We start from the raw sequence: 57671 nt of genomic DNA on the forward strand, positions 1-57671 counted from the left end.
GCTTCTACTCAACTTTGCGCCGCCATCTAATGACGCTTTTACACCGCCGCTAACAGCTTTTGCCTGTATAACGGCAAAACTGTGGAAAGTGCCAGTGAAGTGCGCAAGCTGCAGCATGAAAGACTCAACGAAGTTTTGTCACGTGAGGAACTGCGCAGACGGCCGGCGCCTGTGCTGATGACCAACGCAACCATGCTTGAGTACATGCTGGTCCGTCAGGTCGATGCCCCGATTCTCGAACTATCACGAGAACAGCAGTCCCTGCGCTGGATAGTCTTGGATGAGGCACACACCTATGTCGGCTCCCAGGCGGCCGAACTCGCGCTGCTGTTGCGACGCGTGGTTCAGGCGTTCGGAAAGCGCCCCGAAGAAATCCGCTTTGTTGCGACTTCGGCCACCATTGCCGACAGCAATTCAAATGAACGACTTCAGCAGTATCTCGCGAGTCTGGCCGGGGTGCGCCCGGGACAGGTAGTCGTTGTGGGAGGTTCACGCAAGGTACCAGACGTCGTGTGCAACGGGACACCCGACCCGCGAAGCTATGAAGCGGCATGCTCAGTTGACGCCGGCCAGGAAATATCGGAGGCTCGCTTTTCCATACTCGCCCATCATCCGCTGGCCAGCACGCTTCGCCATGGCATTGTGAGCAAAGGGCGCCCTCTTGACCTGAACGAGCTCGTTGACATCGCCGGCAACAGAATGATGGGCGAAACTCTCTCTGAGCGGCAACAGGAGGTGCTGGCGTGGCTCGACCTAATGAGCGGGACACGGCGTGCGGCCAACGAGCCACCATTTATCAAGCTGCGCATTCATCTCTTCCAGCGCATGCTGCACGGCCTGTGGGCCTGCATCGATGCCCGTTGCAGCGCCAAACCGGTGGGGCTTGAAGCGTGGCCATTTGGCAATGTTTATGTCACGCAACGTTCTCGCTGTGAATGTCATGCGCCGGTGTACGAGCTCGCCTTCTGCGACGAGTGCAAGACCCCGCACCTGCTCGCGGAAGACCAGGCCGGGCAACTGCGGCAACGCAGTCCCTACGCAAGCGATGAATTCTCGCTCAGTTACGAAAGCCCGGCCGAAGACGAACCGAATACCGACCTGTCGTCCAGCTCTTCGAACCGACAGTCCGCTGAGAAATTTGTCATTGCGCCGGCAGAGACGCAACGAGAACCCTATTTCCCGGTGCAGGTTGACCTCTCGACGCTCAACGTAGGTGCTCTCCCGTCATCAGACACAAGAGAGCTCGTCGTTGCGCCGGAGTCTCTGGCCTCCTGCAGCCGGTGTGAAACAAGCTTCACCGGCTCGTCCGCGCCGCTTCGCAAGGCCTATCTCGGCGCACCGTTCTATGTGGCGAACGCGGTGCCCACGGTCCTCGAATTCTGCCCTGACCCAATGCCGGAAGATTCCGAGGGAAAATCACCGGAGGAACTTCCTGGGCGAGGCCGCAAGCTCATTACGTTCACCGATAGCCGACAGGGCACCGCCCGCATGGCGGTGCGGATGCAACAGGAAGCCGAACGCTCCCGGCTTCGCGGACTCGTCTTCGAAATACTGCGTAACGCCCAGGCAAAGCTCGATGCCAAACCCAAGGATATTCCTACGGTCGGCTACGAGGAGCTCATCGAACAGGCCAAGCGCCTTCAGGCTATGGGCATGAACGACATGGCCGGTCAACTGTTTCAGAAGTCGGAGGAGGCCAGGTCGGGGCTGTGCACAACCGGGACTAGCGAAATGTCCTGGTCCGACATGGTCACGGAACTTGCAACGTCAAGAGACATTTCGCTATCGATTCGGGACTACAACAAGTACGCGAATCCTGAACTCTTCGAGGGACAGGAAGGTGCCATCCCAATGGCCCGTCTGCTGCTTGCCCGCGAATACGCGCGGCGCCCTAAGAACCAGAACAGCACGGAAACGTTAGGCCTAGTCCGCGTGGGCTACCGGGGGCTCGACGGTATCACTTCGGCTCCAGTTTTGTGGCTTGACCGAAAGGCTGGTGCCCTCCCGGGCGAGACCGTCCCCTGTAATCTGACACTCCAGGACTGGCGGGATTTTCTCAAGGTAGCGCTCGACTTTCACGTTCGCGAAAATACGTTCATCCGACTCGACCCCACGATGCAGCGATGGATGGGAGCACGGTTCACCTCGAAAGTCCTCATGCCATCAAAGCGGGAAGCCGCGGAGAGCGCCACTTTCAAGAAGTGGCCGCAATTCAGGCAAGGCCGCGGGCATCGACTCGTTAAATTGCTCGAACAGGGGTGCAATCTTGACCGAAGCCGCCCCGATGACAAGGACATCATCAACCATCTTCTCGACCAGGCATGGAACGTTCTGGTGGGCGCGACGATACTCGAGCAGTTTGAGGGAGGCTACGCACTCAACCTCAACACATTGACCTTCTCGCTGCCCACTGTTGCGTGGGTGTGTCCGCTCACTCATCGCATGTTCGATACGGTATTTCGCGCGCTTACGCCCTATATGCCAGACCGTTTTCGTGAGGGAGATTACCGGTGCCGGAAGGTGGAGCTGCCCACCTTCTCGCTGCTGTCCCCAGGGGGCGATGCCGAGGCTGCACGGGTTCAGGTTCGCCGGCTCATGGCGGACAATCCACAAGTCCAGCAATTAAGGTCACAGAACCTCTGGACCGACCTTTGCGACCGGACTGCGGAGGGCGGATTCTATTACCGCACCGCCGAGCACTCGGCGCAGCAGTCCTCGACCCGGCTAGAAACTTACGAGGACATGTTCAAGCGCGGCAAAATCAACGTGCTGAACTGCTCGACCACAATGGAGATGGGGGTCGATATTGGCGGTGTCTCGGCCGTGGTGATGAACAATGTCCCTCCGCATCCAGCCAACTACTTGCAACGCGCCGGGCGCGCCGGACGCCGCAACGAAGCCCGTTCAATTGCGTACACCCTGTGCAAGGCCGACCCGCACAACCAGCGGGCATTCCGGGAACCAAAGTGGCCGTTCATCACGGCCATTCCTGCGCCCGGCATCACGCTCAGTTCGGAGCGAATCGTACAGCGACACGTAAACGCGGCCCTGCTCGGCCGGTTCCTGCGAACATTGGGCAATACCGGGACGGACCGGACGAAACTCACATTGAACTGGTTCTTTGGTGGCGACGCGTCCGCCTGCAGACGCTTCATCGACTGGATGCAAGGCAACCCCGAGGGTCTAGACCAAAGCATCGCTGATATCACGCGTGGTACCAGCCTGGCAGCCCGCTCGTTGACTTCTCTTATTGACAATGCCGTCGCGAGCCTTCTACCAATCCAGTTCCGATGGTGCTCCGAGCATCACAAGCTGGTTGAGCTCCTAGCCTGCGCCGTCGACGAACCATACCGGAAAGCACTCGGGTTCGAGCTCAAACGTCATGAAGACGAGTACCTGTTGCGTGACCTCGCTGCGCGAGCCTTTCTGCCCGGTTACGGTTTTCCGACTGATGTCGTGAATCTGAATACTTATAACGTTGAGGATTTCAAGGAACGCAGCCGGCAACGCGAAGAAAGGACTCGTGAAGATAATATTTTCACGTCCAAAGAGCAGCCCACTCGCGGGCTGAGCATCGCGATTCGCGAATACGCCCCGGGCGCACAAATCGTGATTGACGGTCGGGTGTATCGCTCTGCCGGCATAGGACTGCACTGGCACTCCGGCGGCGCCAGACATGAGGCGCAGAAATTTGACATCGCCTGGCGATGCAGTCATTGCGGAACGGCCGGAATCACTGAAAACGCGTACTCCAATAGCGACAACGTTCGCTGCATGCGATGCGACCATCCGGTTCACGTGACCGAACGGAAGCTCATCCTGCGTCCGTCAGGTTTTGTCACGGACTTCTACGAGTCGACGACAAACGACATCAGTACGCAGAAGTTCATCAGGGTGGCACCACCCCGAATCCAGCTCGACGGGGAAATGCTGGCACTTCCGGACAGCCGCTGCGGGTACCTGCACTTTGGCCACAATGGCGGCGTCTTTTATCACTCGTCTGGCGAGTATGAAAGTGGATACGCCGTATGTCTCGCCTGCGGTCGCGCGGAATCCATGACGCATGACGGCGAAATTCCCCCGTCGCTCCGTCCAGACAAATTCCATCGCCCGGTCGGCGGAGCAACGGGCAGCCAGCGGGACAGGACCTGCTCAGGCGCAGCTGTGAAGCCCAACATTCACCTCGGCTATCACACCGCGACCGACGTACTCGAGCTTGTCCTGAGGAGCCCAACGACCGGGGAGTGGCTCGGGGACTCCCCCGAAGAAGCTATCGTCGCAACTACCCTGGCAGTAGCTTTGCGTGACGCCATTGCGGACGAGATTGGCGTTGCGAGCACCGAGATGGGTTTTGGCACCCGACTCGACAGGGATACGGCAACCGGTAAAGTCAGGACTGTCATCCAGCTTTTCGACCAGGTCAGTGGGGGTGCCGGATTTGTATTGGCGGCATTGCCGCAGGTGATAAAACTGCTTGTTCAGGCTGCTCGCAAGCTCGACTGTCCGCAGGAATGTGAAAACGTCTGTTCTTCGTGTCTTGCAAGCCGCGACAGCCGTGTTGAACAGGAGGAACTAGACAGGAATGCCGCAAAAAGATGGCTCGACGACAACGAATTCTTGCGCCACCTTGAGCTGCCGGGCCAGTTTCGGAACATTCCCGGCGCGACCTACTGTTCGTTCAGTCCTGAACGCTTCATTCGCGAAAGCATTAACAGGGGTGCAACGGGAATCCAGTTGATGTTGAAAGGCGACCCGAGCGAATGGGACCTTGACCATCCGTCGTTCCGCGACAGAGTCCTGACCTGGAAAGTGAAGGACTCGCTTGACGTCTGCCTTGTCGTGCCATCGGTCAAGGTTCTCACCGAGGAGAACCGGCGCAGTCTGAACTTCCTGGGAAAAGTCGGGGTGCGTGTATGTCAGCATGATGCTGCAGCCGATGCCTTTGGCGTTGCGGCCATCGCGCAGGTTTGCCGCGGCGAAACCACGCAGACTCTTTTGACCAGCGAAGAGGGTACGGGTGTTCCAGGGGAAAACTGGCTAAGGACAAGCGGTACCAGTATTTTGGTGTCCACCAGTCAGCTCAAGTCTCTGCTCCTCACCACAATTGACGTGACCGGCTGGGAAACCCGTGAATCTGGCGTAACTATTCTCGAAGTGATGACGGAACTCAACGGACCGGTGTCATCTTTGGCAGTGCGCCTGCGCGGGCTAATCAACGAAAAGGTACCCGCGCTCGCGAACCTGATTGCACACGACCATGCAACCGAGGTGAGTTATAGCGACCGGTATCTCAAATCGCCGTGGTCGCTCATGCTGTTGGGCGGCTTCCTTTCAATATTCAAGAGTAGCGAACTCCGGCGTCTGGAAATAGCAACGCTGCGCCCTCAGGCCACCCAGATTAGTAGCCATGTCAAACACGACTGGAGCCGCCCGGAGGACATGCGCGAATTGACCAGGGCATGGCTGCAGACCATGGTTTCAGTCGAACCTCAAGTCACAATGGTCGATAAGGCCTATGATTTGCAGCATAGCCGCGTCATCTCCGTGTCCTGGGCCTCAGGTAGGAAGACGAAACTTATTCTGGACCAGGGCGTTGGCTACTGGCAGCCGAAGATGGCAAACCGGGACCAGACACACTTCGACTTTAACGAGAGCCTTGAGGTGCAGGGCTGCCGCATGGTGGAACAGTACAAACTTGCTATCATGGTCAATGGCGGGACTTGGCCAACATACCTGTCGGTTGTCTCAGAATAGAAAAAACCCAAGTGAACTAGGTGAGCTCCCCATCGCGGATGTCGCTAGCGCTGAAGATTTTCGCTCCACTCACATGGCTTTCCCGCGGACGAAATTGACACACGTCGTGGAGAGTGTCGCCGCAGGACACGAGAACGTCGTTTGTTCGCGGGACCAATGGCCGGTTACAAGCGGGCATGAATAACGTGCGTCGCACGGGTATGACTTTCTGGCGGGGGAACTGAATGTCGACGTCACTTACGCTGATACCAGCCGAGCGAGTCCATTATCGAGATTTGCTGCGTGACGCCCGCTACGAGGCCCTCGCCGATGCAGAGGGATTCGAATCGGTATGCTTTGCAGTTGAACGCTTGGGCATGCATTTGTACGGCAAAATGGCCGCGCTGGGGACTTATCAAACAGCTCTCAGGAACCTGGCTGGGCAGTCCGCAATCTTTACCGGGCTCCCCGAGCTCTTCCCTCAACTATTCATGCCGTTTGAAACCCTGTTCTACGCCGTTCGACAGGCTCGGAACGATGCGATGCACACAGGAGTCTACGCCCGGAACATCACTAGTAAAGCCGTCGAGCTTTGCCTAATCTTGGAGGATGCGTTAATGGCAAATGGTCGCACTGGCGACGAGGAAATCGTCTCTCATTATATGGTTCGCTCTCCCATCGTAGTTGAGGGATGGCAGCCTGTGGCGCATGCGCGGCAGCTCATGCTCACACATTCCGTATCGTACCTTCCGTGGTGGACCAACAATCAATGGATGTTATTGTCGGAGACCGGCCTCCTTCGATATCTTCGGTCTGCGCGTACGCGAGATGACCGGGCAAGCTTTCCTGCAAGACTACTGCAGGATGCCAATCTGGAACTCACCCCGTCAGTGACTGTCTCTCCCGACAAAAAGGTTGATGAGCTCCTGGAAATGCTACCGGCAGACAACACGACCAAGCTCTGGCTAGTGCTCGATAGTATGCATCCGGAACGACTGCTAGGTGTGTTCACGCCTTTTGATTTACTGTGACTTCTAGCGACGGGAACTGATTAACCGAATGGAAGGCAAGACGCGCGGCCGAAACCGACCTGCCGCTCGAGCGTGTTCGAGGTCTGTTCTTATACCGGCTGGCTCGTGAGATGCATCTGCCGTCGGCGACTATTTCGAGCCCCAGCACCACCGATTCATTCCTCGAGCAACACCTGCGTTGCAGTTGCAAGCGGGTGCGCAGCCGCTTGCAACGACAACAGGAGACGGAGAATTAGATTTGACCGATTCGGTTTGCTTCCAATGTTTTCAAGATAAATATCTCAGCGCTCAGGTAAAGACTGAAGGCGAACCTGACCTGTGCCGCGTTTGTGGGAAAGTGAGTGAATCCATCACAATTGAACGATTAGGCGAGATTCTTGAGCCAATCATGCGCGACAACTTCGCGCCTGGGAGGCAGGTTCCGGAATTTGATGGTAGCGACCACCTTTTCTATAGTCAGCTCGGTGACCCGATATCCTACTGGGTGCAGGAGGTACTCGGACAGTATTTCGACTTTGAGGACGAAATTGTTTCCGCAGTGATTGAGGCGGACGATTATTGGCCATCACACGGAGGCGAGCCATATTGGGACGACACGCAAGATTACGAGCCCATCGATAATCTTTCAGGAGAGTTCTATCAGAACTGGAGGGAGACGCTCGCTGAAGTGAAGCACAGTAAGCGGTTCTTCAGCGAGAAGGCACGCGCGCTATTCACAGAGTTGTTCGCGGATGTCGAACATATGCGGCTTGCGACGCGGCGGCACTCTCCGGTCGTTCGAACGTTGCCCGTTAACACCCGACTGTACCGGGCGCGGGTCGTCACAAGCGCAAAGCTTCTAAAAGACATGATTGCGGACCCGCTGAAAAACATCGGGCCGCCACCGCCGGAATTGGCCAGAGCAGGCCGCATGAATGCAGAAGGCATCTCTGTCTTCTACGGCGCGCTGGATGCGCAGACATGTATGGCGGAAATGAGACCCGCTATCGGCAATCACATCGCAGTCATCGAACTGAAGACCGATAGACGCTTGCGGGTTCTAGACTTCTCGAGGCTGGACAGGGCACGGTCAAGAAAGGCTCTGAGCTATCTCCAACCAGATTACAAGCGCCAAAAAGAACGACGCGCTTTCCTGAAGATACTACACGCCCTGATTTCCCAACCGGTCACTCCGGGGCGTGAGGCAGATTATCTGGTCACTCAGACGATGGCCGAATTTCTCGCTCACGTAGCAAGCCCACCTTTTGACGGCATACTCTTCCAGTCTGCGCAGCGGGCTCGAGGAACGAACATCGTTCTGTTTCCGGCGACACGTGAAGAAGATGAGAACGAACCGCGAAACCTGTCAATCTCTCTCGCCAAAGCGGACGTACGTCTATTTAAGACGGAGGCGATTTCGTATTCACACGGCGAACAGATGGCCTACTTTGCAAACGATACCGATGAAGTAATCTATGTCGGCAAGGGGGACGGAGAAGACGATGGCGATTTCTAGTGTGGAAACTGGCGCGCTGCGTGCTCCGTTCTGTGCCCGACTTGAGATTTTCGCGCCCGGACACGCTCTGCGAGGTCGCTCCGTCGCGAGGAAATAGCATCGAGCGAGCGCCTTTGATGATATTCGCCCGGTGCGACAACCGCGTAGGCGACTAGGGTTGGGGGCACAGAAGTGTCGACGTTGGGGCAGAGCATCTGCGATGACCGAGTGCAAAGTCACTGGGCGGTCTCGGAGAGGATGGTTCACACAGTCCACCGTCACCGACTTCGCCAGATTCCACCTTTTTGGCGACATCCGACTGAAAGATGCCCGACCCCCGCTTGGAAATCTTTTCGAGACGGTGGACGTTGATGAGTCATCTGTTAATTCGAGCTATCAAGAAAAAAGACCCATAAGTTTCTCAACTTATGGGTCCCAGATTCTCAGGTTATGCGTTCAGCTACACCGACAATCAAACATCAATATTCCCCGCCCTCAACGCATTCGACTCAATGAAAGCCCGACGCGGCTCCACGTCATCCCCCATAAGCGTCGTAAAGATCCCATCAGCCGCAATCGCATCCTCAATCTGCACACGAAGCAAGCGACGCACGGTCGGATCCATCGTCGTCTCCCAAAGCTGCCCAGGGTTCATCTCACCGAGACCCTTATAGCGTTGCTTCGAGATATTGCGTTCAGCATCAGCCAGCAACCACTTCATAGCGCTCTTGAAGTCGGTAACAGCCATACTCCGCTCACCGCGCTTGATCACCGCCCCAGTCCCAATCAACCCCTTAAACGTATTAGCGGTATTGATCAGCTGTTGGTAATCAGCGGTCAGCTGAAAATCCTGATCCAGCACAGAAATCTTCTGATTGCCGTGATGAGTCCGCGCAACGCGCAGCGAGCGCAGTTCACGCACCGGGTCATACATCGTCGTGACCTTAACCTCAGGTTTCAACGCATCATCACGCAACTTGGCTTCGAGAGCCGCCGCCGACACTGCAGCCGCTTCCTCACTGGAAAGGTCGATAACAACCCCATCCATCACAGCCTCAAGCGCCCCAGCGTCATACAACCGGCTCAAACGGTTAACTACGGCCTGAGCCAACAAGTAAGCCCGAGCCAACTCACCAAGCGCATCGCCAGTAATAGGGGTAGAACCTTCTGAAGCCAACAACTCCGACCCCTGCAAAGCCAGCTTCAGGATGTGAGCATTAACCTCAGCCTCATCCTTCAAATACCGCTCATCCTTACCCGCCTTGATCTTGAACAGCGGCGGCTGCGCGATATAGATATACCCACGCTCGATCATGTCCGGCATCTGACGATAGAAGAACGTCAGCAGCAGCGTCCGAATGTGCGCACCGTCCACGTCAGCATCGGTCATGATGATGATGCGGTGATAACGCAGCTTGTCGAGGTTGTAGTCTTCCTTGCCGATCCCGCAACCCAGCGCCGTAATCAGCGTCACAATCTGCTCCGAAGAAAGCAGCTTGTCATAGCGCGCCTTCTCCACGTTGAGCACCTTGCCGCGCAGCGGCAAGATCGCCTGAAACTTCCGGTCACGCCCCTGCTTCGCCGAGCCGCCTGCCGAGTCGCCCTCGACGATATAAATTTCCGACTTCGCCGGGTCCTTCTCCTGGCAATCCGCCAGCTTGCCCGGCAGACCCACGCCATCCAGAACGCCCTTACGACGCGTCATTTCACGCGCCTTCCGAGCCGCATCGCGCGCCCGCGCCGCGTCGACGATCTTGCCGCAAATGATCTTCGCGTCGTTCGGCGTTTCCAGCAGGAATTCTTCGAGCGCCTTCGCGACCACATCCTCCACCGGCGCGCGCACTTCCGACGACACCAGCTTGTCCTTGGTCTGCGCGCTGAACTTCGGCTCCGGCACCTTCACCGACAGCACGCACGAGAGCCCTTCGCGCATGTCGTCGCCGGCCGTCTCGACCTTCGCTTTCTTCGCGACTTCGTGATCGGTGATGTACTTGTTCAACACGCGCGTCATTGCCGCACGCAACCCGGTCAGGTGGGTGCCGCCGTCGCGCTGCGGAATGTTGTTCGTGAAGCACAGCACGTTTTCGTTGTAGCTGTCGTTCCACTGCATCGCCACTTCCACGCCCACGCCGTCTTTCTCGCCGCTGATGTGGAAAATGTTCGGGTGCAGCACGGCCTTGTTCTTGTTGATGTACTCAACAAAACCCTTCACGCCGCCCACAAACGCGAAATCTTCTTCCTTGCCCGTGCGCTGGTCGGTCAGCTTGATGCGCACGCCGTTATTCAGGAACGACAGTTCGCGAATCCGCTTGGCCAGAATGTCGTAGTGATATTCGACATTGCCGAAGATCGTCTCGTCAGCCAGGAAGTGCACTTCGGTGCCGCGGTTTTCGGTGTCGCCAATCAGCTGAATCGGCGAGACAGCCACGCCGTCGATCTCTTCGATCACGCGGTTCTGCGGCACGCCACGGTGGAATTCCATGAAGTGCTTCTTGCCGTCGCGGCGAATGGTCAGGCGCAGCCACGCCGAGAGCGCGTTCACGCACGAGACGCCCACGCCGTGCAGGCCGCCGGACACCTTGTAGCTGTTCTGGTCGAACTTGCCGCCGGCGTGCAGTTCGGTCATCACGATTTCAGCGGCGCTGCGCTTCGGATCGTGCTTGTCGTCCATCTTCAGGCCGGTCGGCACACCGCGGCCGTTGTCGGTGATCGAGATCGAGTTGTCCGCGTGAATGATCACCTGGATATCGTTGCAATGCCCCGCCAACGCTTCGTCGATGGAGTTGTCCAGCACTTCGAATACGAGGTGATGCAAACCGGTCCCGTCTGACGTATCCCCGATGTACATCCCCGGCCGCTTGCGTACCGCCTCCAGACCTTCGAGGATCTGAATCGAGGAGGCGCCGTAGCTGTTATCGGGTTGCGAATTGTTCGTTTCAGTCATGGATTTTTTCCGGTTCTGCGTTACTGCAAGGTTGCTGCTCGGGACTTTTCAAAACACCATAAAAACGCCAAAGGGGCGCTGCGCCCCTTGGTGTGTTCTTTGGTTTTGGACGCGTTAGATGCGCATCGGCATCACGACGTATTTGAATTCGTCGTTCTCGGGAATCGTGATCAACGCGCTGGAGCTGGCGTCGCCAAGGCTCACTTGCAACATGTCGACCTTCAGGTTCGCGAGCACGTCGAGCAGATACGTGACGTTGAACCCGATATCGACGCTGTCGCCGTCGTACGCGATTTCCAGTTCTTCCTGCGCCTCTTCCTGATCGGCGTTGGTCGACATGATCTTCAACTGGCCCGGCTCGATGATGCAGCGCACGCCCTTGAATTTGTCCGACGTCAGAATCGCGGCGCGTTGCAGCGAGCGCTGCAGTTCTTCACGGCCGATCACGAACTGATTCTTGTGCGACTTCGGAATCACGCGCTGGAAGTCGGGGAATTTGCCTTCCACCAGCTTCGACACCAGTTCGACCTGGCCGAACGTGAACTTCACCTGCGTCGGCGCGATGTCGATCTTCAGCGTGTCGTCGATGTCTTCCAGCAGACGCTGCAGTTCAAGAATCGTCTTGCGCGGAATGATCACTTCCTGACGCGCGAACGAGCCTTCGATCTTCATCGACGAGAACGCCAGACGGTGGCCGTCTGTTGCGACCGCCATTAGCTGGTCACCGTCCACTACCAGCAGCATGCCGTTCAGGTAGTAGCGGATGTCCTGCTGGGCCATCGAAAAATGGACCATGCCGAGCAACTGGCGGAACGTTTTCTGGGGAACCACCAGGTTCGCACCGTAGTCTTTAGCCTGAGCGACGGTCGGGAACTCGTCGGCCGCCAGAGTTTGCAGCGCAAAGCGGCTCTTGCCGGATTGCACGGTCAAACGCTTGTCGTTCAGCGTGAGCGTGACCTGCCCGTCGGGCATGGCGCGCAGAATGTCGAGGAGCTTTCTTGCTGCCACCGTGGTCGCGACCGAATCGCCGCCCACGCCAAAATCGGCACGCGTGGTGATCTGCAACTCGAGGTCGGTCGACAGGAACGACACTTCAGGGCCGTTCTTGGTAATCAGCAAATTGGCGAGGATCGGCAACGTATGGCGGCGTTCGACGATGCCGCTCACGGTTTGCAGCGGCCTGAGGAGGTTATCGCGTTCGGTCTTGACCAGTTGCATAGAGTTCCTTCGTTGATATAACGGCCTGCGCGCCTGACTTGCCAGCCTTACAGCGCGCAACCGCGGCTCCCCGCCGGCGCCACGCAGCGCCTGTCACGGCGTGAATTCCGCCCGCGGCCGCCGGGCGGTTAAACCTGTATTGTGCCTGAAAACGGAACCGCTCCACTAAAATGGGGGCGAGTTTGGAAATAAACAGGTCGAATTTCCCGCCCGACCTGCTTAACCTTTCAGCGTTTGCTCCAGCACGTGCAGTTCGTGGTTCAGCTGCGCGTCCGTGCCGCGCTCGGCGGCGATCTTGCGCACCGCGTGCAGCACCGTGGTGTGGTCGCGTCCGCCGAACAGCTCGCCGATTTCCGGCAAACTCTTCTGCGTCAGCTCCTTCGCCAGATACATCGCGATCTGCCGCGGCCGCGCAATGTTCGCCGGACGCTTCTTCGAATACATGTCCGCCACCTTGATGCTGTAGAAGTCAGCCGTGGTCTTCTGGATGTTTTCCACCGAAATCTGCCGGTTTTGCACCGTCAACAGGTCTTTCAACGCTTCTTTCGTCACTTCGATCGTGATTTCGCGGCCGTGGAACTTCGAATACGCGAGGATCTTGCGCAGCGCGCCTTCCAGTTCACGGACGTTCGAGCGCAGATGCTTGGCGACGAAGAACGCGACGTCTTCATTCAGGCTCACGAACTCCGATTGCGCCTTGCGCATCAGAATCGCGACGCGCATTTCCAGCTCGGGCGGCTCGATCGCCACCGTCAGGCCGGAGTCGAAGCGCGAGATCAGGCGGTCGTCGATGCCGGAGATTTCCTTCGGATACGTGTCGCTGGTGATGATCACCTGCGCCTTGTTCGCGACCAGCGCCTCGAACGCGTAGAAGAATTCCTCTTGTGTGCGCGACTTGCCTGAGAAAAATTGAATATCGTCGATCAGCAGCAGGTCGAGCGAGTGGTAGTAGCGCTTGAAATCGTCGAACGCCTTGCGCTGGTAGGCCTTCACCACGTCGGACACATATTGTTCCGCGTGGATGTAGCGAATCCGCGCGCCAGCCTTGTCCATTAGAAGCTGGTTGCCGATCGCGTGGATCAGGTGGGTCTTGCCCAGACCCACGCCGCCATACAGGAACAGCGGGTTGTACGAAATGCCGGGGTTGTCCGCGACCTGAATCGCCGCGGCGCGCGCCAACTGGTTGGCCTTACCGGTCACGAAGTTGTCAAAGGTCAGCACGGGGTTGAGCTTTGAACGCTCGTACATCGAGTCGTTGTCGCCGTTGCCGTTCGAGCTCGCGCTTTGGCCCGGGCGCCACGTGCGGCGGGCGGCGGCGGCTTCGTTCGCGTCGAGGCTGGGGAGATCGAGGTCGGCGGCATCTTCAGCGACCGCGCGTGCGTTCGCGTTGTGGTCAGCGGCAGCGCGTACATTTGCGTTGAGGGTCGCCATCGCGCTGTTCGCACCATTGGCGCGCGCGGCCTGCGACGCTTGTACGGCACCGACGGCTGCGTCCACGGCGGCCCCACCGCCGTTTGAACCAGCCGAATGGCCGCCGCCCATTGCACCAGACGCCGAAGATGGACGCGACGGAGCCGGCGCCGACGTCGCCGCGGGGGCGCGCATGCCTGCTTTCGGGTCCAGCACGAATTGCACGTCGACCGGAGCGTGCCAGAAATCGCGGGCCATATCCGCGATGCGGCCGGAGAACTGGCTCTTGACCCAGTCGAGCTTGAAGCGGTTCGGCGCAGCGATGCTAAGCGTGTTCGCAGCGGCGTCGAAGGCGACCGGGGCCAACGGTTTGATCCACGTCACGTACTGCTGGGGCGTTAGCTCGCGCTCCAGCAATGCGGAACAGTGTTGCCAGAAATCGTTCATCGAGTTGCTGTCGTTATGATGTGCACGGCGGTTCGCCGCTGCCCCTGTCGCGCGTACGCAACAAGGCCCTGAGCAGTCAGGCCGAACCAGGCGTAATGGCTCCAGGCGCTTGTGCCACAAGGGTTTGCGGGGCAAGCGAGCCGGAGCGGCGTGCAGAATTTTTGGGAAGTAAGGCGAGATTCTAACGCCAAATCGTCGGCGAAAGGGAGTTATCCACAGGGACGGATCATCTGGCGAACTCCTCTTGGGGTCAGGCCGAAGCAGGCTAAACTATTGACGGCCAAAAGAAAACCGGTTTAAATAGCGGGTTCCGCGAAAACCAATTCTGTAAACCTCCGGCCATTGCCGCTTCAGCGATGATCGTGCGGTTAATTTTCGATCAGTCGATCAAGTGAGAGCAACATGAAACGTACTTACCAACCTTCCGTTACCCGTCGCAAGCGCACCCACGGCTTCCGCGTTCGCATGAAGACCGCAGGTGGCCGCAAGGTCATCAACGCACGTCGCGCGAAGGGCCGCAAGCGCCTCGCCATCTAAGGTTGGCGAGCGGATTGCGCGCTCTGTCTGTGCCTACAGGCGAAGCCCGCGGTGAAGCGGGAGCGGCTGGGGCGCCGCAACTGGGCTCGATTCCGTTGCGAGCGCAAGCCGCCTTCCCCAAAGCCGCAAGGCTACTGAAAACGGATGAATTTTCATCCGTTTTTCGTTTGCGCCCGTGGCGGCGCACCGCGCACTTCGTGGTGTACGGCCGGCCCACCGGTAACGACGCTCGCTTAGGTCTCGTGATCGGCAAGAAGTATGCGCCGCGCGCGGCCACGCGTAATCTGGTACGTCGACTCGCGCGTGAAGCCTTCCGGCTGCGTCGCGCGGAATTCGGCGGTTGGGATGTGCTGTTGCGTCTGCACACGCGCTTCGACAAGAAAGCTTTGCCGAGCGCCTCGTCGCCGCCGTTGAGGGCGCTGTGCCGCAGCGAAATAGAGACGCTGCTCGATAAAGCAGCGCGCGAAATTGTCCGTCGCGAGGCGCCGCCCGCGGAAGCGCCCAAGACGGAATGACGCTCAAGTGACCGCCCGCTTTGCAGTACAGGCCGCCAAAGTAGGTCGGGCAGCCAGGCTGCGCGGGCGTCGCCCGGTACTCCACGTTGCGCGGCGCCGTTAGGCCGCACCAGTCATGCAAACGGTACTCATCGCTTTATTGCGTTTCTACAAGGTTGCCGTCAGCCCCATGCTCGGCAACCGGTGCCGTTTTTACCCTTCCTGCTCTGATTACGCGCGCGAAGCAATCCAGTATCATGGCGCCGCGCGCGGGACTTATCTCGCCGCCAGGCGTATTTGCCGCTGCCACCCGTTTTCCGCGGGCGGCATCGATCTCGTCCCGCCTCCCACTTCTGAAAAGCGCTGACGCGCCGTTCCATCGACACTGAGACAACGCATGGATATCAAACGCACCGTCCTATGGGTCATCTTTTTCATGTCAGCGGTCATGCTGTTCGACAACTGGCAACGCGACCACGGACGCCCGTCGATGTTCTTCCCGAGCGCCAATCCGACCAAGACCGTCGGTAGCGCCGCACCGGGAACCACGACGCCGGGAACCCAATCCGCCGATCTGCCGGCCACCAACGCTGCTGCGCCGGGCACTGCGCCGGCTGCTGCGGCTCAGGGCCAGCTGATCAGCTTCAGCACCGACGTCTATAACGGCGAGATCGACACCCGCGGCGGCACGCTGTCGAAGCTGTCGCTCGTCAAGCAAGGCGACGGCAAGCAGCCCGATCTGGTCATCACGCTGTTCGACCGTACCGCGAACCATACGTATCTGGCGCGCACCGGTCTGCTCGGCGGCGATTTCCCGAACCACACCGACGTCTTCACGCCGTTGCCGAACCAGCCGCACGATCTGACGGGCGACGCCAAGTCGTTCCAGCTCAGCCTCGAGTCGCCGGTGAAGGGTGGCGTGAAGGTCATCAAGACCTACACGTTCACGCGCGGCAGCTATGTGATCGGCGTCGACACGAAGATCGAGAACGTCGGGACCGCGCCGGTTACGCCGTCGGTCTATATGGAGCTGGTGCGCGACGATACGCCGGTGGAAACGCCGCGCTTCTCGCACACGTTCATCGGACCGGCTGTCTACACCGACCAGCACCACTTCCAGAAGATGACGTTCAGCGACATCGACAAGAACAAGGAAGACTTCGTCAATTCGGCCGACAACGGCTGGATCGCGATGGTGCAGCATTACTTCGCGTCGGCGTGGATTCCGCAGCAAGGTGCGAAGCGCGACATCTATGTCGAGAAGATCGATCCGACGCTGTATCGCGTTGGCGTCAAGCAGCCGGTGGCGACCATCGCCCCGGGCCAGTCGGTTGATGTGTCCGCGCGCCTGTTCGCCGGTCCGGAAGAAGAGCGCATGCTCGAAGGCATCGCCCCGGGTCTTGAACTGGTGAAGGACTATGGCTGGGTCACGATCATCGCGAAGCCGCTGTTCTGGCTGCTCGAGAAGATCCACAGCTATGTCGGCAACTGGGGCTGGTCGATCGTGCTGCTCACGCTGCTGATCAAGGCCGTGTTCTTCCCGCTGTCGGCCGCGAGCTACAAGTCGATGGCGCGCATGAAGGCGATCACGCCGCGTATGCAAGCCCTGCGCGAACGCTTCAAGGGCGATCCGCAGAAGATGAACTCGGCGCTGATGGAGCTGTACAAGACCGAAAAGGTCAATCCGTTCGGCGGCTGTCTGCCGGTCGTGATTCAGATTCCGGTGTTCATCTCGCTGTACTGGGTGTTGCTGTCGTCGGTTGAAATGCGCGGCGCGCCGTGGATTCTCTGGATTCACGATCTGTCGCAACAGGATCCGTTCTTCATCCTGCCGGTGCTGATGGCCGTCTCGATGTTCCTGCAGACCAAGCTGAACCCTACGCCGCCGGACCCGGTTCAAGCCAAGATGATGATGTTCATGCCGATCGCGTTCTCGGTGATGTTCTTCTTCTTCCCGGCCGGTCTGGTGCTGTACTACGTGGTGAACAACGTGCTGTCGATCGCCCAGCAGTACTACATCACGCGGATGATGGGTCAAACGAAGACGAAAGCGGCCTGATTGATGTCTTGCCTGAAGCGGGTGGTAGCGCCCGCTGACTGACAGGCAGAAGCTGGCTGTAAAAAAGCCGCCCGGTTTTGCACCGGGCGGCTTTTTTTATGACTCGGTCGATTGGCCTTTATCTTTCGATGTCGTTGTCGATGCGTCTTCAGGCGCGGCGTCAGTTTCCTGTTGCGTGCCGCCGTCAAACTCCGTCATCAGTTCTTCCACCAGATTGCGCTGCCTCGGCGACAAACCCACGAAGCGGTTAGCCATCTTCGTCACCAGCTCGACCGTTTCCGGCGTCATCGGATATTTCTCGCCGCGGGCAAGCGGCTTAGCCTTGCCGGAGGGCGTCGGCCCGTAGTGCAACCAGTGAACGTCCTTTTGCAGCCACGTCGCTAAAACCTGCAACTTGTCGCGCTTTGGAATCGTCGTACCCGCGAGCCATTTGTGCGCGGTTTGTGGTGAGACGGCAGGGCCACTGCTATAAAGCAGGTTGAATTCCCTGGCTAAATCGGTCCCACCCTTAATTTCTTTGGGGAGTGAGTCTTTCAGCCGTTTGGCGAAAGCTGCTTTTTCTTTGGAGGTCGGCATGGGCCCGATTGTGCAATTCGGCGCATAATCAGTGGACAACCAAACGCGCTATTTTATTGCTTAAATGAGCTATTTTTAGCCTGAAATCACCAGCTAATAACGCGTTTCACGATTTTATAGAATTCCGTCTTTTCCTTGTACAGCGTGCGTTCTAGGCATTCTGGCGCGTCCATCTGTCGCAAATGTGTCTTAGGCTATCTTAGCTTGTGTGAGATAAATCCTCATTTATCTTATGAAAATCGGGCTGCGTTAGGAATCGGGCCCGAGTCCAGAGCCAATGGATGCCCGCGTTACAATGCCCGGCGCTTACTCATGCGCATTCAATCCCTTCTGACAGCCTCGTTCCCATGCTCGCCACCGATTCCGATCCGATCGTCGCCATTGCCACCGCCCCCGGCCGAGGCGGAATCGGGGTCGTGCGGATTTCGTTCGGCCGTGCCGGGGAAGCCGCCGCGCAACCGTTGATGCAAGCGCTCACTGGCCAGGCACTCGCGCCGCGTCACGCGAGCTATGTGCCGTTTCTCGATGACACCGGCAGCGCGCTCGATCGCGGCATTGCACTGTACTTTCCCGCGCCGCACTCCTACACCGGCGAACACGTGCTCGAGCTGCAGGGGCACGGCGGTCCGGTCGTGCTGCAACTGGTGCTGCAGCGGTGCATCGACGCCGGCCGTGCGTTCGGTCTCCGTTTGGCCGAGCCGGGCGAATTCACGCGGCGCGCGTTTCTCAACGACAAACTGGATCTGGCGCAAGCGGAAGCCGTCGCCGATCTGATCGAGGCCAGCACCGAAGCTGCCGCCCGCTCGGCGGGCCGCTCGCTCGACGGTGCGTTTTCGCGCGACATCCATGCTCTGGTCGAAGAAGTCATCACGCTGCGCATGCTGGTCGAAGCGACGCTCGATTTCCCGGAAGAAGAAATCGACTTTCTCGAAGCCGCCGACGCCCGCGGCAAGCTCACGCGGATCCGCGAGCGCCTCGTGCACGTGCTGAGCGAAGCGCGCCAGGGCGCGTTGCTGCGTGAGGGTTTGTCGGTGGTGCTGGCTGGGCAGCCGAACGTCGGCAAGTCGTCGCTGCTGAACGCGCTGGCCGGCGCCGAGTTGGCCATCGTCACGCCGATCGCCGGCACGACGCGCGACAAGGTTGCGCAGACCATCCAGATCGAAGGCATTCCGCTGCACGTGATCGATACGGCCGGCCTGCGCGATACCGAAGACGAGGTGGAAAAGATCGGCATTGCGCGCACGTGGAGCGAGATCGAGCGCGCGGACGTCGTGCTGCATCTGCTCGATGCACGTACCGGCATGACCGCCGAAGACGAAACGATCGCTGCGCGCTTCCCGAGCGGCGTACCGGTGGTGCGCGTGCTGAACAAGACGGATCTGACCGGGCTCGCGCCATCGGTGACGCCGCTCGACGCGGATCTCGAACTCAGCGAAGTGGGGCTGTCGGCGAAACGGGGCGATGGCGTAGCGTTGCTGCGTGAAGAATTGCTGCGAATCGCCGGCTGGCAGGCCGGCGCGGAGAGCGTCTACCTCGCGCGCGAGCGGCATCTGATTGCGCTGCGCGCGGCCCAGGAGCATCTGGCGACGGCAGCGGCACACGCCGATCAGAACTCTCAAGCGCTCGATCTGTTCGCCGAAGAACTGCGTCTCGCGCAGGATCAACTGAACTCGATCACTGGTGAATTTAGCTCGGACGATCTTCTCGGGGTGATTTTCAGCCGGTTTTGTATCGGGAAATAATCTACTGCCAAACGACGATCTATCATCGCAAGCACCTCGCCAGAGGTTGTCGTCCACCGAGAAAGTGAAAGTTGCGTCTGAGCGGCCAAACTGCCCGCTCAAGAGCATTTCGGTGAAGCCGCCAAATTGGTACCCTTGGGATCTGGAACAACGCGCGGTTTCACCGACGACCCCCGCTCCACGTCTGCACTGCCGTGCATTGAACATCCTCTGTTGACCCAAATCCACCTATTTCGTTGGTACACAAAATCCAGCCAGTCTAAAATTGCCGGCATCCCCGCATCAAACAATCCGCCATGCCAAAACTAGCCGCCCCGCTCACCGAAACGCAGATCCGCGCGCTCGAACCGCGCGCCACCCGATATTGCGTTGCAGACGGCAACGGCCTTGTCATCGAAATCATGACGACGGGCACCAAAGTCTGGCGCTTCCGCTATTCGCTGAACGGCAAGCGCCAGCCGCTCGTTACGATCGGCGATTACCGGATGATTTCGCTGCGGGTCGCGCGCGCCAAGGCACAGAAGTACGCGGAGATGGTCGCGAACGGCGTCTCGCCGGTGGCGACGGCGCGGCGCGACCGCGGTGCGGAAAGCAAGGCAGAGGTGCTGCGCGAAGGCGCCGAGCTTTATCTCGCGACGGAGATGGCCGGCAAGTCGGCGGAATATCAGCGCACCACGCGGCGCGCGCTCGAAAAAGACGTCCTTCCTGCCATCGGGGCCAAGCCGATCAAAGCCGTGACGGACGACGACATCCGCGCGATATGCGACCAGATCAAAAGCCGCGGCTCGCCCAAAATGGCGCTGCACACGCGCAACGCCGTCAAGCGGCTCTATGAGTACCTGATCGCCCGGCAACTCGCCGCGTCCAATCCGGCAGAACTCATCCCGGCACGCTTCATCGCGACGCCGGACAGCCGCACGCGCGTGCTCGATCCTGACGAAATAGGCGCCATGCTCCGGGCGATCTACGCGTCGAACATTCGACGCCCGCTGAAATTGGCTTTACACCTGCTGGTGCTGACGATGGTGCGGAAATCGGACCTCATCGAGGCGGCCTGGTCCGAATTCAACCTCGACGCAGCACGATGGACGATCCCGGCTGAGCGCATGAATAAGGACCGTAAGCATGTGGTGCATCTCTCGCATCAGGCGGTCGCTCTGCTTCGCGAGCTTCAGGACACGAAAACCAGTCGGAATTTCGTATTCCCGAGTGTCAGGGGCGACGACCGGCCGATCGCGAAGAGCACGCTCAATCAAGCGGTCAAATCGCTCGGACTCGACGTCGAGCATTTCGTCCTACATGACTTTCGACGCACTGCGGCGACCCACTTGCGCGAGATGGGGCAGTCTGTGGACGTGATTGAGAATGCGCTGGCGCATACCGTCAAGGACGCCACGGATGGAGGTCATCACGCTGAGCACGCCGCGGAACGGCGTCGGACCTTGCAACTGTGGGCGAATTTTGTCGACGCCCAGATCGAGAACAGCCGGCACGGCGTGATCGGCTAAGTGCGGCAGATGCGGCAAACGCGGCAGCTAATAGGCCGCTTGCCGCTACTTACCTCACCATTGGCCGACAGTACACTTGATGGTACACAGAGAAAGAATGACCCGAGGCAAGCACCTTCCCAGAAAAAGAAAAATACCTTCTTCACTAGGTTCTCAATCACCCCGCACCACGCCCCGCAATCCCATTCACGTCAATCCCGCCGCGCTGCCAGCCGACCCTTCACAGCGTCCTTTTTTCTCGCCGTTCATCGTCTAAACTAAAGCATCGATGCACGTCGGGACGGAGGCTCCCATGTCTGAATCGTTAATGGCTTATTTGCTGGGACCTCTGGTGATGCTGGTGGTCGGCGTGGCGATCTGGGCCGCGTCCCACTATCGCCAAAAGACGAAGCCGGAGCGCCTCGAGCGCTGGCTCGATACGCATTATGCGGAGTGGCTGCATCACAAGCACTGAGCAGAGATACCCAACAAGACAAGGCCGTCGCACCCTGCGACGGCCTTTTTCTCTGGTGCGCGCGAGCATCGAAGCTGCGCGCGCCTCCGCACGTCCCTTACCAGCCCTGTTGAGGCTGCTGCGGATACTCCTCATATTGTGCTGGCGGCGGCGCACCGCACGCGACGTACGCACGCTGGTACTGGTCATAGCAGTATCCCGGCGGCGGCCCCGCATACACGGGCGCCGGCTGATACACCGGTTGCGCATAGACCGGCTGCTGGTAAGCGACCACAGGCGCCGGATTCAGCACAGACGTCACCACCGCGCCCAGCACGGCACCGCCGATCAGCGCACCGACCACGTCGCCGCCGTTGCCATGCGCCGACGCTTGACCCGCCACGCTCAGGCTCCCCACCATCAACAACGCCACAGCAATCTTTTTCATGTTTCTCTCCCGCCGTTCAGGCATGGAGCAGATTGTGTAGGGCGCGCGCGGAAATAGATGCTGCAGTTGGTAACCGGGCATTACGCGTGTAACGCCTGGGTCGGCCCCCCTCACCGACCGCCATCCATTCCCACGATCAATGTAAAATTCGCCGCATGACCCGTCGGACAAATCCGACGATCCGCAAAGCTTTCCGATCCTTCGACCCCGAGACCTACAAGTCGACATCGGGCGTCGAGCCCAAGCAAAAAAGTTAAGGGGCGTGCGCGTGAAACAATGGACCATCCGGCAACGGATTCTGTGCAGCTTCGGGATCGTGCTGATCGTGATGCTGGCAATGGCAATCGTCACTTTCGAGCAACTCGGCGGCATCGACCGCGACGCGAAGAGTCAGCAGGAAGACTCGATGCCCGGCCTCTACTACGCGACCGCGATGCGCGCGGCCTGGTTCGAGAACTACACCGTCACGCAGCGTCTCATTTACGTTGACGCGGACCCCGACTCCGTCAAGCGCGACACCGCCCGTTTGCAGGAGACCGAGCAAGTACTTCAGAAGCTCCTCGGCGACTACGGCGCGACCATTTTCCGCGACAACGATCGTGAGTTCTTCAATGACTTCCGCCAGCAACACACACAGTACCTGCCGATCCAGGCCTCCCTGTTGAACGTCCTGCCGAGTTCGAAAGAAAACGCCGCGCGCATCCTCAACACGCAACTCACGCCGATCTGGGAAACAGGCCGCCTCTCGGCGCGCAATCTGGTCGAAAACAACAAGGCCGACGCCGATAAAGCCGCCGAAAACATCCGCCGCTCGGTCGAGGCTACCCGTATCGTGCTGCTCGTGATGCTGCTGATTGCCGCCGTCGCCGCCGTGCTGGCCGGCTACTGGCTGCTGCGCGCGGTCACCACGCCGATGGCGAAGGTGCTGCAAGTCGTCGACGTCATGCGCACGGGTGACCTCACGCAACGTCTGCAACTGAACCGCGCGGACGAGATCGGCGCGCTCGAAGCGGGCTTTAACCGTATGACCGACGAGCTCACCGCGCTGGTCGGCCAGGCGCAGAAGTCGGCGGTTCAGGTCACCACGTCGGTGACGGAAATCGCTGCGACCTCGCGTGAACAACAGGCCACCGCGAACGAAACCGCCGCGACCACCACCGAGATCGGCGCCACGTCGCGCGAAATCTTCGCAACCTCGCGCGATCTGCTGCGCACGATGAACGAGGTCTCGGAAGTAGCAGGCCAATCAGCCGCACTCGCCGGCACCGGCCACGCCGGTCTCGCGCGCATGGAAGACACCATGCGCCTCGTGATGGAAGCGGCCGGCTCGGTCAACGCGAAGCTCGCGATCCTCAACGAAAAGGCCAGCAACATCAACCAGGTCGTCGCCACCATCACCAAGGTCGCGGATCAGACCAACCTGCTCTCGCTGAACGCAGCGATCGAAGCAGAAAAGGCCGGCGAATACGGCCGCGGCTTCGCGGTCGTGGCGACCGAGATTCGCCGTCTCGCGGATCAAACCGCCGTGGCGACCTACGACATCGAACAGATGGTCAAGGAGATCCAGTCGGCGGTGGCCGCGGGCGTGATGGGCATGGACAAGTTCTCCGAAGAGGTACGCCGCGGCATGCTCGACGTGCAGAACGTGGGCGGCCATCTCACGCAGATCATCCAGCAGGTGCAGCAACTCGCGCCGCGCTTCTCGATGGTCAACGAAGGCATGCAGACGCAAGCCACCGGCGCCGAGCAGATTACCCAGGCACTGACGCAGCTCTCGGAGGCCGCGCAGCAGACGGCGGAATCGCTGCGCCAGTCGACCCAGGCTATCGACGATCTGACGCACGTCGCCAATAGCTTGCGCACCGGCGTATCGCGCTTCAAGGTGGTGGCCTGACGCGCCGCGGCGGGTTCACCGAAGCACGCGACGCCGATTCACCCATACGCCTCTCATACAGCCCAAGCCCACGCCGATGCTCTTCATCCTCTTCACGCTCGATAACGAACGCTACGTGATCGACGCGACGCAGGTGGAGCGTCTGATGCCGCTCACGCCGCAGTCGCCGCCGAAGATGATTCCCGGCGCGCCGTCGTGGGTCGCGGGCGTGCTCGATCACGAGGGCGCGCCGCTGCCGGTGATCGATCTGCCGGCGCTCGCGCTCGGCCGCCCCGCCGCCCAGTTGATGTCGACACGCGTGGTGCTGGTGCGCTATCCGCATGCGGGCACCGTGCGCCTGCTCGCGCTGCTGCTCGAAGGCGCAACGCGCACCATTCGTCTGGACGCCGAGGCGTTTCATGACGCCGGCATCGACATGCCGAACGCGCGCTATCTGGGCCCGGTCGCAAGCGAAGCAGGCGGTCTGGTGCAATGGATTCGCGTCGAGCATCTGCTGCCCGACGACGTCAAAGCCCTGCTGTTTCCCGAGGCGCACGCATGAACGCGCATCACGACAACGCGCCGCTCTATCGACGCTTCGTCGATCTGCTGCATCGAACCATCGGGCTCGATGCAGCATCGCTCGGTCATCAGTCGATCGAGCGAGCGGTCGATCAGCACGCCGCGGCCTGGTGCGCCGACGGTCACGCCGACGCCACGCTCGCCGACTACTGGGAAGCCACGTTCGCGTCGCCCTCGATGGTGCAGGCGCTGGTCGAAACGGTGGTGGTGCCGGAGACCTGGTTCTATCGCGACGCCGACGCGTTCAGGGCGCTCGCGCGTCTTGCGCACGAACGCCTTGACGAGCGCGGCACCGCGCTGCCGCTGCGAATTCTGAGTCTGCCCTGCTCCACCGGCGAAGAGCCGTACACGATTGCGATGACGCTGCTCGACGCCGGCATCGACGCCGCGCACATGCGCATCGACGCAATGGATATCAGCGAGCGCTCGCTGGCCCTCGCTCAGCGCGCCGTGTACAGCCGCAACTCGTTTCGCGGCAATGCGTTCCCATTTCGCGACGCCCACTTCACGCGCCACGAAGACAGCTGGCGTCTCGCGCAACGCATCGTCGACGCGGTCCGGTTCTCGCACGCAAACCTGATGCAACTCGATGCCGCGGCGCTCGGCGTCTACGACTTCGTGTTCTGCCGCAACGTGCTGATTTACTTCGACCGCGACGCACAGCAGACGGCCTTGCATGCGCTCAACGGCGTGCTGGCTGAAAACGGCACGCTGTTCGTCGGTCCTTCGGAAACCGGGTTGTTGATGCGTTATGGCATGCAGTCGGCGAAGATCCCCTTGGCGTTCGCGTTCCACCGCGCCACGCCCGCTGAAGCGCAGCTCAACGGCTGGCACACCGCGTCGCTCGCCACCGCCGCGGCACTCGCGATGACGCATTCGCCAGTGCCCGCGCTCGCGCCGCTGCAGGTGTTTTCAGCCGAGCCTTTCGCGTGGCCCGATCCGGTTGCGCGCACGTCTTTAAGCGGTATTCCGCAACGCACGCCGAAACCGTCCAAAGCTGCGTCGCAGTCGCACGAGTTTGCGCCACCGCACATCACCTCGCCGACCAACGCCGCACGCGACACGCTGCAAGCCGCACGCGCGCTGGCCGACGCGGGCCGTCTGACGGAAGCCGCGAACGCGATCAAGGTCTATCTGGAACAGCACGCCCCGCACGCCGACGCGTTTTATCTGCTCGGCGTGCTGGCCGACGCCAGCGGCGATACGAACCTCGCACGCGGCCACTATCGCAAGGCGCTCTATCTCGAACCGCAGCACGCCGAGGCGCTCGCGCATCTGGCGACGCTGCTCGAACTCGAAGGCGATCGCAACGGCGCGCGTCTGTTGATGGACCGCGCGTCGCGCGCACAGGGAGCGCAACGTGGTTGAAGACCACACGGTGACCTTCGACGATTGCTGGAACCGCATCGGCGTACGAGGCGATTCGTCGTGCGAGCGGCTGGTCGAATACGTGCGCTGTCTGAATTGCCCCGTGTTCGAAGCGGCCGCGGCTAAATTGCTGGAGCGTCCGATCCCGCTTGTGGATCTCTCGCTGAATGACGCTGACACGCCGGCGCGACAGCAAAGACATGATCAGCAAGGCGCAAGTGAATCGTTCCTCATCTTCCGTATCGGCGGCGAATGGCTCGCGCTGCCCACGCCGATCTTCAAACGCATCGTGCAGACGCGGCCGATTCACACGTTGCCGCATCGGCAGCATCGCGCGGTGCTGGGCGTGGTGAACGTGCAGGGCGACTTGCTGGTGTGCCTGTCGCTCGCGCATCTGCTAGGGTTCGAAGCCGACACCACTGCAGGCGACGATAAAGCGCGTCACGATCTTCCGCGTTTGCTGGTGATCTCGCGCGCCGAAGAGCACGCGGTGTTGCCCGTCGATCAGGTCGACGGCGTGCATCGGATCGCGATCTCCACCTTTTGCCCGCCGCCTGCGACGCTCTCGCAAGCCGCCGCTGCGCATACGCGCGCCGTGGCCCCGTGGCGCGGCATGACGGTCGGCCTGCTCGACGCCGATGCATTGTTCGATACCTTGAACCGGAGTCTCGGATGACGGACGACCCGCGCCGCCCGTCGCTGATCGATCTCTTCCGCGAAGAAGCGCGGACCCAGGCACGCGTGCTCAACGACGGCCTGCTCACCCTCGACCGCGCACCGCGCGATGCCGCCGCACTCGAGGCCTGCATGCGCGCGGCGCATTCGCTGAAGGGTGCGGCGCGTATCGTCGGCGTGCAGGTTGGTGTCGAACTCGCGCACGCGATGGAAGATTGTTTCGTCGCGGCGCAGGAAGGGCGAGCGTTGCTCGATGCTGCCTGGATTGACGAGTTGCTGCGCGGGGTCGATATCGTTGCGCGCATCGGTAATGATGAGGACGAGTCGGCGCGTGATGCGGTTAGTGCGTGCGTGGCTTCGTTGCAAGCGCGGATGGTGGACGTCGTGCCGCATGGAGTGGCAATGCGGCGGGATGCTGTGCCGCCGGCTGCCTCTGCTCCTGCCGTGAGTCCTGCTCGCGTCGACGGTTCTGCATCTGCATCCAGCGTAGCTACCAAACCGCAAACCGCATCGGCCGACGCTGACGCTGCATTCAATCTGCTAGCCAACGCCCTGCGCGCAGAAGCGACACCTGCCTCAGCCGCACCGGCCAGCGCGAGTGCAAATGCATCCGCGCCAGTCTCGGGAACCCCGTTTGCTCCGGCAAACGCCCCTGCGTCTGCCTCTGCGACCCCATTCGCTTCTTCATCCGCCACGGCAACCTGGGCCGCTCCTGCAAGTGCCTCCGGGTCGTCGACCACAACCGCGTCCACCTCGACCGAATCAAGCGCCCCAGCAACAGACCCCGGCCGCATGCTGCGCGTACGCGCCGACAACCTCGACCGGCTGCTCTCCCTATCCGGCGAATCGCTGGTCGAATCACGCTGGCTCAAACCCTTCGCGCAATCGATGCTGCGCGTCAAACGCGTCCAACGTGACGGCACCCGCGCGCTGGATCAGTTGCACGAAACGCTCGCCGACCTGAAGCTCGACCCGCGCGCACACGCCGCACTCGAAGAACTGCGCCGCCTCACAGCGGAATCGCAGCACCTGCTCGCCGAGCGCCTGGCCGATCTGGAAAGCTTCGACCGCCGCTCGACCCATCTGTCGCAACAGCTGTACGACGCCGCACTGCAATGCCGCATGCGCCCTTTCGGCGACGGCACCAGCGGTCTCGCACGCATGGTGCGCGACGTCGCGCGTTCGCTCGGCAAGAAGGTGCGCTGGCAACTGGTCGGCGAATCGACTCAGGTCGACCGTGACATTCTCGATCTGCTCGAAGCGCCGCTCGGCCACATGCTGCGCAACGCGATCGACCACGGCATCGAAGCGCCTGCGGTCCGTCTCGCGCGCGGCAAGCCCGAAGAAGGCACGCTCACGCTCGACGCCCGTCACACCGCCGGCACCCTGCTCATCAGCGTCTCCGACGACGGCGCGGGCATCGATCTCGACGCACTGCGCACGTCGATCGTTCGCAAAAAACTGGCGAGTGCGGAAACGGCCGCCCGTCTGTCCGAAACCGAACTGCTCGAATTCCTCTTGTTGCCCGGCTTCTCGCTGCGCGATCAGGTCACCGAGGTGTCAGGCCGTGGCGTCGGACTCGACGCGGTGCACGACGTCGTCAAGCGCGTGCGTGGCACGGTGCGCATCACACACGAACCCGGCGTCGGCACGCGCGTGCAGTTGCAGTTGCCCCTCACGCTCTCGGTGATTCGCAGCTTGCTCGTCGAAGTCGCGGGCGAGCCGTACGCCGTGCCGCTCGCGCATGTGAACCGCACGCTGCACGTGAGCCGCGCGGATATCGAATTGCTCGAGGGCCATCAGCACATTGCCTTCGACGGCCGCCGCATCGGCGTCGTCACCGCGCATCAGATTCTCGACACCGCACCGCCCGCCAACGAAGGCGATACCGTCAGCCTGATCGTGATCGGCGACGGTGAAGAAACCTACGGCGTGGTGGTCGATCGCTTTCTCGGCGAGCGCATGCTGGTCGTGCAGCCGCTCGACCCGCGCCTCGGCAAGATCAGGAACATCACCGCCGGCGCGTTGATGGAAAACGGCGACCCGGTGCTGATCGCGGACGTCGACGACTGGCTGCGCTCAGTCGAAAGGCTCGTCGCAGGCGGCGATCTGAAACATACGCAGCACGGCGCTACCCTCACCGCCCGGCGCGTCACGCGGCGCGTGCTGGTGGTCGACGATTCGCTCACCGTGCGCGAGCTCGAACGCAAGCTGCTGGCGACACGCGGCTACGACGTGACGATCGCCGTCGACGGCATGGACGGCTGGAACGCGGTGCGTGGCGAGCACTTCGACCTCGTGATTACCGACATCGACATGCCGCGCATGGACGGCATCGAACTCGTCACGCTCATCAAGCGCGATCCGCAACTGCAGTCGCTGCCGGTGATGATCGTCTCGTACAAGGATCGTGAAGAGGACCGCCGCGCCGGCCTGAACGCGGGTGCGGATTACTATCTGGCGAAAGGCAGTTTCCACGACGAAGCACTGCTCGACGCAGTGCGCGATCTGATCGGCGAAGCTTACGGTTAAACCCACGGGTAAAACGGATGAAAATCGGAATCGTCAATGACCTGCCCCTCGCCGTCGAAGCACTGCGCCGTGCGCTTGCTGCACGCCACGACTACGAGGTGCTGTGGGTCGCGCAGGACGGCCAGCAGGCGGTCGATTTCTGCACCGCGCAGCGGCCCGACATCGTGCTGATGGATCTCGTGATGCCTAACGTCGACGGCATCGAAGCCACGCGCCGCATCATGGCGAAGGCGCCGTGCGCGATCCTGATCGTGACCGTCGACGTGGGCGCGAACGCGTGGCGGGTCTACGAAGCGATGGGCGCGGGCGCGCTCGATGCGGTGGATACGCCCTCGTTGAGCGGCCCTGACGCGCACAAGAGCATCGCCACCCTGATCGCCAAGATCGACAGCATCGCCGCGCTGGTCACTGAGCGCAACGCGCCTGGCGCAGCAACTGCGGCGGCGCCCAGAAGCATGACGAACCGCGACACGCCGCTGGTTGCAATCGGCGCCTCGGCAGGCGGCCCGGCGGCACTCGCCACCCTGCTCGCCGGTTTGCCGAAGGATTTCCCGGCGGCAATCGTCGTTGTCCAGCACGTCGACGCGGCGTTCGCCGCCGGCATGGCCGACTGGCTGAACCAGCAGTCGGCGCTGCCGGTGCGAATCGCCAGCGAAGGCGACCGGCCGGAAGCAGGCGTCGTGTTGCTCGCCGCCACCGACGATCATTTGCACCTGAAGCTGCCTAACGTACTCGGTTATACGAACGTGCCGGCGGAAACACCCTACCGGCCTTCCGTCGACGTGTTTTTTCATAGTGTCGTGGCGCGCTGGCCGGCGCGGGCGATCGGTGTGTTGCTGACCGGCATGGGCCGCGACGGCGCGATCGGACTCAAGGCGATGCGCACAAAGGGGTATCACACGATCGCGCAGGACGAAGCGACCTGCGCCGTGTACGGCATGCCGAAGGCGGCGGCGGCGCTCGACGCCGCCGCCGCGATTCTGCCTTTGCCCCGTATTGCCGCTGCGCTCGCCGCCGCCGTCGGCACACGTTAAGGCCCGGTAAGCGCACACTAGCCGCACATTAGCCCGCTACGACTCATTGACATTCATTCTGGCTGACCAATATGGACACTCCGAAACCGCATCAGGCCACCACCGCGCAGGAACTCGCAGAACACGACGCGAACGCGCAGGCATACGCGGAGGACGCACCGAATAGCGCCATCGATGACGCGTTAGCGCGCATCCTCGGCAATCCGCCCGCGGCCGAGTGCCCGATCATGGTGTTGCTGGTCGACGATCAGGCGATCATCGCCGAGGCGGTCCGCCAGGCGCTGGCCGACGAAACGAGCGTCGACTTCCATTACTGCGCGTCGCCCGAAGAGGCGGTGCGCTGCGCTGAGGAAACCCGCGCGACGGTGATCCTGCAAGACCTCGTGATGCCCGGCACCGACGGCCTCACCCTCGTACGGCAATACCGGCAGAAACCGGCGACGCGCGATATTCCGATCATCGTGCTGTCGACCAAGGAAGAGCCGCTCGTGAAAAGCGCGGCCTTCGCCGCCGGCGCCAACGACTACCTCGTGAAGCTGCCGGATCGCATCGAATTGATTGCGCGGATTCGCTATCACTCACGCTCGTATCTGAACCTGTTGCAGCGCGACGAGGCGTATCAGGCCCTGCGCCAGTCGCAACAGCAGTTGCTCGCGACCAATCTGGAATTGCAGCGGCTCACGCATTCGGACGGATTGACCGGTTTGTCGAATCGCCGCTACCTCGATCAGTACCTGGCCGCCGAATGGCGTCGCGGCACGCGCGACAAGACGGCCCTCGGCTTTCTGATGATCGATGTGGATAACTTCAAGGCCTACAACGACACCTATGGACACGTTGCCGGTGACGAGGTTCTTAAGCGCGTCGCGCACACCGTCGAGTCGTGTCTGGGACGCTCGCCCGATCTCGCGGCCCGGTTTGGCGGCGAAGAGTTCGCGGTGGTGTTGCCGGGAACATCGTCGGGTGGCTTGCGCTTGCTTGCCGAGAAAATCCGCCTTGCGATCGAAGGACTCGCGATTCCGCATGCAGGATCGGCGGCGGGCGTCGTGACGATCAGCATCGGCGCGGCGAACATCGTGCCGTCCGCGACCGAACCGGTGACGACGTTGATCGAAGCCGCCGACGTCGGGCTGTATCGGGCGAAACGCGATGGGAAGAATCAGGTGTCAGTGAGCGGCTGATCAGCACTGCCACGAAGCAGCGCCCACGGGCGCATCGCCGCGATACTTGTTGCGTGCTTCGGCGAGCACGCTCGCATCGATTGCGCCTTCGTCCACCAGCGCCTTCAACGACGCGATCACGATCGACTTGCGGTCCACTTCGAAGAACTCGCGCAACGCCTGACGCGTGTCGCTTCGACCAAAACCGTCCGTGCCGAGCGTGACATAGCGGCGCGGCACGTAGGCGCGGATCAGTTCTGGCACCGCGCGAACATAGTCGGTCGCGGCGATGATCGGGCCGTGCGATGCTTCGAGCGCTTTCGTAACGTAGGGCGCCTCTGTCGGCTCGCCAAGACGTGCGTTTCTTTCCGACGTCATGCCGTCACGCTGCAACTCGGTGAAGCTGGTCACGCTCCACACCGCGGCTTCAATTTGCCAGTCGTCCTTGAGCAACCGTCGCGCCGCGATGACCTCACCAAGAATCGCGCCCGCGCCGAGCAATTGCACCTGCGCTGAAACTGCCGACGTTGCCGCCTGCGCATCCCCGCCAAGCGGATAGATGCCTTTAAGAACGCCCTCACGCAGCGTCGTCAAATCACCACCCGGCACCGAAGGCTGCGCGTAGTTCTCGTTCATCACGGTCACGTAATAGAACACGTCGCGCTGTTCTTCGACCATCTCACGCATGCCCTCGTCGACGATCGCGGCAACCTCGTAAGCGAACGCCGGATCGTACGCGCGGCAGTTCGGAATCGTCGATGCCGCCAGATGGCTCGTGCCGTCCTGATGCTGCAACCCTTCTCCACCGAGCGTCGTCTTACCTGATGTCGCGCCGATCAGAAAACCTCTCGCGCGCTGATCCGCAGCCGCCCAGATCAAATCGCCAATCCGCTGGAAGCCGAACATCGAGTAGTAGATGTAGAACGGCAGCATCGGCAGGTTGTGCACGCTGTACGAAGTCGCCGCCGCGATCCACGACGACACCGCGCCCGCTTCCGAAATCCCCTCTTCGAGAATCTGCCCTTTGGTGTCCTCGCGGTAGTAGAGCATCGAGCCGAGGTCTTCCGGCTCGTACAACTGCCCGAGCGGCGAATAGATGCCGACCTGGCGGAACATGTTCGCCATACCAAAGGTGCGTGCTTCATCCGCGACGATCGGCACCACGCGCGGGCCGACTTCGTTGTCCTTGAGCAGCGCGGTCAGCATGCGGACCAGCGCCATCGTCGTGGACATCTCGCGGCCGTTCGAATCCAGTGCGAATTGCCCCCAGGAGGACATCGGCGGGACGATCAGCCCCTTCGACGCCACTCTCCGCCTTCTGGGCAGATAGCCTCCCAGGGCAGCCCGGCGAGCATGCAGGTATTGCATCTCCGGGCTGTCGTCCGCTGGCTTGTAAAACTTCACCTGTTCGACGTCCTCATCCGTGAGCGGCAGGCGGAAGCGATCGCGAAACGCCTTGAGGTCGTCGAAGCCGAGTTTCTTCTGTTGATGCGTGGTCATGCGGCCCTGGCCCGTGGTGCCCATGCCGAAGCCCTTCATCGTCTTCGCGAGAATCACCGTCGGCTGGCCGCGATGCGCGAGCGCTTTCGCATACGCCGCGTGCAGCTTGCGCACGTCGTGGCCGCCGCGGCGCAGACGGTCGATGTCGTCGTCGCTCAGCTGCGCGGCGAGCGCGGCAAGCTCCGGGTTCTGGCCGAAGAAACGCTCGCGGTTGTACGCGCCGTCGTTGGCCGAGAAGGTCTGGAACTGGCCGTCGACGGTGTGTGCGAACGCGCGCAGCAACGCGCCGGTGCGGTCGCGTGAAAACAGCGCGTCCCAGTCCGAGCCCCACACCACCTTGATCACATTCCAGCCTGCGCCGATGAAGTGCGCCTCAAGCTCGTCGATGATGCGGCCGTTACTGCGCACCGGGCCGTCCAACCGCTGCAGATTGCAGTTGATGACGAACACGAGGTTGTCGAGCCCTTCGCGCGCCGCAATCGACAGCGCGCCGGTCGATTCCGGCTCGTCCATCTCGCCATCGCCGAAGAAGCCCCACACCTTGCGACCTTCCGTTTGCACGAGGCCGCGATTGGCGAGATAGCGCATGAAGCGCGCCTGGTAAATCGCGTTGATCGGACCAATGCCCATCGAGCCGGTCGGGAACTGCCAGAAGTCCGGCATCAGCCACGGATGCGGATACGAACACAGCCCAGGCCCGCCAATCTCGCGACGGTAATGCTGCAGGTGTTCCTCAGAGAGAAAGCCTTCGAGGTAAGCCCGCGCATACACACCCGGCGACGAATGCGGCTGGAAGTAGACGAGGTCGCCCGTGCCCTCCTCTCCGCCCGGCGCCGCGGCGCGAAAGAAATGGTTGAAGCCGACCTCGAACAGATCCGCCGCCGACGCATAGCTCGCGATATGGCCGCCGAGTTCGCCGTACGCCTGGTTTGCGCGCACCACCATCGCCAGCGCATTCCAGCGCAGCGCACCTGCCAGACGTTCTTCGAGTTCGAGATTGCCCGGATAGCGCGGCTGCTGATCGAACGGGATCGTGTTCTGGTACGGCGTGACGTTGGTCCGCGCCGATTCCACACCCAGCAACAGCGCATGGCCCGCGAGCTTGTCGAACAGAAACTGCGCGCGATCACGGCCGACATGAGCGACCACGGCATCGAGCGCTTCCAGCCATTCGGCGGTTTCCTGCGGGTCAGCATCTTCCGCCTCCGCACGCTCCGCGCGCTGGAGATCCAAAGACCGCAACTGCTTGCTACCGCTGGACAAATCCGTCATGGCACCACTCCCGCATCGACGCGTTCGGTTCAAGATCGAGTGAGTCAATGGTAACCACGTGCTCACAAAATGAGCGTCTCATTTGCTTGTGATCCTGCACTGAGATAGGCTATTTATTCCGGATTTGGCCCACACGACAGAATATTTACTCTATGACCACGCCACCCAGACGACTCGACCGCATCGACATCGGCATCCTGAGCCAGTTGCAGCAGAACGCGCGCATCACCAATGCGGATCTGGCCCGCTCGGTGAATCTGTCGCCCACGCCCTGCTTCAACCGCGTGCGCGCGCTCGAAAAGCTCGGCCTGTTCAAGCAGCAGGTCACGCTGCTGAATCCGGAGCCGCTCGGGCTGCGCATCAACGTGTTCATTCAGGTGAGTCTGGAAAAGCAGGTGGAAGACGCGCTGACTCGCTTCGAGCAGGCGATTTCGGAGCGCCCCGAGGTGATGGAGTGCTATCTGATGACGGGCGACGCCGACTATCTGCTGCGCGTGGTGATGCCGGATATGCAGACGCTGGAGCGGTTCATCGTCGACCATCTGACGAAGATCCCGGGCATCTCCAACATTCGTTCGAGCTTTGCGCTCAAGCAGGTGCGCTACAAGACGGCCTTGCCGCTGCCGTCGTCGGGACTGACACTGGTCGATCCCGACGACGTTTCAACCGACTGGCGCTAGGCGCTCGCGAGGTGCACACCAAGCCAGCGATTACCCGCGCGTATAACGCGCAGCCGGCACGCTGTGCGACAGGTTCGGCCCGAGATGCTGGCGTGCGGTGTTGAAGCGCTCCCAATCGGCCGCATCCGGCAAGGACGGAATCGTCACGAGTTCATGCTGGTCGAGGCCCACGAGCGCGGCGTCCACCATGTCCTCGGCGGTCATCACGATCTGCGACGGCAGATGTTCAACCGCGAGACCGGCGCGGTCCCAGAACGCGGTACTGGTGGCGCCCGGCAGCACGGCCTGCAACTGCACGCCCTTGTCGCCCACTTCATGATGCAGCGACTGCGTCAGGTTCAGCACATAGGCCTTGGTGCCGCTGTAGGTGCCGTTCAGCAACTCCGGCGAGAGTGCGACGACGGACGAAATATTGATCAGGACGCCATTGCCCCGCTCCACGAAACCCGGCACGGCTGCAGCCGTCAGCCGCGTCAGCGCTGTCACGTTCAGCTCGATCATGCCGTCGAGGTCGTCGATATTCGAGTCGATCAGCGAAGCCGTCGCGCCGACGCCCGCGTTGTTGACCAGCATGGTGATGCCGCGGTCGGCGCGCAAACGCTCCTCGATACGCCGCTGGTCGCCCTTGATGGTCAGATCGGCAGCGATGGTCTCGATATGGCGGCCGGTTTCCGCGGTCAGACGCTCGGCTACGCCCGTCAGACGTTTGACGTCGCGCGCCACCAGAATCAGGTCGTAACCGCGCCGCGCGAGGCGGTCCGCATAAACCGCACCGATGCCCGACGATGCGCCCGTAATCAATGCCGTGCCCTTGTTTGCTTGCGTTGCCATGGTGAATCTCCTTGCGGGCTTAGCGCGTCACGCCTGAGCCCTGATCGATGAATGGGGAAAACTGGAACCTCCGCCGCTGCGCCTTTTTTGTGGGCATCGCGGTGTTGACGAGTGAAGTCTAAGCGCGTAGCCTCTTGTCTCAAATGTCGTATTTACCTCGTTTTAGGACATCGCAATGAAACGCATCGGCGTGGTGGTCTTCCCCGGCTTCCAGATCCTCGATATGGTGGCGATCTCCGTGTTCGAACTGGCGAACCTCGAGGCCGGGCAGCCGGAATACCAAGTGGAAGTCATCTCCGAACAGGGCGGGATGGTGCGCAGCTCGTCGGGCGTCGAGATTGCGACAAAGGCGTTTGGCGACCCGGCGTATGACACGGTGGTCGTCACGGGCGCGATGCAGATCGAGCCGTCGTCGGCGGGATTGCTGGGGTTTTTGAACGACGCCCTCGCCGCCTCGCGCCGCACCACCAGTATCTGCACCGGTGCCTTCGTGCTGGCCGAAGCGGGCATCCTCGACGGCCGGCATGCCACGACCCACTGGTACCACGCCCGCAACTTGCAGCAGCGCTTTCCCGATACGCGTATCGACGAAGACCGCATCTTTGTCGCCGACGGCTCGGTGTGGACCTCGGCCGGTATGACGGCGTGCATCGACTTGTGTCTGGCGCTGATCGAAAGCGATCTCGGCATCGCGGTCTCGCGCGCCATCGCCAAGAAACTCGTGGTCTATCACCGGCGCACCGGCGGCCAGTCGCAGTTCTCGGCCATGCTCGACCTGGAACCGAAGTCCGACCGCATTCAGGACGCGCTGTCGTACGCGAAGAACCATCTGCGCGAGCCGTTGACGGTCGAACAGCTCGCCGACGTCGCGCATCTGAGTCCGCGCCAGTTCAGCCGCGCCTTTCGCGACGAAACGCGCCAATCGCCGGCCAAGGCCATCGAGGCGTTGCGTGTGGAAGCCGCCCGCGCCATGCTCGAAGCAGGCCGTCACTCTATGGAAGCTGTCGCGGTCGAAACCGGCTTTATCGATACCGAACGGATGCGGCGCGCCTTTCTGCGCGCGTTCGGCCAGCCTCCGCAAGCGATCAAACGCGCAGCGCGCGCGATGTAACAGCGGGCTGTAACAGAGGTGGTGGACAATATCGCCGACAGCATCTCCACCTTGAACCGTACGGCAACTAGAGGACGCGTGATGAACTACGACGACAGCAATCCCTTCGCGAAGATTCTGCGCGGCGAACTACCCTGCATCAAAGTGGCGGAAAGCGATGCCGCGCTGGCCTTCATGGACCTGATGCCGCAAGCCGACGGCCACATGCTGGTCGTGCCGAAGGAAGCGGCGGTTGAGATTTTCGAGTTGTCGGATGCCTCGACAGTGGCCTGCATGCGCATGACGCAGAAACTCGCCATCGCCGTGCGCGCGGCCTTGCGCCCGGACGGCGTGTTCATCGGACAGTTCAATGGCGCCGCGGCGGGACAAACGGTGCCGCATGTGCATTTTCACGTGATTCCGCGTTGGGAAGGACAGCCGCTGCGCATGCATGCACGCGAAGTCGCCGATGCGGCCACGCTCGAAGCGCTCGCCACGCGCATTCGCAATCATTGGCGCGCCCCCGCTGACGGTGCGAACGCCGAAGACGACGCAACTGGTCACGCCCCGTAATATGTGTAATGGCCGGTGAAACCAGCCGATCGCGCAATGTGACTAGACTGGCGTCTGCCTTGTACCCACAAGGCATTGAGTGTGGATCTCTTTTCAGCCTGCCCGAAACGGCAGGCTTTTTTATTTGCGGGTCTCATTCGCGAACCGTCCTCGCCTCGCAGCGACGCTTGCGGCGCGATGTTCCATGCATTCCACTGAAAGGGTCAAACCCGATGCCGCGAGCGGCGCAACGGATGCCGCCAGTCGATACGGCGCGGCTTCGTGGGCTCAAGATGCAGGTCGTGCAAATGCCGATGCTCCTGCCACAATTCGTCGGAGAAAAGAAACGCGACGATGAGCAGCGGGATGACCAGAAAGGCGCCTAATATCAATTGCTCGATCACGGTAGCCTCCATCGCAAGAGCATGATTTCATTGTAGAGCACCGCATGTGCCCACACGGTGCCGAGCCCCTCACAAATTTGCGATAAGCGGCCTGCGACAACGCGACGCCCCTCCCTTGCCGAACCCGCGCAGCGTCTCGCGCTTCGCAAGACCGCGCTACGCGGACGAGAGGCGTTGTAAGAACTCCCCGCGCTGCGCCCGGACTAACAGGAAACGCAAGCTTGAGTTCTCATGCTGAGGCTGCGGAATCAAATCAATAATTCTCAAGGGGAATCCAATGACTATCGAACGCAGCAGCGAACTGACCCTGCGCCCGCTCGAGCGCACCGACCTGCGCTTCGTCCACGAAGTGAACAACAACGCAAAGATCATGCGTTACTGGTTCGAAGAGCCTTATGAAACGTTCTCCGAACTGACCCAGCTCTACGACCAGCACGTGCACGACCTGCGCGAGCGCCGCTTCGTGGCGATCGACAACGACGGCCAGACAGTTGGCGTCGTCGAGCTGATCGAGCTGGACTATATCCACCGGCGCGGCGAGTTTCAGATCATCATCGCACCGGATGCGCAAGGCCGCGGCTACGCCACCATCGCCACGCAGCTCGCGATCGACTACGCGTTTTCGGTGCTGAACCTGCGCAAGGTCTACCTGATCGTCGATAAGTCGAATACCGCTGCCATCCACATCTATGAGAAGTGCGGTTTCCGGCATGAGGCCGAGTTGATCGAGGAGTTTTTCGGCAACGGCCGCTATCACAATGCGTTGCGCATGTGCATGTTCCAGTCCGAGTTCTTCAAGACCGATCGGCACGGCTGAGTGAGTTCAACCTGCGTCAACCAGCCACGCCATGCTGCGTCGCCTGGGACACCTGGCACCGTTTATCTTCTGTATACACACCGTTATTTCGTGATTTTTGATTAGTCGGGTGAATGACTTTGTGTGCAACGCACCAAATGCCTGTATTAATTGTAGTAAATCACTTAATTGGTGCCTCACGTTTACGCCAATACGCGCCGCAAAGCTTTACTGGTTAAAGCGGCGCACCCTGCCCGTCTTTTAGTTATCCGTTTCAATCCGTCCTGTTTAAGCGGCTGCTCAAGGCTTAAGCAGGTGCGACAGGTGGTGCGACAATTCGCCGCTGTTGCGACCGCACACAAGATGTGCTTGTCGTTCTTGCGCGTTCTCCTAAAGTGCAAGGTGCGGGTTCGACGTTAAAGTTAAATACATAGCTAACCTGAGTAATTCAACCCGCACCGGAGGAAAATATGAAAACGCGAATCGCCCTTGTTTTCGCCATTGCGGGATTGGCTGCCGCTTCTGTTCAGGCTCAAGACGCCATGGTCAAGCCGCAGCAAACAATCCAGTTCAAGGCCAACGCGTATGGCTGTCTGTCGAAGGATAAACTCGACGCCGCCGACCAACACGCGCAAGCCGGGGAACAGCAAAAGATGCAGGAATTCTTCTCGGGATATCAGTGCGTTTCGACGCCGGAAAACTCGAGTTTCCGCGTTGTGCGCGTGGTTGGCCATGACGTCGAATTCGTGAACGCTGGGAATAGCGATACACAAGGCCTCTGGGCAAACGATCGATTCATCAAACAATAAGCTAAACGCCAACACCCCGGGTAAACGCCCGGTTTGACGGGTTTTAATTTACGCTACAAACCCTCTGATATTAAAAATCTGAGGGGCTGCGAACCTGCGAGTTAAAAATCGGCTGGGCATTGAGTGCCCGGCCGCTTTTTATTTCTGCGTGCGCTTTCCATGCGCGTTTTCTATGATGTGACGCCGATAAAAAAGCCGATGCGGGCTTTCGATCCGCATCGGCAATACGCCTTCTCGCAAAGCGCAGGGAGAAACGGCTAACCGTTCAAAAGACCATCAATGCGAGTCGCGCGGCACGGGCGCGCCGCTCGATCCGACCAGGAAATCCAGATCCGCCCCCTGGTCCGCTTGCAGCACGTGCTCGACGTAGAGCTTGTAGTAGCCGCGCGTGGGCGGCGCAGGCGGCTGCCAGGCAGCGCGGCGACGCGCGAGTTCTTCGTCGGTGACATCCAGATGCAGGCGGCGGGCGTCGACGTCGAGTTCGATCATGTCGCCGGTTTGCACGAACGCGAGCGGCCCGCCCGCGGCCGCTTCCGGCGATACATGCAGGACCACCGAGCCGTATGCCGTGCCGCTCATGCGGCCGTCCGAAATGCGCACCATGTCCGTGATGCCCTTCTGCAGCACCTTCTTTGGCAGCGGCATGTTGCCGACTTCGGCGAAGCCCGGGTATCCCTTCGGCCCCGCGCCCTTGAGCACCATGACGCAGTGCTCGTCGATATCGAGCGATTCGTCGTCGATCTTCGCGTGCAGCTCCTCGATGTTCTCGAATACCACTGCGCGGCCGCGATGCTTCAGCAGATGAGGTGTCGCCGCCGACGGCTTGATCACCGCGCCGTTTGGCGCCAGGTTGCCCTTGAGCACCGCGATGCCGGCCTTCGGCTTGAACGGCTCGGCGAACGTCGTAATGACCTTCTCGTCGTGATTCGGCGCGTTGCGCACGTTGTCCCAGATCGTCTTGCCGTTCACCGTCAGCGCTTCGCGATGCAGCAGACCTTGCTCGCCGAGTTGCTTGAGCACGGCGGGCAAGCCACCCGCGTAGTAAAAGTCTTCCATCAGGTACTCGCCTGACGGTTGCAGATTCACGAGACACGGCACGTTCGAGCCGAGCTCCCAGTCCTCCAGCGAAAGCTCCACGCCAATGCGTTTGGCGAGCGCTATCAGATGCACGACCGCATTGGTCGACCCGCCGATCGCCGCATTGGTGCGAATCGCGTTTTCGAACGCCTGGCGCGTGAGGATCTTGTCCATCGTCAGATCCTCGCGAACCATGTCGACGATGCGCCGGCCGGCCAGATGCGCGAGCACTTGCCGGCGTGCATCGACTGCGGGAATCGCCGCGTTGTGCGGCAAGCCCATGCCGAGCGATTCGACCATCGAAGCCATCGTCGACGCCGTGCCCATCGTCATGCAGTGGCCGCGCGAGCGGTTCATGCACGACTCGGCTTCGGTGAATTCTTCCTGTGTCATCGTGCCGGCGCGCACTTCCTCGGACATCTGCCAGACGCCCGTACCCGAGCCGATGTTCTTGCCGCGAAATCGTCCGTTGAGCATCGGTCCGCCCGACACGGCCAGTGCCGGCAGATTGCACGACGCCGCGCCCATCAGCAGCGCCGGCGTGGTCTTATCGCAGCCGACCAGCAGAATCACGCCGTCCATCGGATTGCCGCGAATCGACTCCTCGACATCCATCGAAGCCAGATTGCGAAACAGCATCGCGGTAGGCCGCAGATTGGTCTCGCCGAGCGACATCACCGGAAACTCGAGCGGCAAACCGCCCGCTTCGTGCACGCCTTTTTTCACGTACTCGGCGAGCTCGCGAAAATGCGCATTGCACGGCGTGAGCTCAGACCACGTATTGCAGATGCCGATCACCGGACGTCCGTCGAATTCGTCGTGCGGAATGCCCTGGTTTTTCATCCACGATCGATGCAGAAAGCCGTCGCGATCTTTGAGGCCAAACCACGCCTGGCTGCGCAGCGGCTTTTTAGTCTGGTTGGAATCAGCCATGAAATCTCCTGTTGGCAAGCATGTAGTGCGGGGCGCCTGGCCCGGGGCGTATGTCAGCGTCAGTGCACGCGCTTGCTGCGGCGGTACTGATCGAACAACACCGCGAGCAGCAGAATCCCGCCGCGAATCAGGTATTGGTAGAAGGTCGGCACATTCATCAGGCTCATTGCGTCCTGCACGGAACCCATGATCAGCACGCCGACCAGCACACCGGAAATCGTTGCGACGCCACCCGTCAGCGAAACGCCGCCGAGCACGCACGCGGAGATCACGCCGAGCTCGAGACCCACCGACGTTTTTGGGTCGCCGAGGCTCATGCGTGACGCCAGCATCACGCCTGCAAAGCCTGTTACGAGGCCTTGCAATACGAACACTGTGATCTTGATTCGGGTGACCGGCAAGCCCGCGAGCAAAGCGGCCTCGCTATTGCCGCCCACGGCCAGCACGTTTTTGCCGAATACGGTTTTCTTCAGCAGAAAACCGAACAGCACGAAGCCGACGATGTTGCTCCAGATCGGATAAGAAATACCGAGGAACGCGCCGCCACCAAGGTCGAAGAAACGCTCTTCGGAAATCATCACCGCGTCGCCGTTCGATGTGATGAAGGCGAGGCCGCGCACGACCTCCATCATCGCGAGCGTGACGATCAGCGAGTTGATCTTGTAGCGCGCAACCAGCACGCCGTTGACCAGTCCGACCGCGCCACCCGCGAGCACGCCGGCAGCGATGCCGAGCGTCACGCTATGCGTCGCGGTAATCAGGGTGGACGCCACCACGCCCGCGAACGCAACGATCGACGCCACCGACAAATCCACTTCGCCCAGCGCGAGCACGAACATCATCGTTACGGATATCGAACCAATTAGCGTGACGGAGAGCAGCAAGCCCTGGATGTTTCGCGAGCTTAAGAAATCCGGCACGGTGAACGACAAAGCCGCGAACAGGATGATGAACACCATCACGATGCCGGACTTGTTGATGAGGTCCCAGGTGCGCGCGGCGCGCGCGCTCAGGCCCGAGGAAGCGATGGCTGGCGTGGAGGAGTCGGTTGAGGGTGTCTGCATGATGTCTATTCCGTTTTCGATGGCGCGACGCAGTTGCCGTCGGTTGCATTCAGTGGTCTGGTGAGCGTGGCGTCCTCAGCGTGGCAGTGCAAGCTTGATCAGCGCATCCGGCGTGGCCTGCGCTTTCGGCAGATTGCCGACGATGCAGCCTTCCTTCATCACGATCACGCGATCCGCCACGCCGATCACCTCAGCCAGATCGCTCGACACGACAATGACCGTGCGGCCCGCTTCAGCGAGCCCATACAGCAAGCCGTAAATCTCACTGCGCGCGCCGACGTCAATGCCGCGCGTGGGTTCGTCCATGAGGAACACGTCGACGTCTTCAGCGAGCCAGCGCGACAGAATCACCTTCTGCTGATTGCCGCCGGAGAGGGTGCCGATCGGTGTTTCGCCGTTACGCGTTTTGATTGAGAGCTTGCTGATGAACTCTTTGGCGGTCTGTGCTTCCTTGCGGCCGTTAAGCACGTTGAAGCGGCTGAAGTGACGGCGGCAACTGATGTTGAGGTTGTCCGACACAGAAGCAATCGAGACGATGCCTTCCTGCTTGCGATCTTCCGGGCACAGTGCAACGCCCGCACGCACGGCATCGCGCGGCGTGGCGAAACGCACACGTTTTCCCTTGAGCACGATCTCACCGGCGCTCGGCTTGACGGCGCCGTAAATCAGTTTCATCAGCTCCGAACGGCCTGCACCCACCAGACCGAAGAAGCCGACAATTTCACCTTTACGTGCGGTGAACGAGGCCGGTTCGCGCAAGCCGCGTCCCATCAGGTCCCTGACTTCGAGTTGCAGGCCACCCAGTTCGCGTGTGCGGTAGCCGTACACGTCGGCGATCGAACGGCCCACCATGCAACTGATCAGGCGATCGCGATCGAGTCCGTCGCCGGCTTCGAACGTATCGATGCGGCGACCGTCGCGAAACACCGTCACGCGGTCGCACAGTTCGTAGACTTCGTCCATCCGATGCGTGACGTAGATGATCGCGCGGCCCTCGGCCTTCAACGCGCGGATGATCCGGAACAGCTGCGCGGTTTCGCGCGACGACAACGAACTCGTCGGTTCGTCGAACGCAATCACGCGCGCATCGCGCATCAGCGCCTTGCCGATTTCGATCATCTGGCGCTGACCGATCGACAGATTCTTCACCTGTTGCGACGGGTCGATTTTTTCGCCTAGTCTTTCCAGCTCGCGCACCGCGCGTGCAATCAGCGCCTTTTCATCGAGCACGCCGAAGCGGTTGGGCAGGGCTCCGAGCATCAGGTTTTCTGCAACGGTCAATTCAGGCACCAGATGCAGTTCCTGATAGATGATTGCGACGCCCGCCGCGATGGCCGCCTTGGTCGTGGTGAACTGTTGCTCAACACCATCGAGCAACAAGGTGCCCGCTGCCGGCTGGTTCACGCCGGACAGCACTTTGAGCAGCGTCGATTTGCCGGCGCCGTTTTCACCCATCAACCCATGTACCTCGCCGCGCCGCACGTCGAGCGACACCTGGTCGAGCGCGAGCACGCCGGGAAAGCGCACGGTGATGCCGTCGAGTTGCAGATACGGATCAGTCGACGTAAGCGTAGGCGAGGGCGCTTGCGCGGGCCGCGCCGCTTGGCCCGTTTCGCCAGTGTGAGAAACCGTCATCGAAAGCCTCTAGCGGGTGGACAAGCTATGCGGGCCGATCTCGCGTTGACGTCAGCGTGAACGTGAAAAGGCCCGCAGTGTGCAGACTCGAATACCGCTTAAATTCCGAGCTCTTTACGCACGTCCTGCCAGTTGCCGCGCACCATCAGCTTGCCGGTGGTTTGCGTGTCGGCGGGCGGCTGCTTGCCGTCCTTGATCCACTCGACGAGGTTCTCCGTGCTCTCCTTGCCGTGCATCGTCGAGCTCACTGCGATCGTGCCGTAGAAGCCCGTCGGTTCCTTCTTCTGGAACTCGGCAAACGCTTCGCCCGCACCGTTGATGCCGACGCCGATCACGTCCGCCGCCGGAATGTGCAGTTGTTCGGTCGCGCGAACGCCACCCAGCACGCTTTCCTCGTTCAACGCGAAGATCACCCACTTCTTGATGTTCGGATGCTGCGCAAGCACCGGCGACGATGCGTTGAAACCGCCTTCGTCATCGGTCGTCTTTTGCGGCGCGTCGAAGATGTTTTCCTTCTTGAAGCCGCCGGCCAACAGCGATTCCGTTGCGCCGTCGGTGCGCAGTTTGGCGGTCGGCAGTTCGTAGTTCGTGATGCGCAGCGCGCCGACTTCTTCCGGCTTCCAGCCGCGGCGCTTCATCTCTTCGGAGATCGCCGTGCCGACCTGATTGCCGATCTTGAACGCGGACATGCCCAGATGCGGCACGTTCGGCAGCGGCTTGCCGGTGGAGTCGACCAGTTGATCGTCAACGGTGACGAACTTCATGTTGTAACGCTTCGCACGCGCCTGGATCGCCGGTCCGAGCCGCACGTCGGGCGCGCAGATCACGAAACCTTTGGCGCCTTGCGCGCCGAGGTTATCAATCGCGGCCAGCACTTTCTCGCCATCCGGCGTGCCGATGTTGACCACCGCGAAGCCGTCCTTCTGGCCGAGCGCGGTGGCGGCTTTCTGTTCGTTGATGAACCACGCCTGTTCCGGCATCTTCACGAGGAAGCCGACTTTCAGCGGCTGATCGGCGCGTGCGGAGAATTGTGCGGCAAAGGGCGCGGCGAGAGCCGCGGCGGCGATCGCGGATAGCGTCAAACGGCGAAGCTTGCTGGTCATACTTGTCTCCTGAGGTTGAAAAGCTGCATTGGTTTCGTTTATTTGCAGCAGGGAATGCACGGCGGCGTCAGCCGGGGCGTGGATGGGCGATGGGGTAAGCCGTTCGAATCGCGGCAGCGTGCGCCGTGCAACACGCGGCATGCTGAGCGATGAGATTCGCGGCCGAGTGAACTGCGAGATACACGGCGGCTACGGCGCTGCTACGGGCAGCGGAATGAGCCGTGGGAGATGTGGCGTGGTAAGCGAGTCTCATGGCCATCAACCCGCAACGTAGGCCGTTTTCACGGCCGTCCAGAACGCTGCATCGGTTGCGCCGTAGGCCGATGCCTTGCGACCGCCACCAGCCGCGTGATGCTCGATGGTGGTCGTCGGCAGATTGATCGTGACGAGGCCGCATTGCGCGTGGCGGCGGAAATGCCGCGCGCGGCTCAAGGAGCGCGTGCAGATGCCGGCGCATAGACCGTAAGCGGTGTCGTTCGCGAGATGCAGCGCGTGGTCGTAGTCGTCCGCTTTCAGCATGACAGCGAGCGGACCGAAGGTCTCTTCTCGTGCGATGCGGTGTTCGGGTTCGCCGATAAACAAAGCCGGTTCGAAAAAGTAGCCGCGTGTCGCGCGCTCCAACTGACGCCCGCCGTGCAGCAGTTGCGCGCCTTCCTCCTGGCCAACGCGCACGTAGTCGAGATTGCGCTCCAACTGCGCGGCGTTGGCGACCGGGCCCATATCCGTGCCGTGCTTCAGTGCGTGATCGACGCTCAGCCTGGCGAGCTTCGCCCGCAATGCGTCGACGAACGGCTCGAACACCGCACGTTCGACGATCAACCTCGATGCAGCCGTACTACATTGGCCGGTGGAACCATACGCGCCGCTGAGGGCTGCATCGACGGCGCTGTCGAGGTCGGCATCAGCCAACACCACGAAGGGATTCTTGCCGCCCATTTCCAGTTGCACGCGTGCTTGCCTTGCAGCCGCAACCTGCAGGACACGTGTGCCGGTTTCTGCCGACCCAGTGAAACTGATCGCCGCCACCAACGGATGCGCGGCGATCCGCGCGCCGACCTGCCGGCCACTTCCCATCACAAGATTGAATACGCCGGCCGGCAAACCTGCGCGGCTGACGATCGATGCCAGCGCCGCCGCGCAACCCGCTGCCGATTCGGCCGGTTTGAAGACCACGCAATTGCCGTGGGCGAGGGCAGCGCCGATCTTGGCGGCGGCAATCGCCAGCGGCGCGCTCCACGGCGCGATGATGCCGATAACGCCGAGCGGTTCACGCGTCACATCGATCTCGACGCCGGCGCGCGCCGCCGCCACGGGTTCGGCAAACGCGCGGAGTGCCTCGGCGGCGAAGAACTTGAAAATCTGGCCGGCGCGCGTGGCTTCGGTCAAGGCCTCCGGCATCGGCTTGCCGACCTCGCGCGCGAGCAGCCGGCCGAGTTCGTCACGCCGTGCCAGCATCTCGCTGCCGATCGCATCGAGCGCATCCGCGCGGCGCTGCGCCGAACCCAGGGACCATTCGCGGAACGCCGCGCTGGCCGCTTCGATGGCCGTATCGGTTTGCCTTGCATCGGCCCGGACGTAGTCGCCGACCGGTTCATCCAGATCCGACGGATTGAGCGACACGCCGGTGGTCGCGCCCGTCTCCCATCCGCCATTGATGTAATGGCGGAACGGACTGGCAACGAGCGGGACGAGCGGATCGCGATTCATCGACGGGAGGGCGCCACATGGGGAAGCTCAGAAAGTCCACGAATGGTATGAGCCACCCCAATAACTTTCCAATCCCTTTTTCGGCCATCCCGATATCAATTTCGATATGGCATGATGGAGACTCAACGACGGCAAATCGTCCGACAGACGGCATCGAGCTGCATAGGGAGACAGGCCATGACGCGTAGCTACTCGAACTGGTTCGTGCGGGCGCGGCTCAAGACGCGGCAGTTGCTGCTGCTCGCAGCGATGGAAGAGGAGGGCAACGTCCGGCGTGCCGCCGACGTGCTCGGCATGACCCAGCCCGCCGCGTCGCGGCTCCTGAAAGAGCTGGAGGACATGCTGGAGGTGAGTCTGTTCGACCGCACGCCGCACGGCATGCACGCCACCCTGTATGGCGAAGTGATGATCCGTCACGCGCGCATGGTGCTCTCGAATCTCAGCCACGCGCACGATGAAATCTCGGCACTGCGCGCCGGTCTGGCCGGCCAGGTGCGGATCGGCGTGATCGCCGCGGCCGCCGCAACGATGGTGCCGCGCGCCATCGCCAGCGTGAAGGGACGCTATCCGCAGTTGCAAATCTGGGTGGAGGTGGAAACGTCGGACGTGATGCTGCCGAAGCTCGCCGAAGGCGAGCTGGACATCATGGTCGGCCGGGTACTGGAGCGGCAGAACCAGTTCAAGACGGAAGTCCGCTACGAACCGCTCGCCGACGAGCCGCTGTGCGTGGTGGCGCGTCCCGGCCATGCTCTCGAAAATGAAACAAGTTTGACACTGCGCGGAATCGTCAACGCGAGCTGGGTTTTGCACCCGCCGGGCAGCGTTTTGCGCCATCGCTTTGATCTGATGTTTTCGCAGATCGGACTGAATCCGCCCCAAAACGTCGTCAATACTAACAATTTTTTGGCGATTTCGAGCTTATTACTTCAAAGCGACATGTTGGCGGTTTTACCTGACGAAGTGGCGCGTCAGTACCAACAGTACGGTGTTCTCAAGCAGGTACCGATCGATTTACCGTGCAGAATGGATACATTCGGTATCATCACGCGCCAGTCGCATCTGCTTTCGCCAGCGGCCTCCGTCGTGCTGGAAGCCTTACGGGAAGCCGCTGCCGGGGTGTATGGCACCGCTTTCGAGCCGACAGTGGCGCGATAAATGCTTCTCCCGTTGCGATAGTCGCAACAGCAGCCGGCTTTTTCGGCTCGGGAGGAACACGCGATGTACAACAAACACGGAACACGGCAACGCGCCGTCGACGATTCTTTTTCTGTTCGCTCCGGTGGAGCGAGCGCCTGGTTTAGTAACGGCATGGCTCTCAAATCGACGATTTACAAGGCGGAACTCCAGATCGCCAACATGGACCGGCACTATTACGCCGACCATTCCCTGACGATCGCCCGCCATCCCTCGGAAACCGACGAACGGATGATGGTCCGCGTCGCCGCGTTCGCGTTGTTCGCGCAGGAACGCCTCGAATTCTGCAAAGGTTTGTCGGATGTCGACGAACCGGACCTGTGGCAGAAGGACCTCACCGGCGCGATCGAAACCTGGATCGAAGTCGGCCAGCCGGACGAACGGCGCATTGCCAAGGCCAGCGGCCGCTCGAACGAGGTGATCGTGATCGCCTATGGCGGCCGCACGTCGGACATCTGGTGGCAAGGCGTGCGCAGCAAGGTCGAACGCATGCGCAATGTGACGGTATGGACGCTCGGCGAAGACGTCGCCGCCGCGCTCGGCTCGCTGGCCGAACGGACCATGCGTCTGCAATGCACCGTGCAGGACGGCGAAGCATGGCTCGGTAGCGCTGAAGCCGATGCGGTGAAGATCGAGTGGACGGTGTTGAAGGCGCCCGCCGACGCCTGGTAGCCTGGTAAAGGCCTTGGCAGCGCCCGTTACAGCGACGTCACACGCGACGCTTCGGGCGGCCCTTTGAGCTCGACCATATTGCCTTCCGGGTCGAACAGATACAGGGATTGCCCAAACCCATCCGCGCCATAGCGCAAAGCCGCCTCGCCGGGCCGCGCGCCGTGTTCGGCCAGATGCGCCTTGAGCGCCTCGGCGTCGAACGGCTCAACCCGCAAACACACGTGGTCCATATTCCGCCCCGCGCCCGGCACGCCGTTTTCGGGGTGATCGAGCTTGGCGCCGACCTTTAGCAGGTCGATCAGCGAGCGCCCCGCGCGCAACTGCGTCAGACCCAGATCGGGCTGCTCCTTCTCGACGCTGCAACCGAGCACCTCGCAGTAAAAGCGCGTCATCTGCGGAACGTTCGACGCCCGAATGACGATGTGATCGATCTCGCGAATGTGGATTTTCATATCGAACGCCCCCAAGGCTTGCTCGCAGAACGGATGAACAGCCACCAGTGTAGGAGAAAGGACGGCGCCGCGAGAGCGGGCGATGAACCCGCCACGAGGGGCAGATCAAAAATGTTCAGACGAAAAAAAGCCCGCTCTATGTGGAGCGGGCTGAATCCATATCAGGAGGAGACATGGAGGAGACAGGTACTAATATACACATGGGGTTGATGCGACGCAATAACTTTTTAAGGGAAAACCCGATATCGGGCCAAATTGTCGCAGTTTGAGGCGAAACGGGCGACCGGCGGGGCTTCCGGCCCTACGAGGAAGCGCAATGACAGAGCAAGAACCGGGGCGTAGTGTGTCGGCATGCGGCCTACATTGGTGAGCATCGACACCGCCTTTCCGGGACCATCATGAACCGCACCGATCTTACCGAGACCAGCAACGAAGCCGCCGTCAGCACGCCGCGCTGGGCCACAGACGCCGAACGTTGGGAAGCCGTCACCCGCCGCGAGCCGCAGGCCGATGGCGCGTTCTTCTACGCCGTCAAAACGACGGGCGTGTTCTGCCGCCCGTCGTGCGCGTCGCGCCAGCCGCGCCGCGAAAACGTCGCGTTCTTTGCCGACGCAAACGCCGCGCGCGCCGCGGGCTATCGCGATTGCAAGCGTTGCCAGCCCGGCGGCCTGCCGCGCGAGCTGGAGATCGTCAATCGCGCCTGCGCCGCGCTGGATGCCGATCCGCAGCAACGCCTCACGCTCGCGCAGCTAAGCGACGCGGTGCACGTCAGCCCGTTCCATTTGCAGCGTCTGTTCAAGCGCGTGGTCGGCGTCTCGCCGCGTCAGTATCAGGCCGCGCAACGCGGCGCCGCGTTGCGCGATGCGCTGCAGAGCGGGTCGGACGTGACGCGCGCTACGCTCGACGCCGGCTTCGGCTCGCCATCGCGGATGTACGACAGCGCTTCAGCCGAATTGGGCATGGCGCCATCCGCGTTTCGCCGTAAAGGCGCCGGGCTTACCGTGCGCTACGCCAGCGCTTCGACCTCGCTCGGCTTCGTGCTGATCGCGGCAACCGACAAAGGCATCTGCAAAATCGGTTTCGGCGACGATGCCGCAATGCTCGTCGAGGATCTGCGCGGCGAGTTCGCCAACGCCGAACTGGTCGAAGACGCAGCGCGGCTCGCACCGTTCATCGCCCAGATCGACGCGTATCTGCGCGGCACCCGCCAGGACTTCGATCTGCCGCTGGATATCGCCGCCACCGCGTTCCGGCAACGTGTATGGGACGCGCTGCGGCGCATTCCCTACGGTGAGACGCGCAGCTATTCGCAAATTGCGGAAGCGGTCGGCTCACCCCGGGCCGTGCGCGCAGTGGCGAGCGCGTGCGCGACGAATCCGGTCGCGCTGGCGATTCCGTGTCATCGGGTCGTGCAGAAGGGCGGGGCGCTGGCGGGATACCGCTGGGGCCTGCCGCGCAAGGCTGCACTGCTCGATAACGAAGCCCAGCACGCAGGCGACGTTTCGCGCGACGAACCCAACCGCCGCGACCACGCGGCCATCGCAACCACCACCAACCTGGACCATGCCGCGTGAGCACGCTTGACGACGTCGCAACACTCGAACTGCCCTTCAAACCACCCTTCGACTGGCCGCGTCTGCTGCGCTTTTTCGGCGGACGCGCGACGCCCGGCGTCGAAGCCGTCGAAGACGGCGCCTATCGCCGCGCGATCGATTGGGCCGGCGACAGTGGCACGCTGACCGTGCGCCTGCATCCGCGCAAGCGCTGCATCGTTGCGAACATCGACGGTCCTGCGAGCCGTCACGCCGACGCGCTCGCCGCGCCGATCGCGAGGATGTTCGACCTGCACGCCGACCCGAAGAAAATCGGCACTGAACTGGCCGCCGACCCATGGCTCGCGCCGTTGATCGAAGCCGTGCCGGGATTGCGCGTACCGGGCGCGTGGTCGGGCTTCGAGCTGGTGGTGCGCGCGATCGTCGGGCAGCAGGTCAGCGTGAAGGCGGCGACCACCATCATCGGACGATTGGTGCAGCGTGCCGGCGAGCGCATCGAGGGTCATCCGCATGAGAACACCGCGTGGCGCTTTCCGACACCCGCCGCGCTCGCGGCGGTGGATCTGGAAAAGATCGGCATGCCGGGTAAACGCGTAGCGGCGTTGCAAGGGTTTGCGCAGGCGGTCGCTTCGGGCGACGTGCCGCTCGACAGCAACGTCGCCGATGCCGACAGCCTGCGCACAGCCTTGCTCGCACTGCCTGGCATCGGGCCATGGACAGTCGAGTATGTGGCGATGCGTGCATGGCGTGATGCCGACGCCTGGCCTGCTTGGGACCTCGTGCTGATGCAGTCGATCTGCGCGCGCGATCCGGCGCTCGTGCGGCCCACGCAGCAACGCACCCGCACCGACACATGGCGGCCATGGCGCGCGTACGCGGCGATGCACCTGTGGAACGAGGTGGCGGATCGGGCCGGCGCAGCGCGCGGCGGCTGAGATCGTGTGGCGGTCCGGGAGGAGGGCCGCACGGAACCGACGGACCGTGGGCAGGCGGCTAGCTCGGCGGCAGCACTCGGACGACGCCACGCGAATCGCGCGTCGGGCGCGTGAAGGGTAGCGTAAGGCGCAGGGCAGCCCCTTTCGTGCTGAACCGTGCTGAAATCAGGCCAGGTTGTGTCGTCGGAAGGCCGTCCGAAGCGGCCTCAAGCAGCCGTCGTGGCGAGATGTTAAAGTGCCCGCTACTCGAAAATTCCGCCGAACGTTGTCAACCGCGCAGTGCTGCACCTAAGCAGTGAAGCGGCACATGGCGGCCGACAACGCCCGACTCGCATCAATGCCAAACACGACACCTTCCCGCACGAACGACGCGTTCTCGCACCGCCTGTCCGTGCTGACCACAGGCCCACAGCGCGACGCGCTGATACGCGGCCTGCGCGGCATCGAAAGGGAAAGCTTGCGCGTAACGCACGACGGCAAGCTCGCCATGACGCCGCATTCGCGCGCGCTCGGCTCGGCGCTCACGCATCCGTCGCTCACCACCGACTATTCCGAAGCGCTGCTCGAACTGATCACGCCGGCTGAACACGACGTCGCGATCACGCTCGAGAAGCTCGATACGCTGCACCGTTTCGTCTACGCCGAACTCGGCGACGAGATCTTGTGGAACAACTCGATGCCGGGCCTGCTGCCTGAAACGGACGAAGGCATTCCGATCGCGCATTACGGCACGTCGAATATCGGCAAACTGAAGTACGTGTACCGCATTGGCCTCGCGCTCCGTTACGGCCGCACGATGCAGTGCATTGCGGGCATCCACTACAACTATTCGCTGAACGAAGAAGTGTGGCGGGCGTTGCATGCCGACCAGCAATCCACGGCAAACGCCGTCGATTTCCAGTCCGACCGTTACCTCGCGCTGATCCGCAATTTCCGCCGCACCAACTGGCTGCTGATGTACCTGTTCGGCGCATCGCCGGCACTGGATCGCCGCTTCCTGCGCGATCGCCAACACACGCTCGAAACCTTCGACACCGACACGCTGTATCGCCCGTACGCGACCAGCTTGCGCATGAGCGACCTCGGCTACTCGAACACCACGGCGCAAGCCGCGCTGCACGCTGACTACGACACGTTGCCGGGCTACCTCGACGCGCTCGCAAAGGCCGTGAGCCAGCCGTATCCCGCGTATGAAGCGATCGGCACGCAGCGCGACGGCGAGTGGGTGCAGATCAACACGAACGTGCTGCAGATCGAAAACGAGTTTTATTCGACGATCCGCCCGAAGCGCGTCACGCATCCCGGCGAGCGGCCGCTGCATGCGCTGGCTGCCCGCGGCGTGCAATACGTCGAAGTGCGCTGCATGGACATCGATCCCTTCGAGCCGACCGGCATTTCACTGGGGACGTCGCGTTTTCTGGACGCCTACCTGCTGGTCTGCGCGCTCGACGACAGCGCACCGCTGCCGCCGGACGCGTACGCGGAGGCCAATCAGAACTTCGGCCGCGTGACGATGGAAGGCCGCAAACCGGGCCTCGAACTGACGCGCGACGGCAACCCGATCGCGATGACAGATTGGGCGAACGAACTACTGGTCAAGATCGACGCAGCCGCGGCAACACTCGACGCGCTGCATGGCGGCGACTCACACGCACGCGCCGTGGCGGTTCAACGGGCAAAACTGGCGGATGTCTCGCTGACACCGTCTGCACGCGTATTACAGACGATGCGCGACAAGCAGCAGAGCTTCCTCACCTTTGGCCTCGAGCAAAGCGAAGCGCACGCCGCCTATTTCCGCGCGCGCCCGCTGGATGCCGCGCAGACGAAAGAATTCGCCGACCTCGCTACGCAATCGCTTGCAGAGCAGGCCAAGCTTGAGCGAGAAGAGGTGGCTTCATTCGACGCATTCGTCGCGGCCTACAGGGCGTACACGTTGAACCGGTTTAGCGTCTAAACGACGACGAACGTAGGCAGCGCGCCGGAAAAAGCAGCCTGGGGACTAATGCCGTTCAGTTAACGCTGAGCGGCATTTTCATTTGCGAAGCACGAAGCGGCCTTGGCGGGCCGCTTTTTATTGGGCACAGGTAACGTCTACGCAAAGCGCCGCCGTCGGCCCAACTGTATCGGCAAAATCGCCGTTCGTTTAGCCATTCGCAAATGGACATGAAACACCGTGCCGGGGATGCGGTCCAACTTAGACGACACGCTCCAGAGCGGGAGGCTTCAAGGCGATGAAAAAAGGTCTGTTGGCCGTAGTGTGCATAGTGGCGGCGGGGTGTTCGACGCAGGGGCAGGTGGACCCAGACGTGATGCAGATCGCGACGACGCCGTTGACGTGTTCGAGCAAGGCCGAGTGTGATATCTGGTGGCAGCGAGCGCAGACGTGGGTAGCGGGCCATTCGACGTACAAGATCGAGTCTTCGACTGACACGTTGATCCAGACATCGGGCCCGGACGGCGGCAAGCGCGCGCTGGCGTACCAGATAACGCGGACCCCAAACCCGGACGGCACAGCAACGATAGGTTTCGCAGCGCATTGCGACGGCTCAATGGGTTGCAAACCAAACCCATGGGAGGCGGGCGCCGACTTCAAGCAATACGTACGAGGCAACACGCCGGGCGCGCCGCAGAGCGACACAAAACCATCGCAACCAGCACCAACGGCGATGCACCCCGATGCATTGCAGGGACAATCGGTCCCGGGAACGAGCGGGGAAGCGATAACGCAGTAGGAGAGGAAAAAGCGGCAACGCAGTCAGCAACGAACCAGTTCGCGATCCTCTACGAGGATCGCTGCACCAGACACCGCGTGTAGAACAATCCGATCGGCTTTGCACACAAGAAATCCGACGCTACCACCCGACAACGCAAAAGCATCACGAGTGGTTTTAAGAAGTACTCTTCGGCGCGCGCAGCGCCGCCGGAAGAATGACGCCCTTGTCACTGGCGTATGCCGGTGCACGAACACAGATTCCAGATGCACCACTACCCGCAGCAGACCGCAGGCCCCGCTTAGCATTAGCGGTTTGAGCTGCTTTCTTTTGCCTACTTTTCTTTGCAGCCGGCAAAGAAAAGTAGGTGCCGCCCCGCACAGGGGCAACGCTAATAGACCACTAACAATTCAAGGAAAGGCCAACGCCCCAGGAGCACAAACACAGAGCTCAACCACACCAACAACCCAACAAAAAAACCACCACCGCCGAAGGCAAAAAAAACCCTCAGTGCCCCATAGAAGGCCCAACCCCCTTCCTGGGCTTAGTAACCCAAACAAGCACAGCAAGCACAAGAAACGCCGCACAAGAAATACGAAAAAAGTCATTAGTGGCCATCATATAAGCCTGCGCAGTAACAACCTGATTCAACTGAGCGGTGAGGCTATCACCAGAAAGCCCGAGACTCCCCAACGCGTTGGTATAGGCATTCGTATTAGCCGCATAAACGTTAACAGAATCAGTCAACATCGCATGATGATAGATAGTGTCATTTTCCCAGTACGTCGTACTAATAGCCGTCCCAATCGCCCCAGACAAAGTCCGAAAAAAGTTCGACAACCCGGAAGCACTAGCAAGCCGCTCATCCGACACGCTGGACAGCGTAATAGTAGTCATCGGCACAAAGAAACAGGCAACGCCAATACCCTGCACCAACCGCGGCCAGATCACATGATTGAACGGCACATCGAGCGTAAAAGTCGAATTCCAGAACGACACAAACGCAAACACGATGAACGCAAAACTCGCCACCACACGCAGGTTCAGCCGATGCATGTTCTTGCCGATCATCGGCGACAAAAACAGCGCGAGAATGCCGACCGGCGCCGTCGCCAAGCCGGCAAGCCCGGCGGTATACCCCATCACTGTCTGCAGCCAGAGCGGGAAAATCACCACTGACCCGAAGAACGCCATAAACCCGAATGAAATGATCACCACGCCGAGTGCGAAGTTACGATCCTTGAACAGCGAAAGATCGACAACAGGTTCCTTGTCCGTCATCTCCCACACCAGCAGGAACGCAATCGACACCACCGCGATAATGGCCAGCGTGATGATAAACGTCGAGTTGAACCAGTCGCGATCCTTACCGAGGTCGAGCACCATCTGCAGGCACGACACGCCGATCACGAGCAGCGTGAGGCCGACCGCATCGATGCGCTGTTTGGTGACCTTGGTTTCGCGGCCACGCAGCAGCAGGAACGCGCACACCGCCGAGAACAACCCGATCGGCACGTTGATGTAGAAGATCCACGGCCACGTGTAGTTGTCGGTGATATAGCCGCCCATCACGGGCCCGAAAATCGGCGCGCAAATCACGGTCATGGCCCAAAGGCCGAGCGCAAGCCCGCGCTTTTCCGGTGGGTACGAGCGCATCAGAATCGTCTGCGAAAGCGGGACCATCGGCCCCGAGACCAGCCCTTGCAGGAGCCGGAACGCGATCAGCGACTCGAAGTTGTGCGCGAAGCCGCACAGCGCCGAGGCGATCGTGAAAAGCAGAACGGACAGCGTGAACAACCGCACCTCGCCGACGCGCCGCGCCAGCCACCCGGTCAACGGCACCGCGATCGCCGAGGCCACGGAATACGACGAGATGACCCAGGTGCCCTGACTGGTCGCCACGCCGAGGCTGCCGGAAATGGTCGGCACGGCGACGTTCGCGATCGAGGTGTCGAGCACTTCCATGAACGTGCCGAGCGCGAGACCGACGGTAAGCAACGCCAGCACCCCGCCTTTGAGCGGAGTGGGTTCGGCGGCGGGTAGGGCTTCGGCGGGAGCCGTGGCAGCCATGTGTGTTTCTCCTCAGCCGGGAAAGCTTGTCGCGGCAGCTTTATCGCCCCCTTCAAGTGGCGCGCTTACATGCCGGATCACCCTCTGCCCAGACAGACATTTTCAAACGACGGCGCTTTCAAAAGCGCCTCTTGGTTACTGCCCGCCGTGACCTGGCGGAGGTTCTTCGGGTGAGTCTTCCAGCGAGTCCTGCGATGGTCCGAGGCCGCAACATGCGCTTCCTCCCTCATCGATCCCGTTCGCAATGAAACGGCCGAGCAGGTCGAGCAGAGTGGCGTGGTCGGCGGCGGAAAATCCGCGCAACTGCTCGTTCAGCACGGCGGCTCCCAGACTGGGCAATTGCCGCGCCGCTTCGTGGCCCTGCGGCGTCAGCTCCAGCTTGACCATCCGGCGGTCGGCGTCGCTGCGCGTGCGCACGATAAAGCCTTTCTTTTCAAGGCGATCGAGCAGACGCGTCATGGATCCGCTGTCGTATGACATGACGCGCGACAACTCGAACGGCGTGCTCGCGCGCTGCGCGGATAACACCAGAATCACGCCGATTTGCTGGGCGGTCAGTCCTAACGGTTTGACCGCACGGTCCATCCGCTCGACAAGCACGTTTCGCGCTTTCGTCAGGTAATAGCCGAGACTCGATTCGAGGTGAATCTCGTCCGCGTTGTAAGGGCCGTCGGGCATCGTGTATCCGGGAACATCGTCAAGCAGAACGGATTCTAGCTGCCTAAGCAGACAAGTCAAATTTCATTTCGCGTCGTGCCAACGGCGCAAAAAACAACACCGCGACAGCGCGCGAAGCAAAGTATCTTGAAATTTAATTGCATAGTCAATATTATTATAGGCAACGAGTTACGCGCGACCCGCGCCACCCGAGACCATGTTCTGACCGATTGTCTGCACGCCGCAATGGCGCCGTGCCAAAAGGATTTCCCCGATGCTGTACCTCAAAAACACCCTTGGCGGCTTGAGCCGCTCCCTGACCGATTCCGCGTTGAGCAGCTTTCAAGGTCCGCATCGCTGGTGGAAGCTGGCGTTGTTCGCCGTGCTGTTCGTCCTGCCCGGTGGATCAGTGGGAGTCGCGATGTTGGCGTGGGTGGAGCATCGGCGAGGGCAGAAGGGGACCCAAGTCGTCCCGGTGGAACCGGTGGGGTCCGTCATTGCGGCGGGGAGTGTCGTCGCGACCGCTGCCGCTGCTGCAAGCCCGGTTGGCCCTTGCCCGGCACGCTCAGGCGCGCCGTGCCGGGCTGCGGCTGGCAAGCAGGCCCGGCAACCCACGTCATCGGATTCGCGAGTTTGACTCTCTAGTCGTGGAACCGGCCTTTGTTGCCTGCGCGGCGCGTTTCCGTCGCCAAAGGC

General features: G+C 61.3%; 45 protein-coding genes. 29 read left to right on the forward strand and 16 right to left on the reverse strand.

All coding sequences use genetic code 11. The features are described from left to right. Positions 1 to 99 precede the first annotated feature (99 nt). The 3 genes from M0D67_RS10805 to M0D67_RS10815 all read left to right on the forward strand — a co-directional run bounded on the left by M0D67_RS10805 (position 100) and on the right by M0D67_RS10815 (position 8259). Complete coding sequence (locus tag M0D67_RS10805; RefSeq protein ID WP_323138132.1) at positions 100 to 5754, forward strand: helicase-related protein; 5655 nt, start codon at positions 100 to 102, stop codon at positions 5752 to 5754. Between the two features lie 224 nt (positions 5755 to 5978). Beyond that, on the forward strand, positions 5979 to 6764 hold the full coding sequence (locus M0D67_RS10810; RefSeq protein ID WP_266238814.1) for a hypothetical protein: 786 nt from the start codon (positions 5979 to 5981) through the stop codon (positions 6762 to 6764). Positions 6765 to 7002: 238 nt separating this feature from the next. Further along, positions 7003 to 8259: an RES domain-containing protein gene (locus M0D67_RS10815; RefSeq protein WP_266238815.1), complete on the forward strand. Its 1257-nt coding sequence runs from the start codon at positions 7003 to 7005 to the stop codon at positions 8257 to 8259. A gap of 451 nt (positions 8260 to 8710) precedes the next feature. On the opposite strand, the gene gyrB is transcribed toward M0D67_RS10815, so the two are convergent. From gyrB to dnaA, 3 genes are all read right to left on the reverse strand, one after another. Next, a complete protein-coding gene (gyrB, locus tag M0D67_RS10820; protein WP_266238816.1) occupies positions 8711 to 11182 on the reverse strand; it encodes a DNA topoisomerase (ATP-hydrolyzing) subunit B in 2472 nt (823 codons plus the stop codon). Positions 11183 to 11296: 114 nt separating this feature from the next. Next, complete coding sequence (dnaN, locus tag M0D67_RS10825; protein ID WP_054037057.1) at positions 11297 to 12400, reverse strand: DNA polymerase III subunit beta; 1104 nt, start codon at positions 12398 to 12400, stop codon at positions 11297 to 11299. 219 nt (positions 12401 to 12619) lie between these two features. Next, positions 12620 to 14257, reverse strand: a complete 1638-nt coding sequence (gene dnaA, locus M0D67_RS10830; protein WP_266238817.1) for a chromosomal replication initiator protein DnaA — start codon at positions 14255 to 14257, stop codon at positions 12620 to 12622. A 402-nt stretch (positions 14258 to 14659) separates the two neighbouring features. On the opposite strand from dnaA, the gene rpmH reads away from it, so the two are divergent. The 4 genes from rpmH (at position 14660) to yidC (ending at position 17347) form a co-directional block, all read left to right on the forward strand. After that, a complete protein-coding gene (gene rpmH, locus M0D67_RS10835; protein WP_004198824.1) occupies positions 14660 to 14794 on the forward strand; it encodes a 50S ribosomal protein L34 in 135 nt (44 codons plus the stop codon). A 14-nt stretch (positions 14795 to 14808) separates the two neighbouring features. Next, on the forward strand, positions 14809 to 15309 hold the full coding sequence (gene rnpA / locus M0D67_RS10840; RefSeq protein ID WP_171925254.1) for a ribonuclease P protein component: 501 nt from the start codon (positions 14809 to 14811) through the stop codon (positions 15307 to 15309). A 115-nt stretch (positions 15310 to 15424) separates the two neighbouring features. After that, positions 15425 to 15655, forward strand: a complete 231-nt coding sequence (yidD, locus tag M0D67_RS10845) for a membrane protein insertion efficiency factor YidD (protein WP_007180115.1) — start codon at positions 15425 to 15427, stop codon at positions 15653 to 15655. A 30-nt stretch (positions 15656 to 15685) separates the two neighbouring features. Continuing rightward, positions 15686 to 17347, forward strand: coding sequence for a membrane protein insertase YidC (gene yidC / locus M0D67_RS10850; RefSeq protein ID WP_266238818.1), 1662 nt, complete (start codon positions 15686 to 15688; stop codon positions 17345 to 17347). Between the two features lie 96 nt (positions 17348 to 17443). Here the strand turns inward: yidC and M0D67_RS10855 are convergent, their stop codons facing one another. Next, on the reverse strand, positions 17444 to 17923 hold the full coding sequence (locus M0D67_RS10855; RefSeq protein WP_266238819.1) for an XRE family transcriptional regulator: 480 nt from the start codon (positions 17921 to 17923) through the stop codon (positions 17444 to 17446). 347 nt (positions 17924 to 18270) lie between these two features. On the opposite strand from M0D67_RS10855, the gene mnmE reads away from it, so the two are divergent. From mnmE to M0D67_RS10870, 3 genes are all read left to right on the forward strand, one after another. Beyond that, positions 18271 to 19665, forward strand: a complete 1395-nt coding sequence (gene mnmE / locus M0D67_RS10860; RefSeq protein WP_211706321.1) for a tRNA uridine-5-carboxymethylaminomethyl(34) synthesis GTPase MnmE — start codon at positions 18271 to 18273, stop codon at positions 19663 to 19665. A gap of 296 nt (positions 19666 to 19961) precedes the next feature. Then, on the forward strand, positions 19962 to 21173 hold the full coding sequence (locus tag M0D67_RS10865; protein ID WP_266238820.1) for a tyrosine-type recombinase/integrase: 1212 nt from the start codon (positions 19962 to 19964) through the stop codon (positions 21171 to 21173). A 292-nt stretch (positions 21174 to 21465) separates the two neighbouring features. Then, complete coding sequence (locus tag M0D67_RS10870) at positions 21466 to 21627, forward strand: hypothetical protein (protein WP_166618149.1); 162 nt, start codon at positions 21466 to 21468, stop codon at positions 21625 to 21627. A 97-nt stretch (positions 21628 to 21724) separates the two neighbouring features. Here the strand turns inward: M0D67_RS10870 and M0D67_RS10875 are convergent, their stop codons facing one another. Continuing rightward, the gene (locus M0D67_RS10875; RefSeq protein ID WP_154558783.1) at positions 21725 to 22054 is read right to left on the reverse strand and encodes an ecotin precursor; all 330 of its coding nucleotides are present in this window, start codon (positions 22052 to 22054) and stop codon (positions 21725 to 21727) included. 328 nt (positions 22055 to 22382) lie between these two features. Between M0D67_RS10875 and M0D67_RS10880 the strand changes: the two genes are divergently transcribed. From M0D67_RS10880 to M0D67_RS10910, 7 genes are all read left to right on the forward strand, one after another. Beyond that, a complete protein-coding gene (locus tag M0D67_RS10880) occupies positions 22383 to 23948 on the forward strand; it encodes a methyl-accepting chemotaxis protein (RefSeq protein WP_301717710.1) in 1566 nt (521 codons plus the stop codon). 76 nt (positions 23949 to 24024) lie between these two features. Continuing rightward, entirely contained in the window at positions 24025 to 24489 is a 465-nt protein-coding gene (locus M0D67_RS10885) for a chemotaxis protein CheW (RefSeq protein WP_266238822.1), read from the forward strand. Beyond that, positions 24486 to 25877, forward strand: a complete 1392-nt coding sequence (locus M0D67_RS10890; RefSeq protein ID WP_266238823.1) for a protein-glutamate O-methyltransferase CheR — start codon at positions 24486 to 24488, stop codon at positions 25875 to 25877. Before M0D67_RS10885 ends, M0D67_RS10890 begins: the two co-directional genes overlap by 4 nt. Continuing rightward, positions 25870 to 26553 carry a chemotaxis protein CheW gene (locus M0D67_RS10895; protein ID WP_266238824.1) on the forward strand — a complete coding sequence of 228 codons (684 nt, stop codon included), beginning with the start codon at positions 25870 to 25872 and terminating at the stop codon, positions 26551 to 26553. Before M0D67_RS10890 ends, M0D67_RS10895 begins: the two co-directional genes overlap by 8 nt. After that, positions 26550 to 29084 (forward strand): hybrid sensor histidine kinase/response regulator, encoded by a 2535-nt coding sequence (locus M0D67_RS10900; protein ID WP_266238825.1) that lies wholly within the window; start codon positions 26550 to 26552, stop codon positions 29082 to 29084. Before M0D67_RS10895 ends, M0D67_RS10900 begins: the two co-directional genes overlap by 4 nt. Before the next feature lie 17 nt (positions 29085 to 29101). Further along, on the forward strand, positions 29102 to 30118 hold the full coding sequence (locus M0D67_RS10905) for a chemotaxis response regulator protein-glutamate methylesterase (protein ID WP_171925263.1): 1017 nt from the start codon (positions 29102 to 29104) through the stop codon (positions 30116 to 30118). Positions 30119 to 30189: 71 nt separating this feature from the next. Beyond that, on the forward strand, positions 30190 to 31299 hold the full coding sequence (locus tag M0D67_RS10910; protein WP_154558778.1) for a diguanylate cyclase: 1110 nt from the start codon (positions 30190 to 30192) through the stop codon (positions 31297 to 31299). On the opposite strand, the gene mdeB is transcribed toward M0D67_RS10910, so the two are convergent. Beyond that, complete coding sequence (gene mdeB / locus M0D67_RS10915) at positions 31300 to 34050, reverse strand: alpha-ketoglutarate dehydrogenase (protein WP_266238826.1); 2751 nt, start codon at positions 34048 to 34050, stop codon at positions 31300 to 31302. Positions 34051 to 34202: 152 nt separating this feature from the next. On the opposite strand from mdeB, the gene M0D67_RS10920 reads away from it, so the two are divergent. Then, the gene (locus M0D67_RS10920; RefSeq protein ID WP_054037036.1) at positions 34203 to 34730 is read left to right on the forward strand and encodes an Lrp/AsnC family transcriptional regulator; all 528 of its coding nucleotides are present in this window, start codon (positions 34203 to 34205) and stop codon (positions 34728 to 34730) included. Between the two features lie 30 nt (positions 34731 to 34760). Here the strand turns inward: M0D67_RS10920 and M0D67_RS10925 are convergent, their stop codons facing one another. Beyond that, positions 34761 to 35561 (reverse strand): SDR family oxidoreductase, encoded by an 801-nt coding sequence (locus M0D67_RS10925; RefSeq protein WP_154558776.1) that lies wholly within the window; start codon positions 35559 to 35561, stop codon positions 34761 to 34763. A gap of 175 nt (positions 35562 to 35736) precedes the next feature. Here M0D67_RS10925 and M0D67_RS10930 point away from each other — a divergent pair, with 175 nt between their 5' ends. Together M0D67_RS10930 and M0D67_RS10935 are read left to right on the forward strand one after the other, a co-directional pair. Then, positions 35737 to 36672, forward strand: coding sequence for a GlxA family transcriptional regulator (locus M0D67_RS10930; protein ID WP_154558775.1), 936 nt, complete (start codon positions 35737 to 35739; stop codon positions 36670 to 36672). Positions 36673 to 36753: 81 nt separating this feature from the next. Further along, positions 36754 to 37224 (forward strand): HIT family protein, encoded by a 471-nt coding sequence (locus M0D67_RS10935; RefSeq protein WP_266238827.1) that lies wholly within the window; start codon positions 36754 to 36756, stop codon positions 37222 to 37224. A gap of 203 nt (positions 37225 to 37427) precedes the next feature. Here the strand turns inward: M0D67_RS10935 and M0D67_RS10940 are convergent, their stop codons facing one another. After that, complete coding sequence (locus M0D67_RS10940; RefSeq protein WP_168435575.1) at positions 37428 to 37607, reverse strand: hypothetical protein; 180 nt, start codon at positions 37605 to 37607, stop codon at positions 37428 to 37430. Positions 37608 to 37884: 277 nt separating this feature from the next. Here M0D67_RS10940 and speG point away from each other — a divergent pair, with 277 nt between their 5' ends. Further along, complete coding sequence (speG, locus tag M0D67_RS10945; RefSeq protein WP_266238828.1) at positions 37885 to 38424, forward strand: spermidine N1-acetyltransferase; 540 nt, start codon at positions 37885 to 37887, stop codon at positions 38422 to 38424. Positions 38425 to 38873: 449 nt separating this feature from the next. Further along, positions 38874 to 39212, forward strand: a complete 339-nt coding sequence (gene sap1 / locus M0D67_RS10950; protein WP_154558771.1) for a surface attachment protein Sap1 — start codon at positions 38874 to 38876, stop codon at positions 39210 to 39212. Between the two features lie 276 nt (positions 39213 to 39488). Here the strand turns inward: sap1 and M0D67_RS10955 are convergent, their stop codons facing one another. The 5 genes from M0D67_RS10955 to M0D67_RS10975 all read right to left on the reverse strand — a co-directional run bounded on the left by M0D67_RS10955 (position 39489) and on the right by M0D67_RS10975 (position 46731). Then, a complete protein-coding gene (locus tag M0D67_RS10955; protein WP_154558770.1) occupies positions 39489 to 41222 on the reverse strand; it encodes an IlvD/Edd family dehydratase in 1734 nt (577 codons plus the stop codon). Positions 41223 to 41281: 59 nt separating this feature from the next. After that, a complete protein-coding gene (araH, locus tag M0D67_RS10960) occupies positions 41282 to 42286 on the reverse strand; it encodes an L-arabinose ABC transporter permease AraH (RefSeq protein WP_093634676.1) in 1005 nt (334 codons plus the stop codon). 75 nt (positions 42287 to 42361) lie between these two features. After that, the gene (gene araG, locus M0D67_RS10965; protein WP_266238829.1) at positions 42362 to 43921 is read right to left on the reverse strand and encodes an L-arabinose ABC transporter ATP-binding protein AraG; all 1560 of its coding nucleotides are present in this window, start codon (positions 43919 to 43921) and stop codon (positions 42362 to 42364) included. Positions 43922 to 44019: 98 nt separating this feature from the next. Then, complete coding sequence (locus M0D67_RS10970) at positions 44020 to 45024, reverse strand: arabinose ABC transporter substrate-binding protein (protein ID WP_266238830.1); 1005 nt, start codon at positions 45022 to 45024, stop codon at positions 44020 to 44022. 258 nt (positions 45025 to 45282) lie between these two features. Further along, positions 45283 to 46731, reverse strand: a complete 1449-nt coding sequence (locus M0D67_RS10975) for an aldehyde dehydrogenase family protein (RefSeq protein WP_266238831.1) — start codon at positions 46729 to 46731, stop codon at positions 45283 to 45285. Positions 46732 to 46908: 177 nt separating this feature from the next. Here M0D67_RS10975 and M0D67_RS10980 point away from each other — a divergent pair, with 177 nt between their 5' ends. Beyond that, a complete protein-coding gene (locus M0D67_RS10980; RefSeq protein ID WP_266238832.1) occupies positions 46909 to 47886 on the forward strand; it encodes a LysR family transcriptional regulator in 978 nt (325 codons plus the stop codon). A gap of 153 nt (positions 47887 to 48039) precedes the next feature. After that, positions 48040 to 48597: a YaeQ family protein gene (locus tag M0D67_RS10985; RefSeq protein WP_154558807.1), complete on the forward strand. Its 558-nt coding sequence runs from the start codon at positions 48040 to 48042 to the stop codon at positions 48595 to 48597. A 26-nt stretch (positions 48598 to 48623) separates the two neighbouring features. On the opposite strand, the gene M0D67_RS10990 is transcribed toward M0D67_RS10985, so the two are convergent. Beyond that, the gene (locus M0D67_RS10990; protein ID WP_266238833.1) at positions 48624 to 49049 is read right to left on the reverse strand and encodes a VOC family protein; all 426 of its coding nucleotides are present in this window, start codon (positions 49047 to 49049) and stop codon (positions 48624 to 48626) included. 398 nt (positions 49050 to 49447) lie between these two features. Between M0D67_RS10990 and ada the strand changes: the two genes are divergently transcribed. The 4 genes from ada to M0D67_RS11010 all read left to right on the forward strand — a co-directional run bounded on the left by ada (position 49448) and on the right by M0D67_RS11010 (position 54269). Further along, entirely contained in the window at positions 49448 to 50623 is a 1176-nt protein-coding gene (gene ada / locus M0D67_RS10995) for a bifunctional DNA-binding transcriptional regulator/O6-methylguanine-DNA methyltransferase Ada (RefSeq protein ID WP_266238834.1), read from the forward strand. Then, a complete protein-coding gene (locus M0D67_RS11000; RefSeq protein WP_266238835.1) occupies positions 50620 to 51537 on the forward strand; it encodes a DNA-3-methyladenine glycosylase in 918 nt (305 codons plus the stop codon). The genes ada and M0D67_RS11000 overlap by 4 nt, the downstream gene beginning before the upstream one ends. 337 nt (positions 51538 to 51874) lie before the next feature. Further along, positions 51875 to 53491: a glutamate--cysteine ligase gene (gshA, locus tag M0D67_RS11005; RefSeq protein ID WP_266238836.1), complete on the forward strand. Its 1617-nt coding sequence runs from the start codon at positions 51875 to 51877 to the stop codon at positions 53489 to 53491. 277 nt (positions 53492 to 53768) lie between these two features. Continuing rightward, complete coding sequence (locus M0D67_RS11010; protein ID WP_266238837.1) at positions 53769 to 54269, forward strand: hypothetical protein; 501 nt, start codon at positions 53769 to 53771, stop codon at positions 54267 to 54269. Between the two features lie 486 nt (positions 54270 to 54755). On the opposite strand, the gene M0D67_RS11015 is transcribed toward M0D67_RS11010, so the two are convergent. Together M0D67_RS11015 and M0D67_RS11020 are read right to left on the reverse strand one after the other, a co-directional pair. After that, on the reverse strand, positions 54756 to 56318 hold the full coding sequence (locus tag M0D67_RS11015; RefSeq protein WP_171925276.1) for a DHA2 family efflux MFS transporter permease subunit: 1563 nt from the start codon (positions 56316 to 56318) through the stop codon (positions 54756 to 54758). A 135-nt stretch (positions 56319 to 56453) separates the two neighbouring features. After that, complete coding sequence (locus tag M0D67_RS11020; protein ID WP_171925277.1) at positions 56454 to 56996, reverse strand: MarR family winged helix-turn-helix transcriptional regulator; 543 nt, start codon at positions 56994 to 56996, stop codon at positions 56454 to 56456. Positions 56997 to 57249: 253 nt separating this feature from the next. Here M0D67_RS11020 and M0D67_RS11025 point away from each other — a divergent pair, with 253 nt between their 5' ends. After that, positions 57250 to 57612, forward strand: coding sequence for a hypothetical protein (locus M0D67_RS11025; protein ID WP_266238838.1), 363 nt, complete (start codon positions 57250 to 57252; stop codon positions 57610 to 57612). Positions 57613 to 57671: the final 59 nt, after the last annotated feature.

The organism is Paraburkholderia sp. SECH4 (assembly GCF_030511745.1).
Lineage (GTDB): Bacteria > Pseudomonadota > Gammaproteobacteria > Burkholderiales > Burkholderiaceae > Paraburkholderia > Paraburkholderia madseniana.

Excerpts from the sequence above, each read along its gene's own strand:
- M0D67_RS10810 (WP_266238814.1), top strand. The coding sequence starts at position 5,979 with ATGTCGACGTCACTTACGCTGATACCAGCCGAGCGAGTCCATTATCGA.
- gyrB (WP_266238816.1), bottom strand. The coding sequence starts at position 11,182 with ATGACTGAAACGAACAATTCGCAACCCGATAACAGCTACGGCGCCTCC.
- dnaN (WP_054037057.1), bottom strand. The coding sequence starts at position 12,400 with ATGCAACTGGTCAAGACCGAACGCGATAACCTCCTCAGGCCGCTGCAA.
- dnaA (WP_266238817.1), bottom strand. The coding sequence starts at position 14,257 with ATGAACGATTTCTGGCAACACTGTTCCGCATTGCTGGAGCGCGAGCTA.
- rpmH (WP_004198824.1), top strand. The coding sequence starts at position 14,660 with ATGAAACGTACTTACCAACCTTCCGTTACCCGTCGCAAGCGCACCCAC.
- yidD (WP_007180115.1), top strand. The coding sequence starts at position 15,425 with ATGCAAACGGTACTCATCGCTTTATTGCGTTTCTACAAGGTTGCCGTC.
- yidC (WP_266238818.1), top strand. The coding sequence starts at position 15,686 with ATGGATATCAAACGCACCGTCCTATGGGTCATCTTTTTCATGTCAGCG.
- M0D67_RS10855 (WP_266238819.1), bottom strand. The coding sequence starts at position 17,923 with ATGCCGACCTCCAAAGAAAAAGCAGCTTTCGCCAAACGGCTGAAAGAC.
- mnmE (WP_211706321.1), top strand. The coding sequence starts at position 18,271 with ATGCTCGCCACCGATTCCGATCCGATCGTCGCCATTGCCACCGCCCCC.
- M0D67_RS10865 (WP_266238820.1), top strand. The coding sequence starts at position 19,962 with ATGCCAAAACTAGCCGCCCCGCTCACCGAAACGCAGATCCGCGCGCTC.
- M0D67_RS10870 (WP_166618149.1), top strand. The coding sequence starts at position 21,466 with ATGTCTGAATCGTTAATGGCTTATTTGCTGGGACCTCTGGTGATGCTG.
- M0D67_RS10875 (WP_154558783.1), bottom strand. The coding sequence starts at position 22,054 with ATGAAAAAGATTGCTGTGGCGTTGTTGATGGTGGGGAGCCTGAGCGTG.
- M0D67_RS10880 (WP_301717710.1), top strand. The coding sequence starts at position 22,383 with ATGCTGGCAATGGCAATCGTCACTTTCGAGCAACTCGGCGGCATCGAC.
- M0D67_RS10885 (WP_266238822.1), top strand. The coding sequence starts at position 24,025 with ATGCTCTTCATCCTCTTCACGCTCGATAACGAACGCTACGTGATCGAC.
- M0D67_RS10890 (WP_266238823.1), top strand. The coding sequence starts at position 24,486 with ATGAACGCGCATCACGACAACGCGCCGCTCTATCGACGCTTCGTCGAT.
- M0D67_RS10900 (WP_266238825.1), top strand. The coding sequence starts at position 26,550 with ATGACGGACGACCCGCGCCGCCCGTCGCTGATCGATCTCTTCCGCGAA.
- M0D67_RS10905 (WP_171925263.1), top strand. The coding sequence starts at position 29,102 with ATGAAAATCGGAATCGTCAATGACCTGCCCCTCGCCGTCGAAGCACTG.
- M0D67_RS10910 (WP_154558778.1), top strand. The coding sequence starts at position 30,190 with ATGGACACTCCGAAACCGCATCAGGCCACCACCGCGCAGGAACTCGCA.
- mdeB (WP_266238826.1), bottom strand. The coding sequence starts at position 34,050 with ATGACGGATTTGTCCAGCGGTAGCAAGCAGTTGCGGTCTTTGGATCTC.
- M0D67_RS10920 (WP_054037036.1), top strand. The coding sequence starts at position 34,203 with ATGACCACGCCACCCAGACGACTCGACCGCATCGACATCGGCATCCTG.
- M0D67_RS10925 (WP_154558776.1), bottom strand. The coding sequence starts at position 35,561 with ATGGCAACGCAAGCAAACAAGGGCACGGCATTGATTACGGGCGCATCG.
- M0D67_RS10930 (WP_154558775.1), top strand. The coding sequence starts at position 35,737 with ATGAAACGCATCGGCGTGGTGGTCTTCCCCGGCTTCCAGATCCTCGAT.
- M0D67_RS10935 (WP_266238827.1), top strand. The coding sequence starts at position 36,754 with ATGAACTACGACGACAGCAATCCCTTCGCGAAGATTCTGCGCGGCGAA.
- speG (WP_266238828.1), top strand. The coding sequence starts at position 37,885 with ATGACTATCGAACGCAGCAGCGAACTGACCCTGCGCCCGCTCGAGCGC.
- sap1 (WP_154558771.1), top strand. The coding sequence starts at position 38,874 with ATGAAAACGCGAATCGCCCTTGTTTTCGCCATTGCGGGATTGGCTGCC.
- M0D67_RS10955 (WP_154558770.1), bottom strand. The coding sequence starts at position 41,222 with ATGGCTGATTCCAACCAGACTAAAAAGCCGCTGCGCAGCCAGGCGTGG.
- araH (WP_093634676.1), bottom strand. The coding sequence starts at position 42,286 with ATGCAGACACCCTCAACCGACTCCTCCACGCCAGCCATCGCTTCCTCG.
- araG (WP_266238829.1), bottom strand. The coding sequence starts at position 43,921 with ATGACGGTTTCTCACACTGGCGAAACGGGCCAAGCGGCGCGGCCCGCG.
- M0D67_RS10970 (WP_266238830.1), bottom strand. The coding sequence starts at position 45,024 with ATGACCAGCAAGCTTCGCCGTTTGACGCTATCCGCGATCGCCGCCGCG.
- M0D67_RS10975 (WP_266238831.1), bottom strand. The coding sequence starts at position 46,731 with ATGAATCGCGATCCGCTCGTCCCGCTCGTTGCCAGTCCGTTCCGCCAT.
- M0D67_RS10980 (WP_266238832.1), top strand. The coding sequence starts at position 46,909 with ATGACGCGTAGCTACTCGAACTGGTTCGTGCGGGCGCGGCTCAAGACG.
- M0D67_RS10985 (WP_154558807.1), top strand. The coding sequence starts at position 48,040 with ATGGCTCTCAAATCGACGATTTACAAGGCGGAACTCCAGATCGCCAAC.
- M0D67_RS10990 (WP_266238833.1), bottom strand. The coding sequence starts at position 49,049 with ATGAAAATCCACATTCGCGAGATCGATCACATCGTCATTCGGGCGTCG.
- ada (WP_266238834.1), top strand. The coding sequence starts at position 49,448 with ATGAACCGCACCGATCTTACCGAGACCAGCAACGAAGCCGCCGTCAGC.
- gshA (WP_266238836.1), top strand. The coding sequence starts at position 51,875 with ATGCCAAACACGACACCTTCCCGCACGAACGACGCGTTCTCGCACCGC.
- M0D67_RS11010 (WP_266238837.1), top strand. The coding sequence starts at position 53,769 with ATGAAAAAAGGTCTGTTGGCCGTAGTGTGCATAGTGGCGGCGGGGTGT.
- M0D67_RS11015 (WP_171925276.1), bottom strand. The coding sequence starts at position 56,318 with ATGGCTGCCACGGCTCCCGCCGAAGCCCTACCCGCCGCCGAACCCACT.
- M0D67_RS11020 (WP_171925277.1), bottom strand. The coding sequence starts at position 56,996 with ATGCCCGACGGCCCTTACAACGCGGACGAGATTCACCTCGAATCGAGT.
- M0D67_RS11025 (WP_266238838.1), top strand. The coding sequence starts at position 57,250 with ATGCTGTACCTCAAAAACACCCTTGGCGGCTTGAGCCGCTCCCTGACC.